The organism is Paenibacillus sp. 3LSP, from assembly GCF_032465655.1.
In the GTDB taxonomy this organism is placed as follows: Bacteria; Bacillota; Bacilli; order Paenibacillales; family Paenibacillaceae; genus Fontibacillus; species Fontibacillus barengoltzii.
Window position 1 is genome coordinate 1 of record NZ_JAWDJI010000179.1, and the last position, 57,671, is coordinate 57,671.

54 protein-coding genes and 1 tRNA gene are annotated in these 57,671 nt (G+C 51.6%); 36 read left to right on the forward strand and 19 right to left on the reverse strand.

Features of this window, described 5'->3' with window-relative positions:
* Positions 1-88: 88 nt before the first annotated feature.
* The 6 genes from RW092_RS15030 to RW092_RS15055 form a co-directional block, all read right to left on the reverse strand.
* On the reverse strand, positions 89-973 hold the full coding sequence (locus RW092_RS15030) for a fructosamine kinase family protein (protein ID WP_316010590.1): 885 nt from the start codon (positions 971-973) through the stop codon (positions 89-91).
* A 238-nt stretch (positions 974-1,211) separates the two neighbouring features.
* Positions 1,212-2,663, reverse strand: coding sequence for a 23S rRNA (uracil(1939)-C(5))-methyltransferase RlmD (gene rlmD / locus RW092_RS15035; protein ID WP_316010591.1), 1,452 nt, complete (start codon positions 2,661-2,663; stop codon positions 1,212-1,214).
* 89 nt (positions 2,664-2,752) lie between these two features.
* Positions 2,753-2,962: a CLC_0170 family protein gene (locus tag RW092_RS15040; RefSeq protein ID WP_016313012.1), complete on the reverse strand. Its 210-nt coding sequence runs from the start codon at positions 2,960-2,962 to the stop codon at positions 2,753-2,755.
* Between the two features lie 12 nt (positions 2,963-2,974).
* Positions 2,975-4,201: a Ger(x)C family spore germination protein gene (locus tag RW092_RS15045; protein WP_316010592.1), complete on the reverse strand. Its 1,227-nt coding sequence runs from the start codon at positions 4,199-4,201 to the stop codon at positions 2,975-2,977.
* Positions 4,194-5,291: a GerAB/ArcD/ProY family transporter gene (locus tag RW092_RS15050; protein WP_316010593.1), complete on the reverse strand. Its 1,098-nt coding sequence runs from the start codon at positions 5,289-5,291 to the stop codon at positions 4,194-4,196. Before RW092_RS15050 ends, RW092_RS15045 begins: the two co-directional genes overlap by 8 nt.
* A complete protein-coding gene (locus RW092_RS15055) occupies positions 5,239-6,921 on the reverse strand; it encodes a spore germination protein (protein WP_316010594.1) in 1,683 nt (560 codons plus the stop codon). Before RW092_RS15055 ends, RW092_RS15050 begins: the two co-directional genes overlap by 53 nt.
* 185 nt (positions 6,922-7,106) lie before the next feature.
* Between RW092_RS15055 and recQ the strand changes: the two genes are divergently transcribed.
* The 6 genes from recQ (at position 7,107) to RW092_RS15085 (ending at position 15,431) form a co-directional block, all read left to right on the forward strand.
* The gene (gene recQ, locus RW092_RS15060; protein WP_127576261.1) at positions 7,107-8,939 is read left to right on the forward strand and encodes a DNA helicase RecQ; all 1,833 of its coding nucleotides are present in this window, start codon (positions 7,107-7,109) and stop codon (positions 8,937-8,939) included.
* A gap of 12 nt (positions 8,940-8,951) precedes the next feature.
* Positions 8,952-10,763 (forward strand): B12-binding domain-containing radical SAM protein, encoded by a 1,812-nt coding sequence (locus RW092_RS15065; protein WP_316010595.1) that lies wholly within the window; start codon positions 8,952-8,954, stop codon positions 10,761-10,763.
* A 16-nt stretch (positions 10,764-10,779) separates the two neighbouring features.
* Positions 10,780-11,502, forward strand: a complete 723-nt coding sequence (locus RW092_RS15070; protein WP_016313005.1) for a response regulator transcription factor — start codon at positions 10,780-10,782, stop codon at positions 11,500-11,502.
* Positions 11,499-12,509 (forward strand): sensor histidine kinase, encoded by a 1,011-nt coding sequence (locus RW092_RS15075; protein ID WP_316010596.1) that lies wholly within the window; start codon positions 11,499-11,501, stop codon positions 12,507-12,509. Before RW092_RS15070 ends, RW092_RS15075 begins: the two co-directional genes overlap by 4 nt.
* Positions 12,510-12,736: 227 nt before the next feature.
* Entirely contained in the window at positions 12,737-13,507 is a 771-nt protein-coding gene (locus RW092_RS15080) for an ABC transporter ATP-binding protein (RefSeq protein ID WP_316010597.1), read from the forward strand.
* Positions 13,482-15,431, forward strand: coding sequence for an FtsX-like permease family protein (locus RW092_RS15085; protein WP_316010598.1), 1,950 nt, complete (start codon positions 13,482-13,484; stop codon positions 15,429-15,431). Before RW092_RS15080 ends, RW092_RS15085 begins: the two co-directional genes overlap by 26 nt.
* A gap of 80 nt (positions 15,432-15,511) precedes the next feature.
* Here RW092_RS15085 and RW092_RS15090 read toward each other — a convergent pair whose 3' ends face one another.
* From RW092_RS15090 to mnmL, 4 genes are read right to left on the reverse strand one after another with little or no spacing between them, the layout of a single operon-like run.
* Entirely contained in the window at positions 15,512-16,459 is a 948-nt protein-coding gene (locus tag RW092_RS15090; RefSeq protein ID WP_016313001.1) for an alpha/beta hydrolase, read from the reverse strand.
* A gap of 36 nt (positions 16,460-16,495) precedes the next feature.
* Positions 16,496-16,894, reverse strand: a complete 399-nt coding sequence (locus RW092_RS15095) for a VOC family protein (RefSeq protein WP_016313000.1) — start codon at positions 16,892-16,894, stop codon at positions 16,496-16,498.
* A 16-nt stretch (positions 16,895-16,910) separates the two neighbouring features.
* Positions 16,911-17,507 carry a tRNA 5-(aminomethyl)-2-thiouridylate-methyltransferase MnmM gene (mnmM, locus tag RW092_RS15100; RefSeq protein ID WP_316010599.1) on the reverse strand — a complete coding sequence of 199 codons (597 nt, stop codon included), beginning with the start codon at positions 17,505-17,507 and terminating at the stop codon, positions 16,911-16,913.
* A gap of 6 nt (positions 17,508-17,513) precedes the next feature.
* Positions 17,514-18,467, reverse strand: coding sequence for a tRNA modification radical SAM protein MnmL/YtqA (mnmL, locus tag RW092_RS15105; protein WP_016312998.1), 954 nt, complete (start codon positions 18,465-18,467; stop codon positions 17,514-17,516).
* Positions 18,468-18,802: 335 nt separating this feature from the next.
* Between mnmL and trmB the strand changes: the two genes are divergently transcribed.
* On the forward strand, positions 18,803-19,513 hold the full coding sequence (trmB, locus tag RW092_RS15110) for a tRNA (guanosine(46)-N7)-methyltransferase TrmB (RefSeq protein WP_316010600.1): 711 nt from the start codon (positions 18,803-18,805) through the stop codon (positions 19,511-19,513).
* Between the two features lie 75 nt (positions 19,514-19,588).
* Here trmB and RW092_RS15115 read toward each other — a convergent pair whose 3' ends face one another.
* The 4 genes from RW092_RS15115 to RW092_RS15130 all read right to left on the reverse strand — a co-directional run bounded on the left by RW092_RS15115 (position 19,589) and on the right by RW092_RS15130 (position 22,323).
* Positions 19,589-20,023 (reverse strand): hypothetical protein, encoded by a 435-nt coding sequence (locus tag RW092_RS15115; protein ID WP_316010601.1) that lies wholly within the window; start codon positions 20,021-20,023, stop codon positions 19,589-19,591.
* Positions 20,024-20,142: 119 nt separating this feature from the next.
* Positions 20,143-21,282: an MGDG synthase family glycosyltransferase gene (locus RW092_RS15120; RefSeq protein WP_316010602.1), complete on the reverse strand. Its 1,140-nt coding sequence runs from the start codon at positions 21,280-21,282 to the stop codon at positions 20,143-20,145.
* Positions 21,283-21,332: 50 nt separating this feature from the next.
* The gene (locus RW092_RS15125; RefSeq protein WP_036645980.1) at positions 21,333-21,860 is read right to left on the reverse strand and encodes a phosphatase PAP2 family protein; all 528 of its coding nucleotides are present in this window, start codon (positions 21,858-21,860) and stop codon (positions 21,333-21,335) included.
* A 109-nt stretch (positions 21,861-21,969) separates the two neighbouring features.
* The gene (locus tag RW092_RS15130; protein ID WP_316010603.1) at positions 21,970-22,323 is read right to left on the reverse strand and encodes a hypothetical protein; all 354 of its coding nucleotides are present in this window, start codon (positions 22,321-22,323) and stop codon (positions 21,970-21,972) included.
* A gap of 155 nt (positions 22,324-22,478) precedes the next feature.
* Between RW092_RS15130 and RW092_RS15135 the strand changes: the two genes are divergently transcribed.
* From RW092_RS15135 to RW092_RS15175, 9 genes are all read left to right on the forward strand, one after another.
* A complete protein-coding gene (locus RW092_RS15135; protein ID WP_016312993.1) occupies positions 22,479-23,720 on the forward strand; it encodes a glycosyltransferase family 2 protein in 1,242 nt (413 codons plus the stop codon).
* A gap of 278 nt (positions 23,721-23,998) precedes the next feature.
* A complete protein-coding gene (gene infC, locus RW092_RS15140; RefSeq protein ID WP_009226729.1) occupies positions 23,999-24,493 on the forward strand; it encodes a translation initiation factor IF-3 in 495 nt (164 codons plus the stop codon).
* 87 nt (positions 24,494-24,580) lie between these two features.
* On the forward strand, positions 24,581-24,781 hold the full coding sequence (rpmI, locus tag RW092_RS15145; protein WP_009226728.1) for a 50S ribosomal protein L35: 201 nt from the start codon (positions 24,581-24,583) through the stop codon (positions 24,779-24,781).
* Between the two features lie 44 nt (positions 24,782-24,825).
* On the forward strand, positions 24,826-25,185 hold the full coding sequence (gene rplT / locus RW092_RS15150; protein ID WP_009226727.1) for a 50S ribosomal protein L20: 360 nt from the start codon (positions 24,826-24,828) through the stop codon (positions 25,183-25,185).
* Between the two features lie 535 nt (positions 25,186-25,720).
* The gene (locus RW092_RS15155; RefSeq protein ID WP_316010604.1) at positions 25,721-26,806 is read left to right on the forward strand and encodes a BMP family lipoprotein; all 1,086 of its coding nucleotides are present in this window, start codon (positions 25,721-25,723) and stop codon (positions 26,804-26,806) included.
* A 127-nt stretch (positions 26,807-26,933) separates the two neighbouring features.
* Complete coding sequence (locus RW092_RS15160) at positions 26,934-28,472, forward strand: ABC transporter ATP-binding protein (RefSeq protein ID WP_316010605.1); 1,539 nt, start codon at positions 26,934-26,936, stop codon at positions 28,470-28,472.
* Positions 28,465-29,538 carry an ABC transporter permease gene (locus RW092_RS15165; protein ID WP_016312989.1) on the forward strand — a complete coding sequence of 358 codons (1,074 nt, stop codon included), beginning with the start codon at positions 28,465-28,467 and terminating at the stop codon, positions 29,536-29,538. The genes RW092_RS15160 and RW092_RS15165 overlap by 8 nt, the downstream gene beginning before the upstream one ends.
* A gap of 1 nt (position 29,539) precedes the next feature.
* Positions 29,540-30,499, forward strand: coding sequence for an ABC transporter permease (locus RW092_RS15170; RefSeq protein WP_016312988.1), 960 nt, complete (start codon positions 29,540-29,542; stop codon positions 30,497-30,499).
* 211 nt (positions 30,500-30,710) lie between these two features.
* Entirely contained in the window at positions 30,711-31,022 is a 312-nt protein-coding gene (locus RW092_RS15175) for a hypothetical protein (protein WP_016312987.1), read from the forward strand.
* Between the two features lie 5 nt (positions 31,023-31,027).
* Here the strand turns inward: RW092_RS15175 and RW092_RS15180 are convergent, their stop codons facing one another.
* The gene (locus tag RW092_RS15180) at positions 31,028-31,483 is read right to left on the reverse strand and encodes a GNAT family N-acetyltransferase (RefSeq protein ID WP_016312986.1); all 456 of its coding nucleotides are present in this window, start codon (positions 31,481-31,483) and stop codon (positions 31,028-31,030) included.
* A gap of 554 nt (positions 31,484-32,037) precedes the next feature.
* Between RW092_RS15180 and ilvB the strand changes: the two genes are divergently transcribed.
* The 7 genes from ilvB (at position 32,038) to RW092_RS15215 (ending at position 40,506) form a co-directional block, all read left to right on the forward strand.
* Positions 32,038-33,783 carry a biosynthetic-type acetolactate synthase large subunit gene (gene ilvB / locus RW092_RS15185; RefSeq protein WP_316010606.1) on the forward strand — a complete coding sequence of 582 codons (1,746 nt, stop codon included), beginning with the start codon at positions 32,038-32,040 and terminating at the stop codon, positions 33,781-33,783.
* Positions 33,780-34,268 (forward strand): acetolactate synthase small subunit, encoded by a 489-nt coding sequence (gene ilvN / locus RW092_RS15190; protein WP_016312984.1) that lies wholly within the window; start codon positions 33,780-33,782, stop codon positions 34,266-34,268. The genes ilvB and ilvN overlap by 4 nt, the downstream gene beginning before the upstream one ends.
* Before the next feature lie 240 nt (positions 34,269-34,508).
* Entirely contained in the window at positions 34,509-35,501 is a 993-nt protein-coding gene (ilvC, locus tag RW092_RS15195) for a ketol-acid reductoisomerase (RefSeq protein ID WP_016312983.1), read from the forward strand.
* A gap of 112 nt (positions 35,502-35,613) precedes the next feature.
* Positions 35,614-37,146, forward strand: coding sequence for a 2-isopropylmalate synthase (locus RW092_RS15200; protein WP_016312982.1), 1,533 nt, complete (start codon positions 35,614-35,616; stop codon positions 37,144-37,146).
* A 169-nt stretch (positions 37,147-37,315) separates the two neighbouring features.
* Positions 37,316-38,395, forward strand: a complete 1,080-nt coding sequence (gene leuB, locus RW092_RS15205) for a 3-isopropylmalate dehydrogenase (RefSeq protein WP_316010607.1) — start codon at positions 37,316-37,318, stop codon at positions 38,393-38,395.
* A gap of 276 nt (positions 38,396-38,671) precedes the next feature.
* Positions 38,672-39,082 (forward strand): hypothetical protein, encoded by a 411-nt coding sequence (locus RW092_RS15210; protein ID WP_009226715.1) that lies wholly within the window; start codon positions 38,672-38,674, stop codon positions 39,080-39,082.
* Between the two features lie 317 nt (positions 39,083-39,399).
* Positions 39,400-40,506, forward strand: a complete 1,107-nt coding sequence (locus RW092_RS15215; RefSeq protein WP_316010608.1) for an ATP-binding protein — start codon at positions 39,400-39,402, stop codon at positions 40,504-40,506.
* Between the two features lies 1 nt (position 40,507).
* Here RW092_RS15215 and RW092_RS15220 read toward each other — a convergent pair whose 3' ends face one another.
* From RW092_RS15220 to RW092_RS15230, 3 genes are read right to left on the reverse strand one after another with little or no spacing between them, the layout of a single operon-like run.
* Positions 40,508-40,690 carry a FeoB-associated Cys-rich membrane protein gene (locus RW092_RS15220; RefSeq protein WP_051417128.1) on the reverse strand — a complete coding sequence of 61 codons (183 nt, stop codon included), beginning with the start codon at positions 40,688-40,690 and terminating at the stop codon, positions 40,508-40,510.
* A 33-nt stretch (positions 40,691-40,723) separates the two neighbouring features.
* Entirely contained in the window at positions 40,724-42,754 is a 2,031-nt protein-coding gene (gene feoB / locus RW092_RS15225) for a ferrous iron transport protein B (RefSeq protein WP_316010609.1), read from the reverse strand.
* A complete protein-coding gene (locus RW092_RS15230) occupies positions 42,751-42,993 on the reverse strand; it encodes a FeoA family protein (RefSeq protein ID WP_316010610.1) in 243 nt (80 codons plus the stop codon). Before RW092_RS15230 ends, feoB begins: the two co-directional genes overlap by 4 nt.
* Positions 42,994-43,443: 450 nt before the next feature.
* On the opposite strand from RW092_RS15230, the gene RW092_RS15235 reads away from it, so the two are divergent.
* From RW092_RS15235 to yajC, 13 genes are all read left to right on the forward strand, one after another.
* Positions 43,444-44,412 (forward strand): aldolase catalytic domain-containing protein, encoded by a 969-nt coding sequence (locus RW092_RS15235; protein ID WP_016312976.1) that lies wholly within the window; start codon positions 43,444-43,446, stop codon positions 44,410-44,412.
* A 140-nt stretch (positions 44,413-44,552) separates the two neighbouring features.
* Positions 44,553-46,655, forward strand: a complete 2,103-nt coding sequence (locus tag RW092_RS15240) for a putative bifunctional diguanylate cyclase/phosphodiesterase (protein ID WP_016312975.1) — start codon at positions 44,553-44,555, stop codon at positions 46,653-46,655.
* 45 nt (positions 46,656-46,700) lie between these two features.
* Positions 46,701-47,309: a TetR/AcrR family transcriptional regulator gene (locus RW092_RS15245; RefSeq protein WP_016312974.1), complete on the forward strand. Its 609-nt coding sequence runs from the start codon at positions 46,701-46,703 to the stop codon at positions 47,307-47,309.
* A gap of 230 nt (positions 47,310-47,539) precedes the next feature.
* The gene (locus RW092_RS15250; protein WP_316010611.1) at positions 47,540-48,535 is read left to right on the forward strand and encodes an aldo/keto reductase; all 996 of its coding nucleotides are present in this window, start codon (positions 47,540-47,542) and stop codon (positions 48,533-48,535) included.
* Between the two features lie 115 nt (positions 48,536-48,650).
* Positions 48,651-48,724, forward strand: a tRNA-Pro gene (locus tag RW092_RS15255).
* 134 nt (positions 48,725-48,858) lie between these two features.
* On the forward strand, positions 48,859-49,542 hold the full coding sequence (locus RW092_RS15260) for a BofC C-terminal domain-containing protein (protein ID WP_016311144.1): 684 nt from the start codon (positions 48,859-48,861) through the stop codon (positions 49,540-49,542).
* Positions 49,543-49,812: 270 nt separating this feature from the next.
* On the forward strand, positions 49,813-50,316 hold the full coding sequence (gene ruvC / locus RW092_RS15265; protein ID WP_316010612.1) for a crossover junction endodeoxyribonuclease RuvC: 504 nt from the start codon (positions 49,813-49,815) through the stop codon (positions 50,314-50,316).
* A complete protein-coding gene (ruvA, locus tag RW092_RS15270) occupies positions 50,313-50,933 on the forward strand; it encodes a Holliday junction branch migration protein RuvA (RefSeq protein ID WP_016311146.1) in 621 nt (206 codons plus the stop codon). Before ruvC ends, ruvA begins: the two co-directional genes overlap by 4 nt.
* 32 nt (positions 50,934-50,965) lie before the next feature.
* Positions 50,966-51,970 carry a Holliday junction branch migration DNA helicase RuvB gene (ruvB, locus tag RW092_RS15275; protein WP_028539729.1) on the forward strand — a complete coding sequence of 335 codons (1,005 nt, stop codon included), beginning with the start codon at positions 50,966-50,968 and terminating at the stop codon, positions 51,968-51,970.
* A 106-nt stretch (positions 51,971-52,076) separates the two neighbouring features.
* A complete protein-coding gene (locus RW092_RS15280; RefSeq protein WP_085279864.1) occupies positions 52,077-54,128 on the forward strand; it encodes a SpoIID/LytB domain-containing protein in 2,052 nt (683 codons plus the stop codon).
* 10 nt (positions 54,129-54,138) lie between these two features.
* Positions 54,139-55,167 (forward strand): tRNA preQ1(34) S-adenosylmethionine ribosyltransferase-isomerase QueA, encoded by a 1,029-nt coding sequence (queA, locus tag RW092_RS15285; RefSeq protein WP_085170347.1) that lies wholly within the window; start codon positions 54,139-54,141, stop codon positions 55,165-55,167.
* A 36-nt stretch (positions 55,168-55,203) separates the two neighbouring features.
* Complete coding sequence (tgt, locus tag RW092_RS15290; RefSeq protein ID WP_016311150.1) at positions 55,204-56,343, forward strand: tRNA guanosine(34) transglycosylase Tgt; 1,140 nt, start codon at positions 55,204-55,206, stop codon at positions 56,341-56,343.
* Between the two features lie 38 nt (positions 56,344-56,381).
* Positions 56,382-56,690, forward strand: coding sequence for a preprotein translocase subunit YajC (yajC, locus tag RW092_RS15295; protein ID WP_016311151.1), 309 nt, complete (start codon positions 56,382-56,384; stop codon positions 56,688-56,690).
* A gap of 77 nt (positions 56,691-56,767) precedes the next feature.
* Here the strand turns inward: yajC and RW092_RS15300 are convergent, their stop codons facing one another.
* Positions 56,768-57,625 carry a phosphatase PAP2 family protein gene (locus RW092_RS15300; protein ID WP_036700852.1) on the reverse strand — a complete coding sequence of 286 codons (858 nt, stop codon included), beginning with the start codon at positions 57,623-57,625 and terminating at the stop codon, positions 56,768-56,770.
* Between the last annotated feature and the right edge of the window lie 46 nt (positions 57,626-57,671).

Here is a 57,671-nt window from a genome sequence, read left to right on the forward strand (position 1 = left end):
TTACCAAGGGAGAAGCTCTTTTTCTATATCCGCTTTTTCCAATTCCTACACCCACAGAGATTTTACACTATCCACATAGGCTTAATGCTTATCCAACATAACGAACCAACACCCGGTCAACGGATGAGCCATACGATTCGCCAAACAGGATCAAGTGGACGAGTAAATAATAAAGTTGGTACAAAGGTCGCCGATCCGCATAATCGGGGGATAGCGGGTGCGCTTCTTTATATGCGGCGTAAAACAAAGAGGAAAACCCGCCGAACAATTCCGTAAACGCCATTTCGTATTCCCGGTCGCCATAGAAGACGGCCGGATCGATGAGGTAGGGTTGTCCATCCTCGCTTGCCATCCAGTTCCCATGCCAGAGATCGCCGTGAAGCAAGGACGGTTCGGTTTTGTCTGGAATCCATCGATCCAGCGATTCCGTCAGCCGCATCAGTTGTTTTTTTCGCTCGGTAGACAACCGCCCGCGTTTCTCTGCCAGCTGGATCATAGGGAAGAGGCGCCGCTCTGCATAAAATTCCCTCCACGTTTCGCACCAGCTATTCGGCTGCGGAAGCAAGCCAATATAATTATCGTTATGAAGTCCGAAGCGTCCGCCAAGGGATTGCTTACGGTGCAGCTCTGCAATACCTCTTCCGAGCGCTTCTTCTGTTGTTTGGCGGGGAAGGCCGGTCTTGATCCACTCTAATACGATCATGCCGCCGTCCCTTCCGGGGATCTCGCCAGCATAATACGCTTCAGGAACGGCCACCGCACAGGTTTCTCTGAGAAGTTGCAGCCCTTCAGCTTCACGTTCAAATACGATGCCGGGCAGATCGGTCCGGTATTTGATGAACCATTGGCGTTCCTGGGTCGCAACCGAATACGAACGGCCGATATCTCCGCCGCTTACTTCCTTAATAGATATAATGTCTTCCTGCGGATGCAGCGGAAGAATCTGTTTCAACGTTGATTTCATCCATTCCATAAATCCCTCATCCCAACGATTAAATTTTTTGAATTGGTTTGACGTAAATCATTCTCTAAGAAGGCAAAATATCATTAATTGAAGACTACAGTTAGGCTATTTACAGTAAGGTGGACAAAACGTGGACAATGTCCACGTAATAACGAAAAGCCGGGGACGAAAATCCCCGGCCTTACAGGTAGAGCTAAAAAGAGGAGCTGTTGCCCCTCTTTTTTCATGTTCAACAGTGCGACTCAAATCAGTCATCTTTCCTCACCAATAGTGAGCAACACTCCACATGGCTCGTCTGCGGAAACATATCCACCGGCTGCACCCATTCCAGCTTGTAACCGCCGTCCAGCAGCGCTTTGCAATCCTTCGCCAGGGTGGACGGATTGCAGGAGACGTAGACGAAGCGCTTCGGTTTCGTCTTCAGCACTGCTTCAAGGAAGCGGGGATCCAGCCCGGTGCGCGGCGGGTCCGCCACAATGACGTCCGGGGCGAACCCGGACTTGACCCAGCGAGGGAGCAGCTCCTCGGCGTATCCGGCATAAAACTGAGCGTTATCCCGCCCGTTGCGGGCCGCATTGGCCTTGGCGTCCTCGACAGCTTCAGGGATCGATTCGATGCCGCGGACTTCCTTCGCGTAAGGCGCTAGCCACAAGCCAATCGTGCCGGTGCCGCAGTAGGCGTCAACGACAGTTTCTTTGCCCGTCAGGCCTGCAGCCGCCCGTACCGATTCATACAGCTTGACGGTTTGCAGCGGGTTCAGCTGGAAGAAGGCGCGGGGGGACAAGGTGAATTCCAGATCACCGAGGGATTCTTCGATCCCGTCCGCTCCCCACAAGATTTCCGTGCGGTTCCCAAACACCAGCGAGGTGTTCTTGGGGTTTACGTTCATCGCAATGCTGGTTAACTCGGGAATTTCCAGCCGCAGTTCTTTGATCAGCTCACGGCGATTTGGCAGTTTGTCGTTAGCCGTCACTAGAGTCACTTGAATTTGACCGGATTGAAACCCAACGCGGACGACAATGGTACGAACCAGCCCTTGATTGCTTTTTTCCTTATATACCGGAATACCTAGACGCTGCAGCACGTTCCGGGTCTTGTCCACCACCTCGTTCACCTTCGGGTGTTGGATCGGGCAACCGGTAATATCAATCAGCTTATGGGAGTCGGCTGCATATAAGCCGGCGATCATTCCTTCTTGGGACATGCCTAATTGCAGCTGCGCCTTGTTGCGGTAGCCCCAAGGGTGGTCCATGCCCAGCATCGGCTTCATCCGTACATCCTCAAGACCGGCGTAACGCGCAAACGCTTCGCGAATGATCTCTTCTTTACCGGCTAACTGCCCCTCGTAGGACAAATGCTGGATTTGGCAGCCGCCGCAAATGCCAAACACCGGGCACGGCGCATCCACCCGATGCGGGGAACGCTTCTCGATCTTTCGTATCGAAGCAGTGATATATTTAGGTTCAACGCGGGTCACCTCTGCGTGAATGACCTCACCTGGAATACCGCCTTCGACGAACACGGCTTTCCGCCGGTAATAGCCGACGCCTTCACCGTTAATCCCCAGCCGCTTGATCGTCACGACGATCCGGTCGCCCGTCCGTACCTCATCGGCCTGTTCCCGCTTGGTGATGGGCGGCTTGGGCCGCGATTGCGTTTTGTTCCCTGGGCGGTTGCCCGCATAGTTGCGATCTTTCATGAATCCTGATTCTCCATCCTATTAGGTTTGTACTAGACTCAATATACCATGGGAATCCAAGGGATACCATGACCCGATATAACGAAGGGCTACAGCAACTGCAATAGCAGAAACACCAAATAACCGGTAGCTGCCAGTGAAAGGTTGACCCATCCAAAGATTTTGGCGTATTTCTGTTCCTTTTGCTTTTGCTGAACTTTATAAACCGTCTGATCCACGAGCAGCAAGACGAGTCCGGAGAAGAGGGAGAGGGAAGCCGTATAAGAAAATACGCTAGTCATCACATGTAACTGATTCATCACAAACATCTCCTATTTCGACTTTAAGCCGGTTCGACGGATCGACACGCTGAGTTTTATGGAGATTGGGATGTTCGCATACATCTGTTCCCAATCGCTTTTTTGGTGAATGTGCTGTTTCCAGAAGCCGGGATGATGCGCCCTCACATATTCGCCAAATCCAAAAATGTCTGAGTGATCTTGTTGTGTCCGACGGCAGAAGTTATGCATCAGCTTCGTTGCACTCCGCTCTAAAGCGTCTTCAATTTTTTCGAGAGCAGCTTCCGAGTCAGCACCCTGGCCAGCATCGAAATGCTCATCAAGAACTCCTTCGAGGTGGAGATTCAGATATACATGGGGCTTTCCTTCTTCGATGCGGACATTCGTTTTGGCACGACGCTCCGTTATTTTAATCATGGTATAGCCAAGATCGGGAACTTCTAATAAGGCGGAATACCCCCCGGGATCCGTACCCTTAATCCCCATATAGACTCCGATATCCATCGCAGAGGTGACTCCGGCCAGGCGACCGTCGCTGAAGTAAGCCATGCCTTTCAACAAAATATGTTCCTTACCTTGAACGGCGATGTAAGGGAGAAACCCGTTCTGTCCCCAGTTCGATTCCTCGATCCAAAAGGTGCCTAAGTAATTGGCTGGAAATTTCCCCATGCCGATGGCTTTTTCAACCATGGCCTGAAGATACAAGGTAGGCACGCGTTCGAGCGGAGGGGCCACCTTCATCAACTCGGCGGCTTCTGTCTCGGAGACGAGCAGCCAAGTTCGCCGGCGAACCTCTGGATTTCGGCGGAGATAATCGTTTAGTTCGTCCAGACCTCCTCGGGCAATTTCCTTACTGATGACGATCACCCGTAAATGAATGAGATAACGAGGATCGGCAATTTCCTGCTGCATATTGTTTAAAGCTTCGTCCAGACTATGCCCGTACACTTGAACGATCCATACCGGGCTTTCTCCATCGCCGCCACCTCCCATACCGCCGGTGCCGGGGCCAAGGGGAACCCGACCGGGAACGGCAATTTGGGCCGTCACTCGAATCATCTTTTTAGGTAACGGTATGTTTTTCATATGGGTGACTTGCGGTTCCTTCTCCAAGGCATCTGGAGGTGCCTCATCGATAGCCAAGCCGAGCACGAGGGCGCGTTCTTCGACTTCCACCTGATCCCAGCAGCCTGTCAAATTAAGCGTTAGTACGAAGCAAAACAAAATCTGTATCCATCGCTTCCCTAGGGCGTTACCCATGAGAGTGCCCTCCCTTGCGTCGGATCACCGAAACGATCCATAGCAGCAAGGCGTAGCCTGTCAGGAACAAATAACTGGACTCATCGGCAATCCGAGAAAATCGATACAATTGAAATTGATCTTGAGGAAGCAAAGAGACCCCAAACAGGAATGGGATCAGTAACGTCGTCACGAGACGGTGGTCCTGGAACTTAAGCAGTTTGCTGAAGGTGATTGAAGTGATGTAGTAGGTGGAAAACATGGTCGTGTACACGTTAATCACCCACATGATAATGAAAAGCGCATCCATCCGCTCGATGACATCGTCGCCAACAGCGATCGAGCGCGCCATTTCCAGCGTAGGATATATCAGAAGAAGGGTTTCCCGAACTCCGTATATCCCAATCGTGGAAAGCACGAGCAACAGGTACAAACTGGCGCTGACCGCGATGCCAAGCATAACCGACTTCATGGCACGAGCCGGCTTCTCTGTAATTGGAAGCAGCATCGTGATGATGAAGGAGCCCAGGTACAGCGAAGCCGTAGATAGAATGGCGAGCGGCCAATTGGGAGCTTCATTCCCGAGCACGGGCAACCAATTTAAGAAATGGACCGATTTCATCGACATGAAGATGAGAAACAGGAAAGGGAAAATGACAAACGGCCAATAAAACAAATGAACATAGGCAAATTGAATGGAATTCCTCCGGCAGGATAAGGCGACAAGGATGAGCATCATCAGGATACTCATTTCGATCGGAGTTTTCCGGAAGACGACGGTGGACAACACTTCCCCAAACTGACGGAACATTAGCGCTGTTGTGATGAAGAAGCAGGCGAACACAATACAATTGGCAAAGAGGGCAGGAAGTTTTCCAATTACGGTCTGGCTGTAACTCAGTAGTGTCTGATCACTAAATCGCTGGCTAAGGCGGGTGAACACAAAAAGGCTGAAGGCGGCGCAGCAAGAGCCAACTACTGTCATCAGCGGCGCGGCATTATCGGCCGTCTGAGCGATCAATTGCGGAAAGCTTAAAACGTAAGGCCCAAAAATGGTACTACTGATCACGATGGCCAGCTGAATCGTGCTGAGTTTCTCTATTTTCTGCATCGGCTGTTTCCTCCGGTCGAAAAATCTTATTGAAATTGGCTTGGAACGTGTTGGCACCGCGCCGTGTGTCATCGATGGTGTACAGATAACTTGGGCGCTTACCCATCCACCACAAGGGAGCCCGAATGATCGTGTCCACAATCCCTGCGCGTTTCTTGGTCAGGATGGACTGCAGGTACGGAATGCCAAACGACTCCAGATACAATAAGTGATTTACGATAAAAATGCTCCCGATCATCACCCCGTACAATCCGAATAAGCCGGCTAACACGATCAGCGGAAAGCGGAGCATACGCATCGCAATGGCTGCATTATAAGCCGGAGTGGCAAAGGAGCCAATCGTTGTCAGGGCGACGATAACCACCGTAATCGGGCTCGACAGGCCAGCGGATACAGCGGCTTGTCCGATGACCAGTACGCCAACAATCGACAGCGCACCGCCAATCATTTGCGGCAACCGGATCGTGGCTTCCCTCAGCACCTCCATCGAAGCCTCCATAATCAGCACCTCCAGCATGGCGGGGAAGGGAACTCCGGCGCGCCCCCCGGCGATCGCCACCGCAAAATCGGTAGGCATCAGCTCCGGGTTATAGGAGATGACAGATACATATAGCGATGGAAAGAATACGGAGAATATCAAGGCCATCAGCCGGACAAATCGCAACATGCTGGCGATCAGGAAGCGTTCGGAATAGTCGTCAATCGTTTGAAAAAACTGGTCAAACAGTGCCGGGACGATCAAAGCAAAGGAGGAGCCTTCCACCAGAATCGCTATTCGGCCTTCCAGCAAAGCGGCAGCGGTTTTATCTGCCCGTTCCGTGTTCTGAATCTGTGGAAACGGTGAGATCGGCTGGTCTTCAATGAACTGTTCGATGTACCCGGCGTCAATGATGCCGTCGATGTCAATTTTGGACAACCGCCGCATCACCTCGCTAACCAAGTCGGGATTGGCGATTCCGCTGATGTAGCAGACCGCGGTTTTCGATTTGGAGCGGGTACCTAGATCGGCGGTTTCTACAACCAAATCGGCCGTTTGCAGCCGGTAACGGATCAGCGACAGGTTCGTCTCCAACTGCTCAATAAACCCGTCCCGTGAGCCACGGATGACCTGCTCGGTCTGAGGTTGTTCGATCGATCGCTTCTCAATACTCCGTGTATTGAAGGTCACCCCTTCGGCGTAACCGTCGATGAGCAGCACAGTATGTCCCTTCATCATCAGGTCCAGCAGGACGCTCCAATCGGAGCTTCGCTGACCGAAGTTCGCATGCACTCGCTCCCGGTACACCTGTTCAAACGGATCCAAGGTCTTTGACGAATCCTTTCCCTTCTCCAGATCCAACTCATGGGAAAGGAAAGGAGACTGCATCGGGGCTACGATCCCCTCCTGAATCAACTTTTGATCCGTGATGGAGGTGAGGAAGAGCAAAGCCGCGTCTCGTTTGTCCAACATCACCTGGCGAACAACCAGATCTGCGTAATGATTCATATGTTGATGAATCATGTTCAAGTTATTTTCCAGACTCGCCTCAAGCTGCCTTGGCTGGTTTCCTTCGAGGGAGGAATTGTTCGAGGAAGATGATGAATGAATCTTTTTCATATACGCTTCGTATTTGGATTTCCACTCCATCATAACTGCCGCCTCCGGACGAATTTCAGTTATTAGAGAGTGTTGGTCTTTTTGGTAAAGTTTATGTAGCATTAGCAGCGGTTGCCCAATTGTTCAAACCCCGGTAAACTAAAAAAGTGCATAAAGCCGGTCTGTCCCGGAGCTCGGGAAGGCAACGGCCTGATGGGAAGTTAGGTGAAATCAAACGAATGAGCACGGAAGCACTTACGATGGAACATGCGCAGCAACTGCTGCAGAAATATTACGGATACCCCGATTTCCGCGAAGGCCAGCGGCGGATCGTCGAGAGTGTATTATCCGGCGCAGATACGCTGGGCATTATGCCGACAGGCGGTGGGAAATCGATCTGTTATCAGATCCCGGCTCTAATGCTGCCGGGTCTGACGCTGGTGGTGTCCCCGTTGATCTCGTTGATGAAGGACCAGGTGGATGCGCTCACCGCGATGGGCATCTCCGCTGCCTACATCAACAGCACGCTGTCGGGCAAGGAAGTCAACGACCGCATTCGGGCAGCACGCCGCGGTGAATTGAAGTTGCTCTACGTGGCGCCGGAGCGGCTGGAGCTGGACTGGTTCCGCGAGGAAATGAGTGAGCTCGCTATCTCCTGTGTCGCCGTCGACGAAGCACACTGCGTGTCCCAGTGGGGACACGACTTCCGGACGAGCTATCTGGCGGTCTCCCCGTTTGTGGAGTCGCTGCCGCAACGGCCGATCCTGGCAGCCTTTACAGCTACAGCAACGCCGGAGGTCATGGACGACATGGTTCGCTTGCTGCGTCTAGCGAATCCGGCGGTGTTCGTCACCGGCTTGGGCCGGGACAACCTGGCGATGTCGGTGCTGCGTGGGGAGAACAAGCGCGAATTCGTCCTGAATTACGCGACGACCCATGCGCATCAGCCCGGCATCGTCTACGCCGCCACTCGCAAGGAGGTTGACGACCTGTACGATCGCCTGTGCCGTGCCGGCATCCCTGCCGGCCGCTACCATGCCGGCTTGTCCGACAAGGAGCGGGAGGAGAGCCAGGAGGCTTTTCTCTATGACGACATTCGCGTGATGGTCGCGACCAATGCCTTTGGGATGGGGATCGACAAATCGAATGTCCGGTATGTCATCCACTACAATATGCCGAAGAACATGGAGGCTTATGTTCAGGAAGCAGGCCGGGCCGGACGGGACGGCGAGCCCAGCGAATGCATCCTGCTGTTTAGCCCGCAGGACATTATGACGCAGAAATTCCTGATTGAGCAAAACCCGCAGGATGGGGAGCGCAAACGTAACGAATATCGTAAGCTGCAGCAGATGGTTGAATATTGCTACCAGACCAGCTGCTTGCGCTGGGCGATGCTGGATTATTTCGGCGAAGCTCATGACCGCACACCTTGCGGCATTTGCAGCTCCTGTCGAGACGAACGGGAGCTCGTCGACATGACGCGGGATGCGCAAATCGTCTTCTCCTGCATCCATCGGATGCGGGAGCGGTTTGGCGTCTCGCTCGTCGCTTCGGTGCTTAAGGGCTCGCAGAACAAAAAGGTGCTGCAATACGGCTTTGACCAGTTGCCTACTTACGGTATGCTGCGGACTCGTACTGAGAAGGAAATTTCTGAACTGATCAATGTGTTTATAGCGGAAGGGTATTTAGCCTTGTCTGAAGGGCAATATCCGGTCGTAAGGCTGCAACCGCTGGCGGTTGAGGTGCTGAAGAGCCGCCATCAGGTGATGCTGCGTGCGCCGGAGCCTGTGACTGCGTCCTCATCGTCGTCTAGCTCGCGGCGCCGGAAGTACGATGAAGGGCCGTCTGCTGTCAATGAGACGGTGTTTGAGCAGCTGCGCTTGATCCGCCGCGATTTGGCCGAGAAGGAGCGGGTTCCTTCCTATATTATTTTCAACGATGCGACGCTGCGCGAGATGAGTGTGGTCTGTCCGACCAGTGAAGCGGATATGCTGAGAATCAAGGGCGTCGGCGAAGTGAAGTACCGTAAATACGGAAAGCCGTTTCTGGAGTTTTTTCAAAATATGGAGTAGGGTTGTGAGCATGTGAAAGTCATATTGGCAACGCTGAACGCAAAATTTATTCATACCTCGCTGGCGATCCGGCTGCTCAAAGCCTACAGCGGCAACGAGTTTGACATTGATCTGGCCGAATATACGATCAAGGACCCGGTGATGAACATCGTATCGGATCTGTTTAAGCGGAAGCCGGATGTCATCGGATTCTCTTGTTATATCTGGAATATCGAAGAGACGATTCGAGTGGTGGCCTTGCTGAAGAAAGTGCTGCCGGAAGTGAAGGTTGTACTGGGCGGCCCCGAGGTCAGCTACGATACGAAATACTGGATGGAGCGGATCCCGGAGGTGGATTTTATCGTCATGGGGGACGGAGAGGAAACGTTCCACCATTTGCTGCAGGAGCTGTCCGGGGAGCAGAAGTTCCACTTCGTGTTTGGCGCAGCTTACCGCAAAGGGGAAGAGGTTGTGCTAAATCCGCCTCGGCCCAAATCCGATCTGAACACGCTGCCGTCGCCGCATCGTTTTCCCGAGGATATTCCGAATCTCGGCAAACGGATCGTCTATTTCGAGACCAGCCGCGGTTGTCCGTTCAGCTGCCAGTTTTGCCTCTCAAGTATTGAGGTGGGCGTGCGGTACTACGATATCGAACGGGTGAAGTCTGACATTCTGTACCTGATCGAGAACGGCGCGAAGATCATTAAATTTCTGGACCGTACGTTTAACATTAACCGTAATTACGCGATGGAAATGTTCGAATTTCTGATCAACAACCATCAAGGTTGTGTCTTCCAGTTCGAAATTACGGCGGACATCATGCGGCCAGAGGTGCTGGACTATTTGGCGGAGAACGCGCCGCCAGGAATCTTCCGCTTCGAGATTGGCGTGCAGTCCACAAACGATCCAACTAATGAACTGGTGAAACGCCGCCAGAACTTTACGAAGCTGACTCGGACCGTCACCAAAATCAAGGAAAGCGGCAAAATCGCCCAGCATCTGGATTTGATCGCCGGACTGCCGGAAGAGGATTATGCCACGTTCCGCAAAACGTTTAATGACGTGTTCGCGTTGCGCCCCGAGGAGCTGCAGCTTGGCTTCCTGAAGATGCTGCGCGGAACCGGGCTGCGGAACGACGCGGAGAAATACAACTACGTGTTCATGGATCATGCGCCTTATGAAATCCTGAGCAATAACGTGCTGCCGTTTGAGGACGTCATTCGGTTGAAGCGGCTGGAGGACGTGCTGGAGAAGTATTGGAATGCGCATCGCATGGATCACACCGTGGAGTATCTGGTGACTCACGAGTTCGATTCGCCGTTTGACTTCTTCCAAGAGTTTGGCGACTACTGGGAAGAGCAAGGGTGGCAGCGGATCGGCCATCAGTTAGAGGACCTGTTCACTCGGCTTCATGCGTTCCTTAGCGGCCGTACGTTGAAAGAGCCGGAGGTTGTGCTGGGGTTGATGAAGCTCGACTATCTGCTTGGACACAAATATAAGCCGCGGAAAATCTGGTGGGAAGACCGGGTAGACAAAGACCGGCGCAGCGCGTATTTCCGGGCGCTGGCTGAACAGCCGTCCGCCTTGTCGGAGCAATTTGCGGCATACGGCCTGGACGAACGCGAGCTGCAGAAGTATGCTTGCCTCGAAGAATTGCCGTTTGCGCTGGGTGATGTGTTGCCAGCGGAAGGAGCGGAATCACCTGCGGCATCAGCAAGCGCAGGCGATGCGTCGCAAGGGACGCTGCTCGTTGTTCTGTACCAGCAAGAAGCGGACGAGCGTCCGGTGTATTTTTACGCCAATTTAAGCGCTTGGTCCCCGGAGCATCGCACCCTGCTCAAGTGAGGAGCTGACTTTAAGGATGTTTACGATCCTGATCGTCGAGGATGATGCCAAAATGGCTGGAATGCTGTCAGAGCATATCGAGAAGTATGGATACCGCGCGGTCGTGGTGGACGACTTCAACCGGGTGCTGGAGACGTTCCGGGAATACGCCCCCGATCTGGTGCTGCTGGACGTGAATTTGCCGAAGTTCGACGGCTTCTATTGGTGCCGGCAAATCCGCGGGATGTCCACCTGTCCGATCATCTTCCTCTCAGCGCGCGACAGCGGCATGGACCAGGTGATGGCGCTCGATAACGGCGCCGATGACTACATGACGAAGCCTTTTTCCTATGATGTGGTCATGGCGAAGATCCGCAGCCAACTGCGGCGGGCCTACGGCGATTATTCAGGCAAGCAGGAGGAGCGAACCGTAAGTGCGGCGGGGCTGGTGTTGTATCCAGAGCGGTTTACGGTGACGAACGGGGAGAAGTCCGTCTTGTTGACACAGAAGGAAGCGGTGCTGCTGGAAGCGCTCCTGCAAAAAGCCGGGCGGGTCGTCAGCCGGGAGAAGCTGCTAGATTTGATGTGGCAGGGACATCATTTCATCGACGATAATACGCTGAATGTGTATGTGACCCGCATCCGGAAGAAGCTGAAGGAGCTAGACCTGGAAGATGCGGTGGAGACCGTTCGCGGAGCAGGGTACCTGCTGCGAACGAACAGTCCTCCTGCCTTCGGCTTCGAGGAGGCCCCGAAATGAGGCTGTTCTGGAAAGAACATGTGCCGCTGCTCCTGTTTCTCGTACCGCAAATCTTGTTGGTGCCTTTGTTGTATTGGCTGGCTGGCAACAGTCAGGCTGAGATTGCGGCGTACGCTTGTGTGCTGAGCTTTACGCTGCTGATCTCCTACTTGTTCTACCGGTATATCAGAAACCGCGAGCTCTATCGGCGAGTGACGGAGCCGCCCCGGACGCTGGAGGAGCTGCTGCAGCCGACGGGGGATACGCCGCTTGCCGAGGCTTTGGATGAGCTTCTCAAATCCGGGTACCGGCTGTACGAAGCGGAGCTTTATCGTTATGGCAAGCAACGTGAGCATCACGCTGCGTTTACGGGGCGCTGGGTGCATCAGATGAAGACCCCGATTTCAGTTATCCAGCTTACCTTGGAAAATGAACGCGAGAAAGAGACGATCCCGGAAGCGGTGCTCGACAGCATCCAGGAGGAGCTGGACCGGCTGCGCAAAGGGTTGGAGATGGCATTGTACACCTCCCGGCTGGAACAGTTCGAACATGATTTTCATGTCGTTCCGGTCTCGCTGCTCACCGTCGTGAACGAGGCAGTTGCGGATCACCGCAAGTTGTTCATTCGCAAGGCAGTTCATCCGGATATTCGGATCGATGAGGAGGTGGAAGTGTACTCCGATAAGAAGTGGCTGACGTTTGTGCTTGGCCAACTGATCACCAACGCTGTAAATTATTCCGCCGGGGTCGGGGACAAGGTGGAGCTAACTGCTTATCTTCGCGGCAAAAAAACGGTGCTGGAGGTCCGTGATTACGGCATCGGCATTCTTAAGGAGGATATTCGCCGCATCTTCGAGCCTTATTATACGGGGCAGCGCGGACGCCAGTACAGCGAATCAACCGGTATGGGCCTGTATCTGGTCCGTGAGGTCTGCAACCGCTTAGGGCATCAAGTGGAGTTGGAGTCCACGCCGGGACAAGGGACAACGGTAAGGTTGCTGTTTGAACAGCAACGGCCATTTGAATAAGCAGGGACTTTGCAGAGATCGGACCAGTTCGATCGGCGAGGTTGCTGCTTTTTTTGCTGACCGAACATAACCTTACAAACTTTTAAGATTCGTTTAAGTTCGATCGATGGCTGACTTTCCGGCGTTGGGATAGAGTATAACCATAAAGCAACAACCGAGCTGCGGCAAGGGCGTGAGGGATAACGCAGACGCTCACCGCTGGCTCAAGGAAAGGAGAAATTCAAACGATGGAAATGCTTAAGGTCCAAGGGCTGAGCAAGGTCTACCCGGGAAAAGTCGCAACGCGCGCGCTGCAGGACATCGAGCTTACGATCGAAAGGGGCGAATTCGTTGGCATTATGGGACCCTCCGGCAGCGGGAAAACCACGTTGCTTAATCTAGTTTCTACCATAGATACACCTAGTTCGGGGGAAGTATGGATTAACGGCAAAAATCCACACACGCTGAAACGTAAGGAGCTCGCCGCCTTCCGCCGCCGGGAGCTAGGGTTCGTGTTCCAGGATTTCAACCTGCTGGACACGCTCACCGTTGCGGAAAATATTGTACTTCCTTTAACACTGGACCATCGTCCGTTTCGGGAAATGGATCAGAAGCTGCAGGCCATCGCGGAGCGGCTCGGCATTACGGAAATTCTCGGTAAACGGACGTATGAAATCTCCGGCGGGCAACGGCAGCGAGCGGCGATCGCTCGCGCTATGATCGCTTCACCGTCCTTGCTGTTAGCCGATGAACCGACGGGTTCGCTGGATTCAAACGCATCCCGGAATGTCATGGAGCTGTTGGAGACGTTAAACCGCACCGAAGGGATGACCATGATGCTGGTCAGTCATGATCCGTTGGCCGCCAGCTATTGTGACCGGGTCGTATTTATCAAGGACGGCCGGCTGACAAACGAGATTCACCGGGGGGACAGCAGACAAGCCTTTTTTCAGAAGATCATCGACATGCTGTCGTATCTGGGAGGGAATGCGCATGAACTTTCTTCAATTCGCGTTTAACAACGTCCGACGGAACGCCCGGGCCTATTTCGCTTACTTTTTAAGCAGCGCCTTTATGGTGATGATCTTTTTTACCTACGCGATATTCATCTTCCATCCGGGGATTACGCAAAGCGAGATCGGACGGATGACCCGCATTGGAATGGAAGTGGCGGAGTATATCATTTTCGTGTTTTCGATCCTGTTTGTGCTGTTCTCCATCGGCAGCTTCTTGAAGGCGCGCAGTAAGGAGTTTGGTGTACTCTCGCTGCTTGGGGCGACCTCTGGTTCGATTAACCGGCTGATCTTTCTCGAAAATTTGATCATCGGTGCAGGAGCCATCGCGGCGGGGCTGGCGGGTGGTTTGCTGCTGTCCAAGCTGTTCCTGCTGCTGAGCACGAAGGTGACTGGAATCGAGCGGCTTCCTTTCTACTGGCCCTGGAAGGCGATGGGGTTCACGACGGTCGCTTTCCTTCTGCTGTTTGTGGTATTGTCCATATTTACGCTGGTCTTTGTCCGGAAAAATCGGGTGGTCGAGCTGCTTGGCGGAAGCAGTAAACCGAAAACAGAACCGAGGGTGTCTTGGGTGCTGGCACTTCTTGGCGTGGCGTTGCTGGCTAGCGCCGTTATGCTCCTGAAAGGCGGCAACAGCCTCGACTTTATGAAAATGATGCTTGCGGCCGCAACCGGGATCTGGGGGACTTACTTTTTCTATACCCAGGTGACGGTAGCATTGATTCGATTGCTGAAACGAAGCCGTCGCTTGTTATGGCGCGGAACCCGGTTGCTCTGGATATCGGAAATGGCCTATAAAATCAAGGATAACGCACGGATGCTGTTTATGGTCACCGTCGCGATCTCGCTGGCTTGTATGAGCGTAGGCGTCATTTTGGCGGCTAATGCCCAGAATGAGCGGATTTATAAAGCAAATCCATTTGCCTTTACGTATGGCATCTATAATGAGGATTTCGTCGAGAAGGATTTGGCTTGGATCGATCAGCAGTTGTCCGAACGGGGGATCCGTTATGAGACGGTGGAACAAGAGTCTTTTTTTGGATACATCGGATCATCCGAAATGTATGTCAATGTCCTGCCGCGCTCGGATTATAACAAGGCTGCAGAGTTGCTTGGTACTCAAGGGTTGCCGAAGATTGGTCCGGGACAAGCGATCGCTTATGCGATGGAAGGATCGGCGACAGCGAACGCATTGAAGGGGGCGACCCTTCCGTTATCCCTCTCATTTCTGGAGCAGCCTCTGGAGCTGGAGTTGCTGCCTAACGAAGTTCCGTTGACGGGAATCAGCAGCAATATTTCCGTGGTCGTGTTATCCGATGCAGATTTTACGAAGCTGAAGAACGGTATGACGGAAAAGAAACAGAATCGGCTGTACCGAAACATGAAGATCTATATTCCGGATTGGCAGCGCAAAGGAGTTCCGCGTCTCCAAGATCCCGAAGTCGTCATCGGAAAGCAGCTGTTTCAAGGAATGATGGAGCGCCTGGATCAGGATGAGACGGGCAATTATATGAGCTCGCGGGGCAGGACGTTTGCGGAAGCTCGGGAGCAGCTCTCGATGCTGAGCTTTGTGGGCATCTTTATCGCCGCAATTTTCTCGATCTCCTCCGCCAGCTTCCTGTATTTCAAGCTCTACAGTGAGCTCAATCAAGATCGGCGCATGTACCATTCCTTATCGAAAATCGGGCTAAGCGACCGCGAAATGCGCTACTCTTCCAGCTTGCAGATCGCGCTGCTCTTCTTCATTCCGGTGGCGATCTCCGGAATTCAAACGATGGTGGTTCTGTCCCTGCTCGGAACCCGGTTCCTGCTGGGGAATGTCACCGTCCCGGTGCTGACCGCCTCTGGTGCTTTCTGGGCGGCGCAGCTGCTCTATTTCGTCGTGGTGCGTTCACGTTATGTCGTGCAGTTAAAGCGTGTGATGGTCTAAGTCCATTACGAAAAAGGCGAGTCTGCCAACCGGCCTCTTCTTCTCGAAGTGCCGATTCCGCAGGCTCGCTTCATTTATTACTAGGCATCCGCTGATACGGGCGGCATATGCCTTTCGATCCAGTTCAACAGTTCCGACATCACTTCGTCGCGGTTGATTTCGTTAAGCATCTCGTGGCGGCCTCCGGGATACAGCCGCACCTCAACATCCTCGAGGCCGAGCTGATGGTACAGTCCAACGAGGCGCCGGACGCCGGCGCCGTTGAGGCCAACGGGGTCGAGATCGCCGCCAAAGATATAAACCGGCTTATCCTTCGGGATCAAGCGCATTTTCTCCGGGCGGTGAATCTCCTGCAGCAGACCAAAGAAGCCGTAAAAGAAGCCGGCGCTGCACAAGAAACCGCAGTGCGGGTCGGCGATGTAATTATCCACCTCGGCCTCGTCCCGAGAGAGCCAGTCAAAGGGCGTCCGAGACGGAAGAAAGTTACGGTTAAAGCTCCCGAAGGTCACCGCGTTCATCAGCAGGCTGGGATGGCTCTCGCCTTGCAGCAGGCTTTGCAGGCGTGCGAGGCTTCGTCCCAAGCCCAGCAGTCCCCGGGGGCCATTTGTTCCTGAGAGAATAAATCCGGCGTACGGCTCCGGGGCCAGGTACATGACCTTCTGCGTCAGAAAGGAGCCCATGCTGTGGCCGAGCAGAAACAAGGGAAGATCGGGATGCTCCTGACGGATGATCTTCGTGAGCTGAATCATATCCTCGGCCATGCCGGTAAAGCCTTGTTTGCCAGGCCAGCCTAATTCCTCCGGACTGCCAGCCGTCCGCCCGTGTCCGCGATGATCGTTCGCGTAGACGATAAAGCCGTGGGCGGTCAGCAGCCGAGCCAGGCGCTCATAGCGCTTGGCCGTTTCCGCCATGCCGTGGGCGATTTGCAGCACCCCGCGCGGCGGGGCAGCGGTGTCCTTGGCGATCCAACGATACACGAAGACGCCGTGACTGGTGTCATTGTCGAACGTAAACGTATGCTCTTTCAAGCGCAGCCCCTCTTTCCACGGAAATATGAGAAGACCTTAAGCGAGAAACGCAGGCTGGAAAAATTCTATCCGTTCGCCATCAGGCCCGTTAAAGAAGAAGAATCGGCTGCCGTTGGGCAGACTTCGGATTTCCGGGTCGAGGCCGGATAAGCCTAATTCGGAGATCCGGGCGTATTCCTCCTCAATGTCACTGGCGGTAAAGGCGATATGATGCACTTTGCCCTCATTTGGCAACTCTTCTCCTTTAGGAAGATTAATTAACTCGACCTCAACGGATTCCTGACCCGGAAAGGTGAGGAAGGCCAGGCGCAGCGGATCCCCCACTTCACCGATCGTGGATAACAGCTTCATGCCGATCACCCGTTCATAAAATTCGATGGAATCCTCCAGCGCCGAGACGCGAATTCCGACATGCTCGATTTTGCGAATGCCCATACCGATGACCTCCAGTTTAAATGGAATTGGTTGATTTTTTCTCAATTGCAATCAAATACGGAGCAGCCGGCCTTTGCGGCTGCCGGTACAGGATCGCTTGCCCGGCAGAGGCGGGCAGTGCGGCCGCCCAGGCTTCCACCGCCGCCGCTTCGGCGTCGCCGCCGGGATGGCCGGGGTAGAGGACGGCCGTCAAAATCCCGCGCGGCCGCAGCAAGGCCAGCGCGGCCTCCAAGGCGGCCAGCGTGCTGTCCGGCTGCGTGATCAGCGCCGGGTCGGCGCCCTCGGCCGGCAAATAGCCGAGGTTGAACATCACGGCGCCGAGCCGCCCGTGCACGTCCGTTGGAAGCACGGCCGCCATGTCCGCGTGGCTCGCCTGGAGCAGGGTAACGTCGGCGAGGGTATCCGCCGACTCCTTGTCCAGCCGAGCCTGCGTGAGCGCCAGCGCCTGCGGCTGGATATCGAAGGCGAACACTCGCCCCTTCGGACCGCAGGCTTTGGCCAGGAACAGCGTATCCGCACCGGTCCCCGCTGTGGCATCGACGGCCGCGTCGCCGAGCCTCAGCCGTTCGCCGGTGAGTTTATGCGCGAAGCTTAATACAGAGAGGAAGCCCATACGCTCTCAACGTCCTCTCCAGTATTTGCCCTGCCAGGAATCGCGGCGCTTCAGCTCCGCGTCGATGGCATTAAGCACTTCCCATTTCTTAAGGCTCCACATCGGTCCGATCAGCAGGTCGCGCGGCGCGTCGCCGGTCAGCCGATGCACGATCATCTCTGGAGGCAGAAATTCCAGCGTGTCCACGATCAGTTTGACGTATTCGTCCTGTTCCAGGAAACGCAGCAACCCTGCCTCGTACTGCTTCACCATCGGCGTCTTGCGCATCAGATGGAGCAGGTGGATCTTAATGCCTTGCACATCCATGTTGGCTACAGCTCGGCCGGTCTCCAGCATCATTTCATGCGTTTCCTGCGGCAGGCCGTAAATAATATGCGTGCACACCCGGATGCCGCGTGCGCGCAGCTTCTCTACCGCATCGAGGTAGCATTGCGTATCGTGCGCCCGGTTGATCAGCGTGGACGTCGACTCATGGATCGTTTGCAAGCCCATTTCAACCCAGAGGTAGGTACGCTCATTGAGCTCGGCTAAATAATCCACGACATCGTCTGGCAGGCAATCCGGTCTCGTGGCGATAGATAACCCGACGACGCCCGGCTGCTCCAGGATCGCCTCGTAATATTCACGAAGCACCTCCACCGGCGCATAAGTATTCGTATAAGCCTGAAAATATCCAATATATTTCGCATGCGGCCACTTCAGATGCTGCCGGTCGCGGATCGTGGCAAATTGCGTTACCAGATCGTCCCGGCGGCTTCCGGCAAAATCGCCCGATCCCCGGGCGCTGCAGAACGTGCAACCGCCCTTGGCAATCGTGCCATCGCGGTTGGGGCAAGTGAATCCGGCATCCAGCATCACTTTAAAAACCTTGTCCCCAAACTCTTGGCGCATCTCGAAATTCCAGGTATGAAATCTTTTGTCTCCCCACACAGCAGGGGTGTCCGTCATCAGTGTACTCATTGCGGCTCCTTCATTTTGTCACAAAAAATTTTTCTGCATAATTATACAACGGCGAAAGCCCCGTCCGTACGCCGGTTCCACTGGATTTATTGTATCAAATTTCACGCGAAAAGGGGAATGCTGCTTGCCTGTTTCCTTGCGGCAGTGTAGTGAAATATGTTATTTTGAGATTATCAATTTCGTTGGACCCCAATTCCAAAATATATCGAAAAGGGAATCACTCGTCTCGTCTCCCCGGCGAACGGTTGGTTCCTTTTTCATTGCGTGCTTTACATTTGCAACAAACTTCGGCACAATATTGCAAGGAATGGATACCAAGAAAGCGGAGGAATAACATGCGTTTACGCGGCAGAAAAGGAATACGGGAGCATTTGGAACAGCAGCAGGATCTGGTTGTGCTGAATCCCCGGGAATATAAAGGACGTTGGGCGGAGGTGTTCGGCAACGGCCGTCCGATCCACATCGAGCTTGGCATGGGCAAGGGCCAGTTTATTAGCGGCATGAGTGTTAAATATCCGGACGTAAACTTCATCGGCATGGACATGTATGATGAGTTGATTCGCCGGGCGAGCGAGAAGGTTCGCGCGAAATGGGACGAGCAGGGTGGACTGCAGCCGCAAACCGTTCGTTTGGCGCTGGGTAACATTGAAATGATCGAGGACTTTTTTGCACCGGGGGAAGTGGAGCGCATTTATTTGAATTTCAGCGATCCGTGGCCGAAGAAGAAGCATTGGCGCCGGCGCTTGACGCACCCGCGGTTTTTGGAGAAATATCGTCAGCTCCTGAACGAAAATGGCGAGATTCACTTCAAGACCGACTCCCGCGTACTGTTTGAATTTTCGCTGAATGCCTTTGCCGCGGTTGGACTGCAGATGAGCGATATTTCGCTGAGCCTGCATGAAGGTGGGATTAATGAAGCTCATGTCATGACGGAATACGAAAGCAAATTTGTGGGACAAGGCATGCCGATCTACCGCTGCGAGGTGATGGTTGGCGAAGCGGCCTTGCAGCGTTATCATGAGCGGAAGATGGATATGTTTAAATAACCGCTGCTTATGGAGTTCAAAAACAGCCAGCTCGAATCGAGAGTTGGCTGTTTTTTCGATGGATAGACGTTTTCTTTACGGCTTGACCTGTACGCTAATCTCCAAGGAAGCGGGTGACCCGTCATCCGTATCAAATTTAAGGGACCATTTCCCTTCTAACTGGGAACCAAAGGCATGATCAGAAGTAAAAGCACTGCCAGGGAGGATAGTAGTCTTTACCCAAACCCACCCGGTGGGGGAAATGAGTTGATAATATACATTTTTAGTGCCGGTGTTCTTGACATACACATGGGTGATTTTCGAGTGATCCTTCTTCTCGTAATCAAAACTATGAGTGCCTTGGCCATCACGAAAAGTGATTCGTGCTTCGGAAAGAACATCACTTTTTGCTTCTTCCGTGGATTGTACAGGAGTGGTTGAGCTTGCAATAACAGCGGGCGTAAATGCAATACTCAATGTCAATAGTGCGATACATAAAGAAATGAATTTGCCATACATCCTGCCAGACACCCCTTTAGCCTCCTATTAAGACGACAAGTTAATATTAACGCATAAGGGAAAATAAGTAAAAACAAAAAGCTAAAAAGAAACCTAGGGGGATCTTGTTGTCGAGCCACCTAGGTTTCTGTTTATTTTCGGATGAAATTCGTATTCCCAAGTAAATCAATGATAGCTTGAGCACTTTGCATCGGCCGGAATTTGGCGATATGGTTCAAGACCTTTTCCCGTTTCCGCACGACTTCGTCGTATTGCTCGGTCAACCGTTTGATCCAATCGGTAATATCGTCCAGCGATTTCATCGGGGTTCCCCAACCTTGCTGGGCAAAATAATGCGAATTTTCCTCTTCCTGGCCGGGAAGCGGCTGGTGGAACAGCATCGGGATGCCTTTGGCCAGCCCCTCCGAGCAGGTCATGCCGCCCGGCTTGGTGATCAGTAAATCGGACACTTCCATCAGCTTGTCAATTTCCTTCGTGAACCCGAGCAGATGAATGTTGGGATGAATGAATCGGGGATCCTTTTGCATTTTCTCCAACGACTTCTCGTTGCTGCCCAGACAGAAAATGACTTGAATTTGCTCCCGGTAAGAGGCGAGCAGGGCATTGACCGCTTCGTCCTTCATGAAGCCCCAGCCCCCGCCCATGACCAGAACGGTAGGCATATCCTTCAGATGGAATTGCAGGCGGATATCTTCCTTCCGATGGCGCTCCCAGAAATTCGGATGGATCGGGATGCCGGTAATCAGGATTTTGCTTTTGTCTACGCCCCGTTCCATCAGTTTCTTCTGCACCTGGTCGGTGGACACGAGATAACAATTCACTTCCCGGCTCACCCAAGCTCCGTGCACATCATAATCGGTAATGACGGTACAGAGCGGCACGTCCAACATACCCAGCCGTTTCAGGCGGGAAATCACCGCGCTGGGGATCGGATGGGTGCAGACGATCACGTCGGGATGAAGCTGACGGATAATTTGAATTGTACGCGTATAAAAAATCCGATGAAGAGCCATCGTCGTCAATCGGTTTAAAGATTTCTTGTAGTTGCTGCGATACATCATACGGACAAGCCGAGGCTGCGAGGACACCGTTTTCTTGTAAGCGGTGATGATGATCGGCGCCACCCTAGGGTTCAAAAAACTGCCCAGCTCTAGGACTTTCGTCTGTATGTTTGGCGCAATCTTTCGTAAACTGCTGGAGAGCGCGTAGGCCGCTTGCGTGTGACCGGCTCCAAACCCCTCGGATAAAAGTAAGACTCTCTGTTTTTGCACTGGTTTCACCTTATTCCTGCAAGGTTTTCCTACTGTCTACAATATCCCCTTTAAGCCCATAATGCAACCGTTCCAAGCGCTACAGAGGAGCCGATGACCGCTCCTGCGAGAGTATCTGAAGGGTAATGCAGGCCTAAATAAATACGCGAAACTGCCACGATTAACGCGATGGGGAGCAGCACCAGAATCAAGCTTGGAACCGCGGCCATAAACGGAACCGTAATGGAAAAAATGGCCGTTGTATGCCCGGACGGAAACGAGTGGTCCGTCAGCGGATTCCGGAACGTATTGGTTCCCGGCAGCGTTAAGTAGGGCCGAAGACGCGGGTAGGTTTTTTTGACGAGTGCGACTGGAAGATGACTGATCGCGAGCGCGACGCAGGATTGCAGGCCGATTTTGCTCCATGGCTGCGGAGCCGCAAGCCAGATGAGCAAGGACGAAAGGATGGTGAACCAAGCTCCCCCTAAATGAGTTAAATGATACAGCCAGAAATTCAGAAAACTGCGGTGCAGGCGGCCGTTGATTCCTACAAAGAGCTGTCGGTCGAGTTGTTGAAGCTTATGGAATAAACGAGTCATAATATCCCTCCGCATGATGGTTGGCCGCGTTCTAGCCCCCGGAAAGTGCCTGTCCCGTGGCTGCTCTTTTCAAATAGCATGGCATTTTGAAGTTAGACTTATCATATTTTTAATCCATGGCCTTTTCAAGGACGTTTTTTTGCGCTGTAGCCGTGCTCTTTTTTGACATTTCGTTCTTCGCACCTTTACAATGATTCAAATCATAACAGATCTGTTTAAAAAAGGGTGCAGATTTGTTAACTTTTTGCCAAGCAAGTTCGTTTATGTAAATGTAACGCCAACAAGTTGTCCAGCCGAGCAATAAAAAAATTAAAAAAGGAAATAAAATTTGCCAAAAGTGATGAAAATAGGATGTAACCGTACCTGAAAGCAGGTTGCGGGGGTCCCTGTATGCCCAAATCCACCAGTCTTCCAGTTTTTTGCGCAGCATAGGGGCTACAGTTACTTTGACAAACGACGTCAAGTTGTGGAAAATCATATTTGGTTTGAAAAAAAGAGCCGGCGACAAGTCCAACAAAGATCTAGAAAAGAAAGAGCAAGACAAGAAAGAAAGGGTCATTACAATCAAAAGCTCCGAAAGATAAAAAAGACATCGGGGTAAAAAGGGGGCAAGAAATCATGTTGGATGTCATCTTGATTTCACTGCAGGTCGTCCTGGCAGTGGTTGGGGTGTATCAATTTGGTTTGGCTTTATTTGGCATGTACAGAAAGAAGAACAAAGTGCAATACGAACCGAACAAATCCTTTGCGGTGCTGGTCGCAGCGCATAACGAGGAAAAAGTGGTCGGGGCGTTGATGGAAAATTTGAAGCAAATGAACTACCCAAAAGAATTGTACGACGTGTTTGTCATTTGCGATAACTGCAGCGATAATACCGCAAATATCGTTCGCAGCCACGGGATGAACGCTTGCGTTCGGACCAACCCGAACTTGCGGGGGAAAGGTTATGCGATCGAATGGATGCTGAAGCAGCTATGGAAGATGCCGCGTCAATACGACGCCGTTGTGATGTTCGATGCCGACAATTTGGTGCATCCGGATTTCCTGCGGGAAATGAACAACGATCTATGCGCAGGCGCGCGGGTCATCCAAGGCTATATCGATACGAAGAATCCGGAGGATTCCTGGATTACCGCTTCTTACGGGATTTCGTACTGGTATTGTAACCGTCTGTGGCAGTTGTCCCGGACGAACCTGAAAATGGCGAACTTCCTTGGCGGCACAGGAATGTGCTTTGAAACCGAGCTGTTGAAAGAAATCGGCTGGGGCGCTACAAGCTTGGTAGAAGACCTTGAATTTACGATGCGTTGCGTTGAACGCGGAGTGTATCCGGTGTTTAACTACGACGCGAAGCTGTTCGATGAGAAGCCATTGACGTTCAAAGCGTCGGCACGCCAACGTCTGCGTTGGATGCAGGGTCACTTCACTGTCGCTCGCCGTTATTTCTTCCCGCTGTTGTGGAAGAGTATCAAGGAGCGGAACATGGTGAAGCTGGACATGGCGCTTTACGGAGCCAACGTGTACATCGTGTTATTGACGTTCCTGCTGACGGCGTTTATTTGGGTTGACCAATCGTTAATGCAAGAACCGCATGTTAAAACGTTGTATGGCTACCTGCCGATGTGGGTGTCGTATGTGGCGATTGTCGCGAACGTGTTTATTTTCTTGATGGCGATGTTCCTGGAGAAGGTTAAATCGAAGAAGGTCTATGCTTACTTGGTTCTGTTCCCGATTTACCTGATTTCCTGGTGGCCAATCACGTTCTATGCGTTCTTCACCCAGAACAACAAGCAATGGAGCCATACGCAGCATACGCGGGTGGTTCGCCTCGAAGAAGTCCAAAGCAACAAGGTGAGTTAATTTGCGAACGGCTCTTGACTTGGTAAATTGCACATGATATAGTATTTGAGGTTGCAAGATATTTTTGGATTGCAAGCAGAGGCCCCGGCTTCTCACCTGACCGACGCACGTGTTGGCTGGTTTTGATCCGTTCATTTATGAATGCTTATGTTCATGAAGAATTGACGATCAATGAGGGATGCGGGTATTGGGCCTGCATCCTTTTTATGTGTGTGAGTACAGGGTCCGAGTCATTACTTAAGACCACTTGGAGGTGGAGGATTATCAGTAAGGAACATTTGATCAATGAAGAGATTCGTGCGAAAGAGGTCCGTCTGGTAGGTGCTGAAGGCGAACAAATCGGCATCAAGCCGCTGCGCGAAGCGCTGCAGATGGCGATGGACCTGAATCTGGATCTGGTGAACGTTGCGCCGACTGCCAAGCCGCCGGTATGCCGGATTATGGACTATGGCAAGTTCCGTTACGAGCAGCAGAAGAAAGAGAAGGAAGCCCGCAAGAATCAGAAAATTGTGGACATCAAGGAAGTGTGGTTCCGTGCGAATATCGAGGAACACGACTTCCAAACGAAACTTCGCAATGTGATCAAATTTTTGAAAGATGGCGACAAGGTTAAGTGCTCGGTTCGCTTCCGCGGACGGGAAATTACCCATGCCGACATCGGGAAGAAAATTCTCGACCGCGTCAAAGATGAGGTTGCGGAAATCTCGAATGTTGAACGAGTTCCGAAACTGGAAGGACGCAGTATGATCATGATCCTGGCACCGAAAAACTAATCGTTTGTTTTCTATATATGATCGTTCCGAATGCGGAATGACCTGAAAGAGAAAACGGGCGTTCACAAACTTTGAGGGGGAAGTACAATGCCTAAAATGAAAACCCACAGCAGCCTGAAAGGCCGCTTCAAAATTACCGGATCCGGTAAAGTTAGACGTTACAAAGCGAACCGCAATCACTTGCTGTCCCATAAGTCCAAACGTGCAAAACGTGTTTTGGCTAACAGCCCTGTTGCATACGCAGGTGACGTTCGCCGCATGAAGCAGCAACTGGCGAACCTGAAGTAATTTTCGAAGGAACAATTTACACAACTTATTGGGAGGTTTTTTAAATGGCAAGAGTAAAAGGCGGATTCGTCGTTCGTCGTCGTCATAAAAAAGTACTGAAACTGGCTAAAGGTTATTTTGGTTCCAAACACCGCATTTTCAAAACTGCGAACGAGCAAGTGATGAAATCCTTGCTGTACGCTTACCGTGACCGCCGCGCGAAAAAACGCGACTTCCGCAAACTGTGGATCGTTCGTATTAATGCGGCAGCTCGCATGAACGGTTTGTCCTACAGCAAATTGATGCATGGCTTGAAGCTCGCTGACGTGAACATCAACCGCAAAATGCTGGCTGATCTCGCAGTGAACGACTTGAATGCCTTCAATTCTTTGGCAGCTGTTGCTAAAGAGAAAATCAACGCGTAAAACTCAAACGATAAGGCGCTGTTTCCGGATCTTCCGGGACGGCGCTTTTTTTGGGGAATCGAGCCGTCTGAGGGGAATTACATAGACTGGAGCCGAAACGATGCACACGCGGCAGGATTGTGTTGGTGTTTTCGGAGTGCTATTTCCTGGAAATCCATGGAATGTTCCCGGGGTAGGGGATTGTGCCTTCGACAGAAAGCCTTGAGTTTAGGGCATGGAATTGTCGGAAATATGGAATGCTATAGAAGAACCGCACGACACGATCGTCAATCCTTACAAACCTGGGTAATCACTAATGTTTGCTCGTGGATCAGGTGTGAATGTTCGGAAATCCCGCGGTTCACTGCATAACCTCACATGACGCGAACATTGGATGATAAATTTGTCGAAAGTAAGCGTTTTATTGAAAATAAAGGCGAAAATTATTTAACCCAAGGTTATTAAAAGTATGGATTTTAGAATATTTTACAGGTATAATCTGTCTGTGTGGTCAACTTAGACAAGACTCACAAAATTTTAAGGGGGATTAACCGCAATGAACAAAGCTTTCAAACTTTCTTTACTCTTGGTGCTCGCATTTACTCTGGTTTTGGCGGGATGCGGCAACAAAAATGCAGCAAACAACGGCGGAACAACTAATGCAGGAAATGCCGGAAATACAGCAGACAACACGCAAGCAGGCAACGGCGAAACGGCAACCGATGCATCGAAGATTAAAGTCGGTCTCGTTACTGACGTGGGCGGCGTAAACGACAAATCCTTTAACCAATCGGCATGGGAAGCTTTGACTGAGCTGAATAAAGAGACTGGTCTCCAAACCAAATATCTGCAAAGTAACCAAAGCTCTGACTATGTTCCAAACTTGAACCAATTCGTACAAGGCGGCTATGACTTGACTTGGTCGATCGGCTTTGACCTTGGCGATGCGACATTACAAGTTGCTCAAGCGAATCCAAACGCAAAAATGGCAATCATCGACAATGTGGTTGATGCTCCTAACGTAGAGTCCGTAACATTTGCCGAAAACGAAGGTTCCTTCTTGGTTGGCGTTGTTGCTGGTCTGACCACGAAAACAAACAAAATCGGCTTTATCGGCGGGATGGAAAGCCCGGTTATCAAACGCTTCGAAGTTGGTTTCCAAGCGGGTGTAGCTGCGGTTAACCCAGATGCAAAAGTAACGGTTACTTATGCAGGTGCATATGACAAACCGGACGTAGGTAAATCCTTGGCAAGCCAATTGTTTAACGATGGCGCAGACATCATCTTCCCGGCTGCAGGTCAAACGGGGAACGGCGTATTCAACGAAGCAGCGGCTCGTAACCAAGCCGGCGGTGCTAACAAATTGTGGGTTATCGGCGTAGACAAAGACCAATCGCTGGAATTCGGTGACGAAGTAACCCTGACTTCCATGATGAAACGCGTTGACGTTGCTGTTAAGAACGTAACTCAACAAGTCATCGACGGTAGCTTCAAAGGCGGTCAAGTCACGAACTTGACGCTGAAAGAAGACGGCGTAGGTTTGCCGGAAGAGAATCCGAACCTGAGTCAAGAAATCTTGGACAAAGTCGAAGAATTTAAACAAAAAATCGTCAATGGCGAAATTACGGTTCCTGCTGAGTAATCAGCAAGCGCAAGACATTTACGTCCGTATGGACAGTGGAATATAATTAAGTCATTCAAGCGAGCAAGGCCAGTGGATCTACTGGCCTTGTTGCTTGCGTTAATCCCATAATGGTGAGGGTGGTTTCATGAGCGCTGAAGCTCCCGTAGTCGAGTTGAAGCAAATCACAAAACGGTTTCCCGGTATCGTCGCGAACGATTCCATCAGCCTAACCTTACGCAAGGGCGAGATTCACGCCTTGCTAGGCGAGAACGGCGCGGGTAAATCAACGTTGATGAACATTTTATTTGGTCTGTATCAGCCGGATGAAGGCACAATCGAAATGAATGGCCAGCCGGTGACAATCGACAATCCCAACAAGGCGATTAAACTAGGCATTGGGATGGTGCACCAGCATTTTAAACTAGTTCATCCTTTTACGGTGACCGAGAATATCATTCTTGGCATGGAACCCAAAAAAGGACTTAATATCGACTATAAATCGGCGACCGCCCAAGTGGCGAAACTGTCGGAGCAGTACGGCCTGCAAGTTGATCCCAACGCGAAAATTCATGATATTTCCGTCGGGATGCAGCAGCGGGTCGAGATCTTGAAAATTCTGTTCCGCGGCGCAGATATCCTTATATTTGACGAGCCTACTGCTGTGCTGACGCCTCAGGAAATCGAAGAATTGATGGCGATTATGAGACGGCTGGTGGCAGAGGGCAAGTCCATCATCTTGATCACGCACAAATTGAAGGAAATTATGGAGATTTCCGACCGAGTGACCATTATTCGTCGGGGTAAAGTCATTGATACCGTTGAAACGGCAAAGACGAATCCGCAAGAACTGGCCGAGAAGATGGTGGGCCGGGGCGTAAGCTTCAAGGTAGATAAGAAAGAACCGCAAATTGGCGAGCCCGTCCTGCAGCTGAGAGATTTGAAAGCGAAGGACAAGCAGGGCATTCAGATCCTTAACGGACTGAACCTGGATGTGCGTGCCGGGGAAATCGTCGGCATTGCCGGGGTAGACGGCAACGGACAAAGTGAATTGATTGAGGCGATTACGGGCTTGCGGAAAATCGATTCTGGCTCCATCAAGCTGTCCGGCAAGGAAATTGCCAACCTTCCGGCGCGTAAGATTATCGAAAGCGGGTTGTCCCATATTCCTGAGGATCGTCATAAGCACGGACTGGTGCTGGACTTCTCCATCAGCGAGAACATGATCCTGGAGACCTATTACAAAGCGCCTTACAGCAAAGGCGGTCTCCTTAATCGGCGGGCGATTGACGAGCATGCCAAGCAGTTGGTTGAAGCGTTTGACGTGCGTACGCCAAGCATTGAGACGAAGGCGCGCTCCCTGTCCGGGGGGAACCAGCAGAAGGCAATTATTGCGCGGGAAATAGACAAGAATCCGGATTTGCTGATCGCTGCTCAACCGACACGGGGACTGGATGTCGGGGCGATCGAATTTGTTCACAAACAGCTGATTGAGCAGCGAGATCAAGGCAAAGCGGTGCTGTTGATCTCCTTCGAGCTGGATGAAATTATGAACGTATCCGATCGGATTGCCGTTATTTATGAAGGCCGGATCGTCGGGGAAGTGCTTCCGCACGAAACTAACGATCAGGAACTGGGTCTCATGATGGCGGGAAGCCTGGAACGGGGAGGTCAAAGCGTTGGATAAGCTGCGAAAAATATTTACCCTAGATAGCATTGTTTTACCGCTTGTAGCCATTGTACTTGGCTTATTAGTCGGAGCGGTGGTTATGCTGATCGGGGGATACAATCCGTTAGTGGCCTATGGTGCCTTAGTGCAAAGGGTTATAGGTAATCCATACGATTTCGGGGAAACGATCCGTCAAATTACCCCTTTGATGTTTACGGGGTTAGCGGTCGCTTTTGCCTTCCGCTCCGGGATGTTTAACATCGGTGCGGATGGACAAGTCTTGATCGGGATGACGGTGGCAACTGCGATATCGTTGTCTTTCAAGGGATTGCCATCGGCTATCCTCGTTCCCTTAGCAGTGATTGGCGGGGGGATCGGCGGTGGACTGTGGGCAGCCATTGCAGGTTACCTGAAAGCCAAACGAGGCATCAATGAGGTTATCACCACGATTATGTTGAACTGGACGGCGCTGTATTTTTCCAACTACATCATTCGCAATTTTTATCTGCTTAAGGGCCAAAACCGTTCGGAGAACATCGATGCGTCCGCTTCGATGACGTTCTTAAACGATGTGTTTAATAACGCACGGGTCCATTGGGGAACGGTAATTGCTTTGCTGACCGCCGTATTCTTCTTTGTGTACCTCTGGAAAACGAAGCAAGGCTATGAAATGCGTTCTGTAGGTCTGAACCCGAATGCGGCAGAATACGCCGGCATGAACGTTGGTCGCAACATCGTGAAAGCGATGTTTATCAGCGGTGTGTTCGCAGGTCTGGCTGGTACGTTTGAAGTACTGGGCGTGTTTCATTATCAATCGGTATTCGCCGCTTCTCCGGGATACGGGTTTGACGGCATCGCCGTGGCGCTGTTGGGCATGAACCATCCGTTTGGTGTAGTGCTCGGTTCGATCCTGTACGGCGTATTGACGTATGGTTCGGCCGGGATGAGCTTTAGCGCCGGTGTACCGCCGGAACTGATTAAGATCGTAATCGGTTCGATCATATTCTTTATTGCCGCTCAAGGCATTGTAAGAATCGTGCTGAAGCCGTTTTACCTGAAGCGCAAGAAAGAGAAGGTGTCGTAAGATGGACGTAATTACACTGCTTGGTCAATTGCTGAACTCCACCCTTGTCTTTTCCACGGCGTTGATATTTACAGCGCTTGGCGGGATCTTCTCCGAGCGTTCCGGCGTCGTTAACATCGGCTTGGAGGGGTTGATGATATTCGGGGCGTTTGCGGCTGGCGTAGGGACTTACTATGCCCAAGAAGCAGGGATGGGCAGCTTCTCGCCTTGGGTTGGCGTCATTGCGGCGATGGTAGCGGGGGCGCTTGGTGCGCTGATTCATGCCGTTGCGACGATTACGTTTAAGGCGGATCAGACGATCAGCGGGATCGTCATCAACTTCCTGGCAGCCGGTTTGACGGTGTACATCGTCAAATTGATTTTCGACGGAGCTGCTGAAACTCCGCTGGTTACCGTATTCCATAAGTTCCCGATCCCGGTGCTGCGTGATATCCCGATCATCGGGGAAGGCTTCTTTAACTCGTACCCAACGACGTATCTGGCGTTAATCCTCGTTGCGGTCATTTACTTCGTGTTGTTTAAAACGCCGTTTGGGCTGCGCCTGCGTTCGGTCGGCGAACATCCAAGTGCCGCGGACACGTTGGGCGTGAACGTGACCAAAATGCGTTATATCGGGGTGCTGCTCAGCGGTGTCCTCGGTGGGATCGGCGGCGCTACGATTACGCTGACGACCACCAGTACGTTTGCCCATAACACGATTTCCGGTCAAGGCTTTATTGCGATTGCGGCCATGATCTTCGGGAAATGGAACCCGCTGGGCGCCTTCGGTGCGGCGATGTTCTTTGGCTTCTCGCAGGCGATCCGCAACTACGTGCAGTTGTTCGATTGGTCGAGAAATATTCCGCAGGAATTTATCTTTATGATCCCTTACGTGCTGACGATTATCGTCCTCGTTGGTGCGGTGGGTAGATCCTCGGCACCAGCGGCGTTGGGGACACCATACGATCCTTCGAAACGATAAGCTACAAGCCCAAAAGGATGCTGACTATAGCTCAGCATCCTTTTTTTTCTTGCTGGAGTTAGGAGCCCGTTTGTCAGGGGGCAAGGCGATGGTGTATGCCAGGGTGGAGACAGGCGCATATGCTAAGGGTGTACACAAAATAGCCGAGTCAAACGGTTCGGCCAGAGCGGTTTTCACGGCTATAGGATCTAACCTGACAGGAGGAATTCGGATGGGCAGAACGGTTACGAGAAAAGAAGCCGAGAAATGGCTGGGCAAGCAGATCGCGGCTTATAAAAAAGACGGTACGGTGGTTACAGGGAAGCTGGTGAAAATCAGCGGCAATCGCTTGATTCTGCGCCAAGCTCCCGGCAAAAAAGTCAAAACCAAAGCGATCATCCCGCTTGTATTGTTTGATCTCTTAGCGATCGGCACCGCTCCATACGCCTTTGGCGGTTATCCGTACGGGGGAGTTCCGTATGGCGGCGGCGTACCTTACGGCGGCGTGCCGTACGGAGGGTATCCTTCCCCGTATTTCTGGTAAGCGGCTTAAGTGCGGCTGGGCAGTCTTTTTTCCAGTTCATAACATTGGGACAATGGGATGTAACGCTGAGTCCGATATCCCAATTTGCGGTAAAAGAGGTGGGCTCGGGTGTTATCCCGGTCCACCATTACTTTTGCGCGCTGACAACCCCGGGAGACGGCGAAGTTTTCCGCATGGGCCATTAATGTCTTGCCGTGACGCTGCCGTTGGTGTTCCGTTGCCACCGCCATCATATCGATATATAACAAATCGCCATAAATGAGAAAATGGATAAATGCGACAGGATCCGCTTCATAGGTTGGTGACGCAATCAGCGACACGCCGCGCGACAGCCGGACTGGAAGATCCTTGAAGACGGCTTCAATGTCCTGAGGAGGCAAATGGGTGAAGGGGACAAGCTCCCTGCGGATGAGATCGTAGATGACGGGATCGTCCTGTTTCGGTCTTCTGTAACGAATCATACGCGAATCTCCTCCTAACCGTGCATAAGATTGGGCACTATCTTTTATCATATGAGGGAGAGGAGGGAAAGGGTTCCAGCCAAAAACTTTAATTGTTTAGGGTATTGACGTGCGGTGTAATCTAATCATATAATGTTCCTAAACATTTGAAGCATATCTTGCCAACGGCAATGAAGAGGACGAAGCTTTAAGGGCTCTTTGCTCAGAGAGTGGATGGATTTGCTGAGACCACCACCAAAATCCCTTAACTGCGAGCTCACCTCGGAGCTGTTTCCCTGAAAAGCTGCAAGCCATCCGCGGTGTCGCTTGCGACCAAGGCTTAGTAGGGGGAATCGTCTGGTCCGCGTTAGGGACCACGAGTAAGGTCGCTTAGGCTTTTACTCGTCAAGGCTTGGCACTGTGAGGTGCTGGGTAAAAATGGGTGGTACCACGGAGGATAAAACCTTTCGTCCCTCGGAGCAGGAAACTGTTCCGGCGGGCGGAAGGTTTTTTTAGTTTAATAAGCGTTTCAAAAATTGACTTTTAAAAACAACCTATGAAAAGGAGGATGACTGATGAGCGCTCAAATTCCAGAGATGCGGTCTACAGAACAATTACGAGAGAAATGGATGAAACCGGAAGTCATTTCCGGTTCCGAAATCCTACTTCGCAGCTTACTTTTGGAAGGTGTCGAATGCGTCTTTGGTTATCCGGGCGGAGCGGTGTTGTATATTTACGATGCGCTGTACGGATTTAAAGACTTCCATCATCTGCTCACGCGACATGAGCAGGGCGCCATCCATGCGGCAGACGGGTACGCTCGGGCTACCGGCAAAGTCGGCGTATGTATCGCTACCTCCGGTCCGGGAGCAACGAACACGGTGACGGGGATCGCCACTGCGTTTATGGATTCAGTTCCGCTGGTTGTGATTACAGGGAATGTCGTTTCCAGCCTCATCGGCACGGACGCGTTCCAAGAAGCAGATATTACCGGCATTACGATGCCGATTACGAAACACAGTTATCTGGTTCGGCGGGTAGAGGATTTGCCGCGAATTATTCACGAAGCATTCCACATCGCCAACACGGGACGCAAGGGACCGGTTCTGATCGACATTCCGAAGGACGTGTCCGCGAACAAAACGTTGTTCGAACCGGTTCAAACCATCAACCTGCGCGGTTACAACCCTACGGTGGTGCCCAATCGTTTGCAGCTGGACAAATTGGCTGCAGCGATCCAGGAAGCTGAACGTCCGGTCATTATTGCCGGGGGCGGCGTCGTATACTCCGGCGGGCATGAGCAGCTGTTCGAGTTTGTAAATAAGACGCAAATTCCGATTACAACGACTTTGCTTGGCTTAGGTGCTTTCCCGAGCGGCCACGAGCTGTGGATGGGAATGCCAGGGATGCACGGCACGTATACGGCCAACCAGTCGATTCAACAATCCGATCTGTTGATCAACATCGGGGCGCGGTTTGACGATCGGGTGACCGGCAAGCTGGACGGATTTGCCCCGCATGCCAAGGTGGCTCATATCGACATCGACCCTGCCGAGATCGGCAAGAACGTACACGCCGACATCCCGATCGTAGGCGACGTCAAAACGGTGCTGGAAATGCTGAATCCTCTCGTGTCCCGGGCGGACAAAGCGGATGCTTGGAGAGCGCAAGTCCAACGCCTGAAACTCGAGAAGCCGCTGAAGTATAAGGACTCGGATACGGAGCTGAAGCCGCAATGGGTAATCGAGATGCTGAATGAAACGACAAGCGGCGAAGCGATCATCACAACCGACGTTGGTCAACATCAAATGTGGACGGCGCAGTACTACAAATTTAACCAGCCTCGCTCTTGGATCACCTCAGGCGGACTCGGAACGATGGGCTTTGGCTTCCCTGCTGCGATTGGTGCCCAAATGGGACATCCCGACCGGTTGGTCATCTCGATCAACGGGGACGGCGGCATGCAAATGTGTGCTCAGGAGCTGGCGATCTGCGCGATCAATAACATTCCGGTCAAAGTCGTAGTAATCAATAACCAGGTGCTTGGCATGGTACGTCAATGGCAGGAAATAATCTATGACAATCGCTACAGCCATATCAATCTCGAAGGAAGTCCGGATTTCGTCAAACTGGCGGAAGCTTACGGCGTTAAGGGCCTGCGGGCAACGAACAAGGAAGAAGCCAGACGCGTATGGCAGGAAGCGCTCGACACGCCGGGACCGGTACTGGTGGAATTCGTGGTCAGCAAAGAGGAAAATGTATATCCGATGGTTACCCAAGGCTCCACCATTGATCAAATGTTGATGGGGGACGATGAATGATGATGAAAAGCCATGCGATCTCTGTTTTAGTGAACGACCAGCCAGGTGTTCTGCAGCGCGTTGCCGGCCTCTTCGGACGGCGCGGTTTTAATATCGAAAGCATTACCGTGGGACAATCCGAGGAAGCCGGATTGTCCCGGATGATCATCGTTACCAAAGGGGACGACAAAACGCTGGAGCAAATTGAGAAGCAGCTCTACAAACTGATCGACGTGATCAAGGTTGTGAATCTCAGCTCCAGACCGATGGTGGCACGGGAGCTCGCTTTGATTAAGGTCAAAGCAGAGCCGGCGGAGCGCCCGGAAATTATGGGGGTTGTCGAAACGTTCCGCGCTGCCGTCGTTGATATCGGGACGCACAGCATGATCGTCCAAGTTGTGGGCGACACGGAGAAAATCGATGCAATGATTGAACTGCTTCGTCCGTACGGGATCCGGGAGCTGTCGCGCACCGGTGTCACCGCCATGATCCGGGGGAACGCTTAAACCAGGCTCCACCCAGGCTCATTGACACTACAGTAGATTTGCCGCCGCGTGCGGCTTCACCTCTCCGCTCGCTGCCGAGCGGGTGTTTGAGGGGATCGATTAAGCCAAAAGTTCACTTTACTGCTTCAAGGCGTCGGTCCATTGAAATACCCGCTCGTTACAGGCGGAGGAAACCATATTATACTTAATAAATCAAGGGCACAGCTTGACTGTCCCGCAAATCTTAGGAGGGCATAAGAAATGGCAGTTACTTTGTACTATGAACAAGATGCAGATCTCAGCGTATTGAAAGGAAAAACCATTGCTATTATCGGTTACGGCAGCCAAGGACATGCCCATGCGCAAAACCTGCGCGAAAGCGGACTGAATGTCATCATCGGCCTGCGTGAAGGGAAATCCTTCAACAAAGCGAAGGAAGACGGTTTTGAAGTGTTGTCCGTTGCAGAAGCAACTAAACGTGCAGACGTTGTGCAAATCCTGATGCCGGACGAAACTCAAGCTGCGGTTTACAACAGTGAAATCGCGCCTAACTTGAAGAAAGGCGCTGCATTGTTGTTCGCTCACGGCTTTAACGTACATTTTGGCCAAATCGTACCTTCCCCGGACAATGACGTATTGCTCGTTGCTCCGAAATCCCCAGGTCATATGGTTCGTCGTACTTATGTTGAAGGCTTCGGCGTTCCTGGCTTGATCGCGATCCACCAAGACGCTACCGGCAAAGCAAAAGAAATCGGCCTTGCTTATGCGAAAGGGATCGGCTGTACACGTGCAGGGGTTATCGAAACTTCGTTCCGTGAAGAAACCGAAACCGATCTGTTCGGTGAACAAGCCGTATTGTGCGGCGGTGTATCTGCCTTGATCAAAGCTGGCTTCGAGACGCTGGTGGAAGCTGGTTATGCTCCAGAAATGGCGTACTTCGAGTGCTTGCACGAAATGAAGCTGATTGTCGACCTGATTTATGAAGGCGGCTTGGCGACGATGCGTGATTCCATCTCCAACACGGCGGAATACGGCGACTATGTCACTGGCCCGCGCATTGTGACGGAAGAAACGAAGAAAGCGATGAAAGAAGTGCTTGCTGATATCCAGCAAGGGAAATTCGCCCGCGACTTCATCCTGGAAAACCAATCCAACCGTGCGTTCCTTACGGCAACTCGCCGCAACGAAGCGAACCATCCGATCGAAGTGGTCGGCAAAGAGCTGCGCGGCTTGATGCACTGGATCAAGAAATAAGCGGTATACCGTTCCTATTGCAAATCGTAAGATAGGTATTAACCTGAATATCCAATGCGGCCGTGCCTAATGCGTGAGCCGCATTGGAGCTTTTTCGGAGGAGGTGCATGGCATGCGCAAAATCTACATTTTTGATACGACGCTTCGGGATGGGGAGCAGTCTCCCGGAGTCAACCTGAATACTCGCGAAAAGCTGGAGATCGCCTATCAGCTGGAGAAGCTGGGCGTCGACCGGATTGAAGCGGGCTTCCCTGCAGCTTCGCCCGGGGATTTGGCAGCCGTGAACGCCGTGGCGCGTGCAGTTAAAAAGTCGACGGTAATCGGCTTGTCGCGTTCGCGCACCCAGGATATCGATGCGGTTCGCGAAGCGCTGCAAGGAGCGGAAGACCCTTGTATTCACTTGTTTCTGGCCACCAGCCCGATCCACCGGCAATATAAGCTGAAGATGAGCAAGGAACAAGTCCTGGAAACCGCGCAAGCGGCACTTCGTTATGCGAGCAAGTACTTTTCGAAGATCGAATTCTCCTGCGAGGATGCAGGTCGGACCGAACTGGATTTTCTCTGCGAGATGACGGCGATGGCGATCCGCGAAGGTGCATCGGTGGTCAATATCCCCGATACCGTTGGATATTTGTATCCAGAGGAATACGGCAATATCTTCCGTACGCTCAAGGAGAAGGTGCCTGGGATTGAGAAAATCCAACTGAGCGCCCATTGTCATGATGATTTAGGCTTGGCAACGGCGAACTCGCTGGCGGCGATCCTCGGCGGAGCCGACCAAATCGAAGGAACGATCAACGGGATCGGGGAACGGGCCGGCAATACCGCGCTGGAAGAAGTAGCGCTGGCGCTGGAAACCCGGTTTGATTTCTTCGGTGCCAAGACCACGCTGGAACTGTCGGAAATCGCCCGTACGAGCCGACTTGTCAGCCGCTTGACCGGGATGGTCGTGCCGGGCAACAAGGCGATTGTGGGCGCAAATGCGTTTGCTCATGAATCCGGCATCCACCAAGACGGTATGCTGAAGGAGAAAACGACTTACGAAATCATGTCCCCGGAAACGATTGGGCTCAAGGAAAGCAAGTTGGTGTTGGGCAAGCATTCCGGCCGCCACGCATTCCGCGAGAAGCTGGTTGATATGGGGTATACTTTGGACGACGAGCGGTTAAATGAAGCCTTCGCCAAATTCAAGGCGCTCGCCGATAAGAAGAAGGAGATCACCGACGAAGACCTGCTGGCGATCGTTGAGGAGAAACTGGTCGATACGCCGGAGGAATTCCGCCTCGAGACGATCTTTGTCTCTTACGGCAACGAGGCTACACCTGCAGCGAAGGTGCGGCTCGTTACTCTTGGCGGCGACATTATCGAGAAGGAAGCCGAAGGCAACGGTTCGGTTGATGCGATCTATAATGCCATCGATCTGGCTTCCGGCGAGGAAGTCAAACTGGCGGACTATTCAATCAAGTCCGTTAGCCAAGGCAAGGATGCCCAAGGCGAAGTGCATGTCGTGCTGACGCAAAACGGCATTTCAGTACAAGGCCGCGGCATTAGCACCGACATTTTGGAAGCGAGCGCTCGCGCCTATGTCGATGCCATTAATCGGTTGATTGAGAAGCGAAAAAGCCACTCTACGATTCGGGCTTAACTAATACGCGGATGTGCGGATACAGCGGAGTTGATTCATGCAGCTTCGCTGTTTTTTTGATGACTTATAGTTAAAACCTATGACCTTAATAGATTCTATATCTTTGTCTATCCTTACCCGGTGTGTTACAACTGAAGAAGAGGATGTTCACGAAAGGGAGCTGGAAGCAATGGCAGAAGTCAAGAAAATCGCAGTCATCGCGGGTGACGGCATCGGGCCGGAAGTGGTGGCTGAAGCGGAGAAAGTGTTGAAACGGACAGAGGAGCTGTTCGGATACCAGTTTGAAACGGAGCATGCGTTGTTCGGCGGGATCGCCATCGATGAGAAAGGAACGCCGCTGCCGCAAGAGACGCTGGAGATTTGTCAAAAGGCTGATGCTGTTCTGCTCGGGGCTGTAGGCGGTCCAAAATGGGACAACAATCCGAAGGAGCTGCGCCCAGAAACCGGCCTGCTCGGTATTCGTAAAGCGCTCGGCTTGTTCTCGAACCTGCGTCCGGCGGTGGTATTCGATTGCCTGAAGGAGGCTTCGACGCTGAAACCGGAAGTGCTTGAAGGGACGGACCTTATCGTTGTGCGTGAGTTGACCGGCGGCATCTACTTCGGTGAGAAATACCGCCGAGATACAGAGCAAGGTCAAGAAGCCGTGGATACCTGTGCATATAACGTAAAAGAAGTTGAGCGGATCGTTCGCCAAGCGTTTGAGATTGCCCAGAAGCGCCGGAAGAAGCTGGCTTCGGTAGATAAGGCCAACGTGCTGGAAACGTCGCGGTTGTGGCGTGAAGTCGTGAACCGGATCGCACCGGAATATCCGGACGTTGAGCTGGAGCATGTTCTGGTGGATAACTGCGCGATGCAGCTGCTGCGCCGTCCTGCCAGCTTCGACGTAATCGTAACGGAAAATATGTTCGGCGACATTTTGAGCGATGAAGCGGCCATGTTGACCGGCTCGATTGGCATGTTGTCCTCCGCTTCCTTGGGCGAAGGCAGCTTTGGGCTGTATGAGCCTGTACACGGTTCGGCACCGGACATCGCAGGCCAAAACCTGGCCAACCCGATTGCGACAATCTTGTCCGTTGCGCTGATGTTCCGCTTAACGTTTGGTTACGCGGATGCGGCTGACGCGATCGAAGCCGCTGTCACCGACGTGCTGAATGCCGGACATCGTACTGGCGACATCGCCGTTGATAAGAGCAAAGCAATTGGGACTAAGGAAATGGGCGATCTGATCGTTGCTGCAATGAAGAAATAAATGTATCTGCATGGGGCCGTGTAATTGACTTTCGGAATGGCCGATGTTACCATGTGGGAAGAAATAAGAAGAAAGGCCCCCTGTTTGAGCTTGGCTCAAATCGGGGGTTTTTTGCCCAGAAGCTTTCTCCGGCGGAGGATTGACTTAAGCTCCCAGGATTTACAATCCACACGCAGGAATTTGAAGCAAGCTTCACGAATAAATTATAGGAAAATCCCGGCTTCAGGGAGAGCCAGGAAGAGGAAATGAACCAAACGCGGGAAAGGGTGAAGGGGAATGAGCTTTTGCTGCGGAGCCAGCATGCTGGGAACGAAGGGCACCTTAAAGCATTATCGCACGCAGGTACATAATGTGCCCCTGTTATTTTGCCCGGTATGCCACCGGGTTGAGGTTCATTATAAAGTCGAGAATGAATACGAAATCCTGGCCGAATACGCGCATGGTGACGGTGTCGCGGAAATTGATTTTCAGGATTTTGTGATGGAGGACGATGACTCCATTTTCGGAAATTGCGTTAATCGGGAAGATGAAGATCCCTTGGCTATCGTACAGAGTCAAATCGATATTTCGCTGGACCTCATGTCCGTTGCCAAGCAAATCGGCGATGAGAAATGGACGGAAGAGCTGAAGAAGAGGCTGGCGGTCATGAGCCGTCGTCGAGCGCGGTTACTGCATAACAATCGTTAATTCCTAGAAATAGTCTTCCAGAAGGGAGACTATTTGTATTTTTTTAGGACTTAGGTCGTCGTTTTGCGTTGATCCCACTTTTTTCGACAGTTTCTCTGATTGACGGTATTTGGAAAACATGACTATGATTGAAACAGGTGGCTTTTGACTTATCGGAATTAAAAATGGACAAGTATGGCATCGCCCGGTGCGAAATAGACATAGATTGCATGGTAAGGTTGAGGTGAGTGCACCGCTTCAGGGTAGTTCTTCTAGGTAGTGATGGTATGTTGTCTTGTAAGGCAAAGTACATCATCTGAATAAAGGGGGAACCAAGCTTGTTGAGTGAATTTCAAGAGACATTGCTCCAGTCCGTCAAAGCATACCAATCGACCCAACTCGTAAAAAACAAGTATGAGAACATACTCCAACACCTGGACAGCGGAATCATGCTGTTTGACTGTGATGGGGTTCTAACCTTTATCAATGTACAGATGGCCAAACTGCTTGAAATGCCGCGCCAATCCCTGATAGGCTGTAATTTATTACAGCTGCTGCGGCATCCACATCTCAACCCATTTAAGAAGCGTAAGATCTTGCGTATTTACCGGGAGACCATCTTCCACCGCAAAAAGTACCATGAGTTAATTGACGAATACGGCAGACATTGGTTGATTACCGTTACATATGGGGATCAGATGGATGGGGATTTTCTGCTCAGCGTCAAGGATGTATCTGATTTTAAACGGATCGAACAAACGGCTTATCAGAACGACAAGCTGGCGATGCTTGGGAAAATTTCTGCTGCAATCGCGCATGAAATTAGGAATCCGCTTACAGCGATTCGCGGGTTCATTCAATTGCTGCGGCCGCATTTGATGCAACTAGGCAAAGACGAGTACGCGCGGATTATTTTAACGGAAATCGACCGGGCGAACGATATCATCCACGAGTTTCTGAATTCATCGAAGCCTTCGGCTCCGCAGAAATCGACGCTCAACGTGTCTTCCTTGTTGAAGGAGGTTGTTCTGCTTACGGAGAGCGAGGCGTTGATGAAGGGATGCCAAATGATCCTTCACGAGCCCAGCGAGGAGCTGCTCGTCTCCATCGATGTGAAGCAGATCAAGCAGGTGCTCTTGAACATTATCAAAAATGCGATGGATGCTATCGCCGAAGTAGGCGGCGACCACCAAGGGGTGATCGATATCCGTGCAGAGAAGGAAGGCAAATCGGTCTGCATTTCCATACAAGATAACGGCGGCGGAATGGACAAGGGGCTGCTAAGCCGCTTGTTTGATCCGTTTTTTACAACGAAAGAGAAGGGGACGGGATTGGGATTGTCGGTGAGTTACCGGATTATCCGGAACCATCGGGGGAACATTTCCGTGGACAGTTTAAAAGGAGCGGGAACGATCTTTACGATTTCGCTCCCGCTGGTATCCTAATTTAATCTTTAGGGCCTTCGGCCGAAGATGGCGAAGAGGACGCCGCGTACTTCCCGCAAGCCGCAGAACAAGACTTCTGCTGCGAGCAGGAGGCGCAGGCGCCTTTTTTGCTTTTCTTGAAGCCACGGTATAACGCAAAGCCGGCATATCCAAAAATAACGGTAAGGATGAGAATATCGGCCATTACAAGCAGCTCCTTTCGTTTATCGAAAATGTCTTAAGCCAGTCCAAATCCAAGCCGCCATCCGATCTGATAAATCAAGAAAGCCACAAGGTAAGCCAGTGCCAGTGAATAGCCGACCGCAAATAACGTCCACTTCCAGGAAGCTGTTTCTTTGCGAAGAACGCCAACTGTTGCAAGGCAAGGGGTGTAGAGCAGAACGAAGGCCATAAAGCTGTAGGCCTGCAGCCCGGTGAAGGATGCGGAAATTTGGCCTTGGAGTCCGGCCATATCAGGCACATGATAAATAATGTTCATCGTGGATACCACGACTTCCTTCGCCATAAACCCGGTAATCAGGGCTGCCCCAGATTGCCAAGTGCCGAAGCCTAGCGGCTGCAAGACGGATGCGAATAAGCCGCCGATGGCTGCGAGGAAGCTGTCGTCCATGTTGTCCGCCACACCGCCCGGACCAAGGTACGTGAGTAGCCAAATCAGCACAGAACCGCCAAGAATGAAGGTGCCGGCTTTGCGCAGGAAGCCTTTGCCTTTCTCCCAGGTGCTGCGGAACAAGGTGACGCTTTGCGGCATTCGATAAGGCGGCAACTCGACGATAAAGAAGGAACGTTCGTTTTTGAACAGGAACAGCGAGAATAACTTGGCTAACCCAAGCGCCAACACGATGCCGAGCATATACAGAGAAAAGACGATCAGACCTTGCGATTCCGCGAAAAAGATCCCGGCAAACAACGCGTAAACCGGCAGCCGTGCGGAACACGACATCAGCGGAATGAGCAGCATGGTCAGCAGCCGCTCCTTCGGTTGCTCGATGCTGCGGGAAGCCATAATCGCCGGCACGTTGCAGCCAAAGCCCAGGATAAATGGAATTAACGCTTTGCCGTTTAAACCGACGATTTCCATTAATCTATCCATCATGACGGTGATCCGAGCCATGTAACCGGAGTCTTCAATGAAGGAAATAATCAGGAACATGATAAAAATCTGCGGAATAAACACCAGTACGCCGCCTACGCCTCCAATAATACCGTCGATGATCAGCGCCTGCGTGAAGTCCGATGCCCCTATGCGGATAAGAAGATTCTCTACACCGCTGGTCAGTGGTCCGCTGATGAACCCGTCCAGCAAATCGGAGAGCGGGTTGCCAAGCCAATCAAATGTCAACTGGAAAGTGAGGTACATGAAGACCATAAACAGCGGGAGTCCGAGTAACGGGTTGGTGACAATATGATCGATCCGTTCGGTTACCGAGTGCGGTTTCTTCTGTGAGGCATCTACGGCTTCACTGCAAATGTTCTGAATCCGCTGGTCTCGCACGGAGCGGATATACGCTTCTGCGGAGGGAGCCAAACCGCTGGCGGCCAGCTTCGCATCCGCTTCGGTCCGGATCTTCTGCAGAATGAGCAAGTTGGTCTGCGGCGGAAGTGTGGAGATGACTGCCGGGTTGTTCTCAAGTACCTGCATGGCGATCCAGCGTAAGGCCGGGCGATGATCCTCCCAGTCTGCTTCAAGCTCAAGGGTGATCTCCTGAATGGCCTGCTCGATCACTTCACCATAATCCATCGTAAATTGCGGCGCTTGCGCCGATTCAGAAGATTGCTGCTCGATGACCTGCAGCACTTCTTTAGTTCCTTTACCTGTACGTGCAATCAGCGGAACAACAGGAACGCCCAGCAAGTCTGCCAGTTTCCCAGGGTCCACCTTCAACCCGCTGTTCTCGGCAACATCCATCATATTTAAGCCGATGATTACCGGTTTACCATATTCCAGCAGTTGCAGCGTTAGATACAGGTTACGCCCCAAGTTAGAGGCGTCTACAATATTGACTAAGACGGAAGGGGATTCGGAGGCCAGGTACTCGGCGGCAATCCCCTCATCCCGTGACAAAGGATGCAGAGTATAGATCCCCGGCAGGTCGGTGAGAAGCCCGGTCTTCCCCCGCAGGTGCCCGACTTTTTTCTCCACCGTTACGCCGGCCCAGTTGCCGACATACTCGTAAGAGCGGGTTAAGGCGTTAAACAGTGAGGTTTTTCCCGTGTTCGGGTTCCCGATCAGTGCCGCATTGTTCATGAGACCGCCACCTCGATGTGGGCCGCTTCCTTCTGACGGATGCCCAGCAGTTGTCCGGCGTATTCCAGCGTGACCGGACCACCCCATAAGCAGTACCGTTTCACAACCACGCGGGATCCTTCCCGGATTCCTAGATCCGCAAGGCGCCGTTTCAGGATCGGGTCCATATTGCCAATTTGCGTGATGGCACAAGGGGTCCCGGGTTTCAAACGCAGCAGACAGCATCGGCAAGGGTGCATGAAAACTTCCTCCTTCTATCTTAAGATCATGAAAATGCAAGAGATCGTCATGCTGGTAAGCCAAACAGGGCTGGAACATCGAAATGATTCAATGCTATTGAGAATCAATCTCAATCAAATCCACCAGTAATATAGCACGCTCTGCTGGCCCATACTGTGATTTATTTCATAACGAAGAGTGGATACTTCGTGATCCAAAGATGACTTTTCGAACAACCGATCTAATAGAAGCTCGAAAAGTCAGGTTTGAAGCACCGAGAAGGTTGAATGAAACCAGGACTGAGGAGCGGAGCGTACGATTTGGGTACGTGAGCACCGGAAGGCCTGGGTGAATTCAAGATTCGACGCCGAATGAAACTTCTTGAGTTACTTCGTGATCCAAAGATGACTTTTCGAACAACCTTTAGTAAGATGGATAGTAAAATGACACGATGGAGAGGAATATGCCAGATGAAAGCCAACAATTGCAAAATCGTCGACTGCACCATCCGTGATGGAGGACTGGTGAATAACTGGGACTTCAGCGTAGAATTTGTGCAAAAATTGTACGCAGGCCTGAATGAGGCGGGTGTGGATTATATGGAAATCGGCTACAAAAACTCGCCGAAGCTGCTGAAAGGCGCCGATGAAGCCGGTCCTTGGCGGTTTCTGGACGACGATTTCCTGCGCAAGGTAATTCCTCAAAAAGGAACGACGAAGCTATCCGCACTGGTCGATATCGGCCGGGTAGACGAAAATGATATTTTACCGCGCAGCGAAAGCGTCCTCGATTTAATTCGGGTGGCTTGCTACATTAAAGATGTGGACAAAGCTCTGCAGCTGGTACAGTTGTTCCATGATCGCGGCTACGAGACGACGTTGAATATTATGGCGTTGTCCAACGTGATGGAGCATGAACTGCTGGAAGCTTTTGAGATGATCAAGGATAGCGTCGTTGACGTTGTCTACATTGTTGATTCGTACGGAAGCCTCGATTATAAAGACATGGAGCATTTGGTCAACAAGTTCAAGACCCATTTGCCGGGCAAACGGCTGGGTGTTCATACCCATAACAACATGCAGTTGGCCTTTTCTAATACGTTGGTAGCTGCTGAAAATGGGGTTGAACTGCTAGACGCTTCCGTGTATGGCATGGGGCGCGCGGCTGGCAACTGTCCAACCGAGCTGCTTGTGACCCATCTGAAGGGGACGAACTATAAACTGCGTCCTGTACTAGAAGTGCTGGAGGAGCTCTTGATCCCGCTTCGCGAGAAGGAAGAGTGGGGGTACCTGATCCCTTACATGATCACGGGGACGCTTGATGAGCATCCGCGTTCCGCGATGGCGCTTCGGGCTTCAGACGACAAAGACAAAGTCGTCGATTTTTACGATAAACTGACGACGCCGGAAACAACAGTCCATCGTCCTAAAAAATCCTAAAAAGGTAAGCCCGGGCCTCGCGCCCGGGCTTTTATTTTTCCTCGACAAATTTGAGAAAAAGGAAGGAAATAAGCGGAATATGTTGAATAGTACAACTCATGACGGATCGATAAGTACTTACCTCCGGAGGTTGATACGCATTGAGGATTAGGGCAGAGGAACGAACGACAATCATCCAAGGGGTAATCGGATTGGCGGCGATGATCGGGGTTGTCCAGTTGTCGGCATGGAACAGGTTTCCGCCAGGAACGGCCGAGGTTGTCCAAACGCTGCATCTTTTGACAGGTCTCATGTGCATGGCCATATCCTTCGCGATCTTCGCACAGGGATGGATTCTGTTTACCGACAAACTTTCCAAGCAGCGACTGTACACGGCCGTGTTATTTTCAATGATCGGGATATTGGATATTCTGTACACCGTTTCGTACGGTGATATCTCGCTGCTTGGCTTCGAACCGAACGAAAATTTGGCGACCTGGTTTCTGGTGATCTCCCATTTAATAGGAGCTTTTGGGATGCTGCGGATCTTTGCTGTGACGGATCAGCAGGTGTCCGGGCAGCAGAAAGTGACGATGTTCGCCAGTGCCGTCTTCTTGACGCTGTTAGGTCTGTTTGTGTTAAATCGATATCAAGACCGCTTGCCGCTACTATTGGAAACGGAGCTTCTGCAACTGATGATGCAAGCGGGGATTCCTCTGCTGTACCTCCTTGTCGCTACGGCTGTTCTTTATCGACATCGGACGGAGCGCCCTTCAGCCATGATGATGGTAACCAGGGCACTGCTCTTCATGGCGATGGGTCATGTCTTGCTGATCTGTCCGCCGGGGCAAGTGGAGGGGTTAACTCAGGCGTTGGGGCAAGGGTATATGGCCATTTCGTATTACATCGTATTAAAAGGGGTTTACCGACTGACGATTGAAGAACCGTTGCGCGATCAACTGTTCGTGGAAGCCCAGATGAAGCATATGGCCTACCATGATGATTTGACCGGACTGCCGAACCTGCGACAAATGAAGGAGCAGTTGGACGAGCTCTTGGTTTTTTCGCGAGCTTGTATCGGTGTGGCGGTGATCAATATCGACCGGTTTAAGGCGATTAACGACTCGCTAGGTTACAGTGCGGGGGACAAAGTGCTGACCGAGCTCGGAAGTCGGTTAGCGGTGCTTGAAGGCCCTCAGCAATGGGTGTACCGGGTGGGCGAGGACGAATTCGCCGTGGTCTTCTCCGAGCTGCCGGATGTTTCGGCCGTCGAGGAGCGGGCCAAGCAGCTGTTAGCCTCTGTTGATCCCGGGGTCCTCATCGATGACACAGAATATCATATTTCCTTGAGTATGGGGTTGTCTGTATTTCCGAATGACGCCGACTCGGTCAACCAGTTGATCCAATTTGCCGATATGGCAGTACACCATGCGAAGGAGCAAGGCGTAGAGTTTCTGCGTTATCATGCATCGATGAAACAGCGCACCCAAGCGAAGGTAGAGCTTGAGAATGATATGCGCAAGGCGCTGGAGCGGGGGGAATTCTTCCTGGAGTTCCAGCCGCAGATCAGTTTGGATACGGGGAAAATGGTTGGGATGGAGGCACTTGTCCGTTGGAACCATCCGAAGCGGGGACTGATACCTCCAAGTGAATTCATTCCGCTAGCCGAAGAGAATGGGCTGATCGTTCCTCTTGGTGAATGGGTGCTAAGAACGGCTTGCCAGTATAATAAGAAATGGCAGCAGGAAGGATTCGAGCCCGTTTGTGTGTCCGTCAATTTGTCGATGCGCCAGTTCCGGCAATATAATTTAGCGGAGCACGTGGACGCAATCCTGCGTGAGGTAGGGTTAGATCCACAATATCTCGAGCTGGAAGTGACGGAAAGCATGACATACGATATTGAAACCGCGCTGGATCAGCTTCATCGCTTGAAGCGTTTAGGTATACATATCAGTATCGATGATTTTGGCACAGGCTACAGCTCGCTATATTATTTAAAAAGTCTGCCGATCGATCGGTTAAAAATTGATCGTGCCTTCGTCAAAGAGGTCATGTGCGACGGAAACGACGCGGCGATCGTCTCCACAATCACCACCATGGCTCATCACTTAAAGCTGAAGGTGACGGCCGAAGGTGTTGAGAACGAGGAGCAACTGGAGTTTCTGAAGCTCCAACGTTGCCATGAAGGACAAGGATATCTGTTTAGCAAGCCGGTGTCTGCCGGGGTGCTGGAGAGTGAATTCCTTAGCCGGCTAGCCGGCTAAGGAATTTTTTATGATTTTAGGTAAAAAAAGCGAAAGGGCTGAATATTGACTTTCGATCGAACGTTCGATTATAATGTGGCCATGAAAAACAAATCTGATAACAAATCCGAACTGATCTATCAAACAACAATTGAACTTCTCAATGAAATTGGACTATCCGAGATCTCCATGTCCAAAATTGCGAAGCGGGCAAACATCTCGTCGTCGACCATTTACTTCTATTTTGAAAGTAAAGAAGACTTGTTGATTAAGCTATACTTTAAGCTTAAGGAACAAATGCATGAGAAAATGTTTCTTGGCGTTACGGAGGACATGTCAGTCAGGGCTGCCTTTGAGAAGATCTTGCGGAATTACTCCAGTTACATCGTGAATAATCAAGCTAATTTTCTGTTGATGGAACAGTTTTTTGATTCGCCATTTATCCAAAAACACTGTAAAGATCAAAGCGGTGGTGTATTTAAGCCGATGTATCCTTTATTCGAAAGGGGGATTAAGGAAGGGCTGTTTAAGGATTCGGAAACGAATCTGTTAGTTACTTACTCCTGCTTGCCTTTTGTCCAAATGGGCAAAGAGTATATTAACGGTGAGTATGAATTCACCCCAGACAACATCGACAAAATGATTCAAATGAGCTGGGATGCGATCAAAGCATGAACAGCCTCTTTTTTCACTTCAATAGATCGAACGTTCGATCGAGTTGATGAGTTAACTTTAATTTGCATCAAATCGATCGAACGCTCGATAAAATAATTATTTTTACAGCGATATGAACGAACGTTCGATAAAAAGGGGGCGAAGCTAATTACAATTAAAATCTAAGCATGTAGATCATTGTGAAATGTTATTTCTTGACATAAAAAACAAAAGACAAAGGAGAGATATTTATGGAAAAAAGAGCCCTGGGGTCAAGTGGACTGAAAGTCTCAGCGATGGGATTAGGCTGCATGACGATGTCTGATTTTTACGGCAGTGACCGGGATGAACAGGAATCGATAGGGACGATTCATCGAGCATTGGACCTTGGTGTAAACTTCTTGGACACTTCAGATCTGTACGGTAACGGAGAAAATGAGAAGCTGGTAGGAAAAGCGATTAAAGATGAGGGTGAGCTTATATTCCTTGACTCTCATTTTAAAGCAGAAGTTGCTTCTCCATATGGAATTTCAGCGGCAGGTACATCAGAGACGGTAACAGCCATGGACAAAACGATCACGACATTCGAACGCATCATTCCTCGGTTGGGAATATACTATGCTCTATCCCAAGCTCAGATCGCTTTGTTCCGCTTAGGATGGGGATTCAAGGATATCCAAGCAAGTGATACTGTGATCAAAAGCTGGATTAGCGAGGTAACCGCTCGTTTGATCCCTGCAAGTCGAATGCCTAGTGAAACGACGATATTATATTTTATTAGAGCGACTTTACCGGATGGTTCCGAGGTGAACGGGATGTGGCCGAATACATTGTCAGCCGAATTATTCTACAACCTCGAAACTGGACGTGTAGAACATTATGTTTCAGAGCATGAGCATGAATTGGAACTGAAAGATGGCTACCGATTTACTCTCGCCAACACGGCCGATGGTGGTATAGCTGTCAGAACCGTTCCAGCCGATACGCAGGATACCCATCCTACACTTCAGTTCTATAACGATAGAGAACATTTGGATAAAGGTTTGATATTGTCAGCAGAAGACCAGTCAATCTCTCTAATGGGCAAAGTTAATCCTGGAGCCGGTCATTTTAAAACATCACATTTAAGAGCCCCTAAGGGCAAGGAATTTAAGTTCGTCTTGCGGGGATCCAATCATTTTGATGTTTATATTGTGGAAGAAGGTCAGGGCGGAGTATATATGAATAACGATAACTCCGTTTCATGAATGCGGAGGATCGCAAGCCACCTGCCGGCACAGAAGCTGCTGGCAGGTTTCGCTTGCGCTCGCAGGCGAAACGTGATATATTAATTTCTGCCTTCTCAAAAAGGCCTAAAACTAACGGGACGTAGCTCAGCTTGGTAGAGCACCTGGTTTGGGACCAGGGGGTCGCATGTTCGAATCGTGTCGTCCCGATCTATGGAGCAGTCATCTTAACGGATGGCTGCTTTTTTGATGCTTACGAAAGGCAGCCGTTGTTTTTGAGAATTGAATAAAGGCTTCCACTATCGGTCAAAATAGAGACAAAAGTCCGATAGAAGGGGATAACCGTGAATATCTTCCAAATCAAAAAACATCTGAAAAAGCGATGGAGAAGATGGAGACGCGCCATATGGACCGCCAGCGCCTTGGCTCTGATTGCGGTTATGGCCTGGATGGGGCTTCCATTATCCGATCAAATGGAGAAGTTGATGGCTCGTGAACCGATGGCGATCGAAACCCTTGGCATGTGGCAAGAAGCTGCTCCGGATGCCGATAACGAATGGTTATCGGAGCTGGAAGAGGGGAAATCGAGAATCGTCCATCTGACGAAAATATATACCTGTGGAGAAGAAAGCAGTGTTCTCGGCATTATGACCCCAAATGAAATCGCTGAGTTGATGAAGGATCACCCGACATGGAAAGGCAGACTTGGCGCCGGGGGCGACGTATGGATCGAAGAGAGGATCGACGGTCTTTCCGAAGACTGCAAAACGCAAGGATACATCGGCTTGGACAAGGATGGCAACTTGACGTTATTTGACGGTCCACCGAAGAAGGAGAAGGCGGTTCGTACTTTTTTTCAGATTGACGTGGAAATGATGGAGAGCGCCTTGCCGGCAGAAGTCATCCAGCAGCTGCGGCAAGGAATTCGTATTCAGGATGTGGAGGAATACAATAGTGTATTGTCCACCTTCAGCGATTTTGCAATTGAGCCGTCGGAGAGAGTGATGCAGCAGGAGGAACAGCCATAAAGCAGCTCGTTGCACGCTTTCGTTCACCGAAAGATGGATTGGATCAACCAGAAGAGGGAGTTCTCATAAGTTATCGTAGATAACGGAGGGACATCCCTCTTTTTATTTTGCCTGCATGAATTACACTTTTTTCACCTGCAAATAAGTTTTTCCTCAATCTTGACCGATCTTTTGCTATAATAAAGTGAATACATATGTTCGCTTTATGTAGGACAGGGCTCCATCCGAGGATCATGGGGGAGTTATAGCAACGATAGGGAGAGATGAGCCTTGCGGATACTTGGAATTGACCCTGGCATTGCGATTGTCGGGTTCGGATTTATTGATAAACAAGGCAATAAGGTTACGCCGGTGCAGTATGGCTGCATTCAAACTGAAGCCCATACGCCGGAGGAAGAACGGCTTATGCATGTTTATGAGGCGATGGTTCAGTTGATTGACAAATATAAGCCGGATGCGGTGGCGTTCGAGAAGCTGTTTTTCAATCGGAACGTGACGACGGCGATGTCGGTCAGTCAAGCGAGGGGCGTGTTGGTGCTTGCTGCGGCGCATAAGGGGCTTCCGATTGCGGAATACACCCCGATGCAGGTGAAGCAGGCAATCGTCGGTTACGGGAAAGCGGAGAAACGCCAGGTGCAGGAGATGACGCGCATGTTCCTGAAGCTCCAGGCGATTCCGAAGCCCGACGACGTGGCGGATGCATTATCCGTGGCAATCTGCCATGCACATTCGTATACTTTAAACTCTAAAATAAACGAGGTATTGCGTTCATGATTGATTTTTTACGGGGCCAGATTGCCCATTTGGAAACAGAGTACGTCGTCTTGGATGTACAAGGGGTAGGGTACCGGGTATTTTGTCCGAATCCTTATGCTTTTGCAGCCAAAGGACAAGAGACGGTGACGATCTACACCCATCACCATGTGCGTGAAGATGCGATTCTGTTGTTTGGATTCCCCACTCGTGAGGAGCAGAAGCTGTTCCGCAAGCTGATTGAGGTATCCGGGATCGGCCCGCGTGTCGCGCTGGGGATTTTGAGCGGTGGAAATCCGGATCATGTTGTGGCGGCAATTCACCAGGAGAACATCTCCTTCTTGACCAAGCTGCCGGGGATTGGGAAGAAGACGGCGCAGCGGATGATTTTGGATCTGAAGGACAAGTTGGAGGGCGTTGGCGGCACGTTGTTTGATCCAGTGCCTGCGGATGCCGGCGAGATCTTGGGAGATGGCGGTAATCCGGGATGGCCGGAGGCCCGCGAAGGCCTAAAAGCGCTGGGGTATACCGAAGCAGAGCTGGACAAGGTATGGCATCGCCTGAAGGACGATGTCGGGCCGGACGAGGCGGTGGATTCCGTCATGAAGAAGGCGCTCAAGCTGCTGTACGCCGGCTGAGGATGAGGACAGGAAGGGGAGCGTAGCGCATGATGGAGGACCGGATCATCTCCGCGAATTTAATGATGGAAGATCAGGCGGTGGAGTTAAGCCTGCGGCCGCGTTATTTGGCGGAGTATATCGGACAGAACCAGATCAAGGAAAACTTAAAAATATACATTGAAGCAGCGAAAATGCGCAAGGAAGCGCTGGATCACGTGCTGCTCTATGGACCGCCGGGGCTCGGCAAAACAACGCTGGCGAATATCATTGCCAACGAGCTAGGTGTGAACCTGCGTACGACCTCTGGGCCTGCGATTGAACGGCCGGGGGATTTGGCTGCGCTGCTGACCAATCTGCAGGAAGGCGACGTCTTGTTTATCGACGAGATTCACCGGCTGCATCGGACGGTGGAGGAAGTGCTGTATCCAGCGATGGAGGATTTTGCGCTGGATATTATGATCGGCAAGGGGCCAAGTGCGCGGTCGGTTCGACTGGACTTGCCGCCCTTTACGCTTGTAGGCGCAACGACGCGGGCAGGGCTCTTGTCGGCGCCGTTGCGCGACCGCTTTGGCGTCGTCAGCCGGCTCGAGTTCTATAACATTGATGAGCTTAGCTATATCGTATCGCGGGGCGCGGATATTTTCGGCATCGAAATGATTGGGGATGCGGCGACGGAAATCGCCCTTCGTTCGCGGGGAACGCCGCGGATTGCAAATCGCTTGTTGAAGCGCGTGCGCGACTATGCGCAGGTGCGGGGCGATGGCATGATTACCACAGAAATTGCCAAAGAAGCGCTGAAAATGCTGCAGGTTGATCCTATGGGGCTGGATTTGATCGACCATAAAATGCTGCGGGCAATGATTACGAGCTTCCGCGGCGGGCCTGTCGGCCTGGACACGATCGCTGCGACCATCGGCGAGGAGAGTCAGACGATCGAGGATGTATATGAGCCTTACCTGCTGCAGATTGGATTTCTGCAGCGGACGCCGCGCGGACGGGTGGTTACGCCGGCAGCGTATCAGCATTTAGGTCTGCCGATGCCGGAGACACCTTAAGACCTCAGTGAATTTGGCTCGAAGGCACCATGAAGGGAGAGAAGCAAGGTTGAAACGTACAACACGAACGAAGCGGTCATTTTCGTTAGCCCGATGGGGAAAAGGCATGATTGCGGGCTTGCTGTTAGCTGGGGCTTTTCAGTTGCCGGCAGCAGCTGATGATTCAGATACATCCCTTGTCCGCGTAGCTATGTACCTGGACTTGGGCAGCACCTATAAATCGACTACTCCGGCCGTTACTTTAAAAACGGCAGCTGCGGCAGAGGTCATCCTGGCAGGCAGTACAGGGCCGGAGTCTTGGCTCCAGTTGGGAGCGGGAGCTACAACGAGATTTAGCGTCAGCGGTTATAAGGTGAAAGCGTTGGAATCTGCGGATTGGGCAACGGTCGCTGCTGCGGTTAAGAAGCTGCAGGCTACATCTGATCGGCCGGTGGCTTATGCGGTAAATCAAGCGGGAAGCACAATCTACCGCGTGTATACAGGCCCTTACGTCAGTGCGGCAGAAGCGCAAAAAGCAGCGGATCGGATCAGCCAATCTTTGGCCGCATCGTTAAAAGGTGCTAAAGCCGAAGCACGTGGACCACTCTACGTCTCCGCCGGTTCGTTTGCAAGCCAGACGGAGGCCGAGAATCTTCGCCAAACGCTGTCCGCACAGCATGCAGAGGCCGTTGTGGCGATGACCGGCTCGGGACAGTATGCGGTATGGGTTGGGGGCGCGTTAAGTGCCTCTGAGCAGTCCGCACTCCAAACCGAGTTGTCCGGACTGTATCCGGGGCTTTCTTTAGCGCCGGTGAATGAGCATGTCCCTGCATTACTCCTGCATCGGGACGTGACGTTGAATTTAGAGGGTCCAGTCAGTGTGGACCATTATGAGTTAAGCGGAGAAGGCGCCAAATTGACAGTTCGGGATAACGGTAATTCGCCGATCCAGGTGGTGGAGCGTTCGGGACGCAGCTACCGCGGGGATTTTGAGATTAGTAAAGTGAACGGTCAACTGGCGCTTGTCAACGAGGTGCCGTTAGAGCAATATCTGTATTCCGTTGTCGCCGGCGAAGTACCATCGTCTTGGCCGCAGGAAGCGTTGAAGGCTCAAGCGGTTGCGGCGCGCAGCTATGCGCTGTATAATGCAGGGCTTAATAAGTTTAAAGTAGCTGGACTGGTGGATACGACACTAAGCCAGGTCTACAACGGGACAGAGAAAGAGGTCGCCAGCATCGTTCAAGCGGTAGATGCTACTGCGGGAGAAGTGCTGGTATCGTCAAACGGACAAATTGTCGAAGGCATCTTTGCATCCAACAGCGGCGGGGTGACCGCAGATTCGGTTGAGGTTTGGGGGAATGTGAACCCGATCTACGCCAGCGTACCCAGCGATGGAGATGAATCGGCACAAGCCTCATTAAAATCGTGGTATCATGTGCTGCTGTCAAACGGGATCACAGGATATGTCCGTGAAGATAATACCGTCGTCAACGGGACGAATCCGGCAGGGTTGCAGAAGCTGACGGTGACGACCAGCAATGTACTGGTCCGGAAGCTGCCGCTCATTCAATCGGATGTAGAGCCCCTAGCGAAGCTGAATCCAGGCGACCAAGCCATCGTATTGGACAAGGTGCCTGAATCCAGCTCCTATGCATGGATTCGCGGACCATATACCTCCGATGAACTGGTGAAGTCTCTAAAGGGGAAAACGACCTCCGACGTCCCTTCCTCGATATCCAATCTGGAGGTCAGCCAACGGGGCCCATCCGGACGCGTGACCCAAGTTACAGCCAACGGTCAGCCATTGAACGTCAAATATGCGGACACGTATCGCTCTGCTCTGAATGGCTTGCCCAGCACTTTGTTTGATATCGTGCAAACAGGACGTTATACTGTACAAGGTGCAGGAGGAACGACAGGTACCGGCACCGCGACGTCCACAACGACGATTCAGTCGGCATCGGGCAAGACGACAGCGAGCGGCAAGCTGGTGGTGATGAGCGGCGATCGAACCGCCCGCGTGGTGGACACGTCGAATCAATTCGTCTTCGTGGGACGCGGCAACGGCCATGGCTTGGGACTTTCCCAATGGGGAGCCAAAGGATTGGCCGACGCTGGGTATGATTACCGGCAAATCTTGCAACACTACTATCAAAACGTGTCTATCGTTAAGGAATGAGAATATACCGATGAATGTAGATCTATATGACTTCGAGCTTCCAGAGGAGCTCATCGCTCAGACCCCACTAGCTGATCGCACCGCTTCGCGCTTGCTGACGCTAAATAAACAGACCGGTGAAATCCGGCATCACAAGTTTTCCGATATATTGGATTACTTGCAGCCAGGCGATACGCTGGTGCTGAATGATACGCGGGTGATTCCTGCCCGGTTGTTTGGAACAAAAGAAGGGACCGGTGCCAAAGCCGAAGTGCTGCTGCTCAAAAATTTGGGCGAAGATCGCTGGGAAGCCTTGGTCAAACCCGGTAAGAAATTAAAGACCGGGGCGGTGATCGTGTTCGGGGACGAACTGAGAGCCACCGTTGAGTCTGAGGGAGACATGGGGGAACGCGTGCTTCGGTTCGCCTATGAAGGGATTTTTAACGAAATCCTAGATCGCTTGGGGCAAATGCCGTTACCTCCTTACATTAAGGAGAAGCTGGATGATCGCGAACGTTATCAGACGGTGTATTCCAAGCATGAGGGTTCGGCCGCCGCACCAACGGCGGGCTTGCATTTCACCGAAGAACTGCTGGAGCAGGTGCGGGCAAAAGGGGTGACGATCGCCTTCGTCACTTTGCACGTCGGGCTAGGCACGTTCCGGCCGATGTCGGTGGACCGGGTTGAGGATCATGTCATGCATGAAGAATATTATGTGCTGCCGCAGGAAACGGCTGACATCTTAAATGAAACGAAAGCGAGAGGCGGCAGGGTCATTGCCGTCGGAACCACCTCGGCCCGAACGCTGGAGACGGTAGCAAAGCAATGTGAGGGCGGACCGATCGTCAAGAGCAGCGGCTGGACAGGGATCTTTATTTATCCCGGATACCAGTTTGGACTGGTCGATGCGTTGCTTACGAACTTCCATCTTCCGAAATCGACGCTGGTGATGCTGGTCAGTGCGCTGGCAGGACGGGAGCGGATCCTTAAGGCTTATCAGGAAGCGATCGACTTGAAGTACCGTTTCTTCAGCTTTGGCGACGCCATGTTTATTTACTAAACGTATTTTTATTTGAGTAGAGGACGGTTGATCAGATTGGCAGCAGCAATTACGTATGAACATATCAAAACCTGCAAGCAGTCCGGAGCCCGGTTAGGGCGCGTGCATACTCCGCACGGCTCGTTCGAGACCCCGATCTTTATGCCGGTGGGTACGCAGGCAACGGTAAAAACGATGAGTCCGGAAGAACTGAAGGAGATGGATGCGAAGATCATCTTAAGTAACACGTACCATCTCTTCCTGCGTCCGGGACATGAGATTATTCGTGAGGCAGGCGGACTGCATAAATTTATGAATTGGGATCGTGCGATTTTGACAGACAGCGGCGGGTTTCAAGTGTTCTCGCTGAGTGAAATGCGCAAAATCACGGAGGAAGGCGTGCATTTCCGCTCCCACCTGAATGGTGACAAACTATTCCTGTCTCCGGAAGTTGCTATGGAAATTCAAAACGCACTCGGCTCGGACATTATGATGGCGTTTGATGAATGCCCGCCGTATCCGGCGGATTATGAATATGTGAAAAATTCGCTGGAGCGTACGACCCGCTGGGCGGAACGCTGCTTGAAGAGTCATGCTCGTCCACAGGATCAAGGGCTGTTTGCCATCGTTCAAGGCGGCATGTACGAGGACCTGCGCAAGCAAAGCGCTCGTGATTTGACTTCCCTAGATTTTCCGGGGTATGCTATTGGTGGACTGAGTGTAGGCGAGCCTAAGCCGCTCATGTACGAGGTGCTGGAATATACCGTTCCGCTGCTGCCGGCAGACAAGCCCCGTTATTTGATGGGCGTCGGGTCTCCGGATGCTTTAATTGAAGGAGCGATTCGCGGCATCGACATGTTCGATTGCGTGTTGCCGACACGGATTGCACGTAACGGAACGACGATGACCAGCCAAGGCCGTTTAGTCGTACGCAATGCTCAGTATGCCAACGATTTCGGACCGCTGGATCCCGAGTGTGACTGCTATACCTGCCGAAATTACTCCAGGGCGTATCTCCGCCACCTGATCAAAGCCGACGAGACGTTTGGGCTGCGATTAACTACATACCATAATCTGCATTTCCTCATCAATTTGATGGGTAAAGTGCGTCAGGCGATTATGGAAGATCGGTTGTTGAGTTTCCGGGATGAATTTTTTGAGCAGTACGGTCTGTTTGGCAATGACAAAGGATTTTAAGCAAAGTTTCAGTTTGATGTTGGAAAGGGGGAAATCACATGTTCTTTCAGTATGCCGCGCAACAAACATCTGGAGGTAATCCGCTAATCTCCATGATCATTCCGTTTGTTATTATGATCGCCGTTTTCTACTTTTTATTGATTCGTCCGCAGAAGAAGAAGCAACAGCAACGGAACTCGATGCTGAGCGCTTTGAAGAAAGGCGATAAGATCGTTACGATTGGCGGATTGCATGGAACGATTATGGAGCTGACTGACGATACGGTCGTGCTTCGCGTGAATGACGTCACCAAGCTGACGTTTGATCGCAGCGCGATCAGCCACACCATTAAAGAGTCGGAAGGTTAATCTCATAAGCAGACAAACACAATAAGAAAGAGCCTGTTGCAGGCTCTTTTTTTTATGGTCGCTAACCGCGGTCAGTTTTACTTGGAATGTACGTCGATAGACGTTTTAGTGATGGACTGATGCGGCTTAAGGTTGCCAAATCGCGTGGAATTCGCTAAACGGTTGCCCCAAACAAGGCCGAGGGTGGAAGCCAAAACAGCCAATACCAGCCCCCCAAGCATATCTGTGAACCAATGAATCCCCATATAAAAGATAGATAACACGATAATCAAGGAACAAAGGGAAGCAAACCAGCCCCAGCGCCGGTTTCCTGAACGAATCGCCAATATTGCCATCGAGACGGAGACCGAGGTGTGCAGGCTAGGAAAGCAGTTATCCAGACCGGACAAGGGGCGATACACCTGTTCGAAGTTGGGGAAAACCTCCAGCATATAAAAATCAGCTCCCGAGGGAGGATAAGACCATACTTCATTCACCGGGAACAGTAAATAAAACGGGATCGCTGCCAAATAATTGAGGATCACGGTGCAACAAGTGGCATACAGAAACGGCAGACGATCATCGGAAGCATAGATCCCGAGCGATGCAAGAATTAATGCCTGCAGGATGACCAAATAAAAGAAAGCCAAGATGGCAGTTACAGTCGTTGAATGAAACAGACTTTGAAACGTTGAAACGAAATGTCCCTCCATACGATATACCCACGGCGTGAAATCGTGATGAAAGGGAAGATGATCTTCTAGGATTAGTTCAAACTTATTGATCAGCAATACGCCTACCGTGAGCAGCAGAAGCCAAAGCAAATGTTTGGATTTAATCAATTGTTCAAAAAAAGAAGTAACGGCATGCCACGGCGAGCGAAGCGTGTTTACCCAGACGATGATGATGACGGAAATCCCGGTTAGCCATGAAATGCCGGACATGGAATGATACATCGTGCAAGAACGACCTCCTCATGATGATGTCGATAGACTTAAGTCC

Excerpts from the sequence above, each read along its gene's own strand:
- feoB (WP_316010609.1), bottom strand. The coding sequence starts at position 42,754 with ATGAACAATGCGGCACTGATCGGGAACCCGAACACGGGAAAAACCTCA.
- rlmD (WP_316010591.1), bottom strand. The coding sequence starts at position 2,663 with ATGAAAGATCGCAACTATGCGGGCAACCGCCCAGGGAACAAAACGCAA.
- trmB (WP_316010600.1), top strand. The coding sequence starts at position 18,803 with ATGCGTTTACGCGGCAGAAAAGGAATACGGGAGCATTTGGAACAGCAG.
- RW092_RS15220 (WP_051417128.1), bottom strand. The coding sequence starts at position 40,690 with ATGGCCGATATTCTCATCCTTACCGTTATTTTTGGATATGCCGGCTTT.
- RW092_RS15075 (WP_316010596.1), top strand. The coding sequence starts at position 11,499 with ATGAGGCTGTTCTGGAAAGAACATGTGCCGCTGCTCCTGTTTCTCGTA.
- RW092_RS15085 (WP_316010598.1), top strand. The coding sequence starts at position 13,482 with ATGAACTTTCTTCAATTCGCGTTTAACAACGTCCGACGGAACGCCCGG.
- yajC (WP_016311151.1), top strand. The coding sequence starts at position 56,382 with ATGTTCTTTCAGTATGCCGCGCAACAAACATCTGGAGGTAATCCGCTA.
- RW092_RS15055 (WP_316010594.1), bottom strand. The coding sequence starts at position 6,921 with ATGATGGAGTGGAAATCCAAATACGAAGCGTATATGAAAAAGATTCAT.
- ruvB (WP_028539729.1), top strand. The coding sequence starts at position 50,966 with ATGGAGGACCGGATCATCTCCGCGAATTTAATGATGGAAGATCAGGCG.
- RW092_RS15280 (WP_085279864.1), top strand. The coding sequence starts at position 52,077 with ATGATTGCGGGCTTGCTGTTAGCTGGGGCTTTTCAGTTGCCGGCAGCA.
- rpmI (WP_009226728.1), top strand. The coding sequence starts at position 24,581 with ATGCCTAAAATGAAAACCCACAGCAGCCTGAAAGGCCGCTTCAAAATT.
- RW092_RS15030 (WP_316010590.1), bottom strand. The coding sequence starts at position 973 with ATGGAATGGATGAAATCAACGTTGAAACAGATTCTTCCGCTGCATCCG.
- RW092_RS15045 (WP_316010592.1), bottom strand. The coding sequence starts at position 4,201 with ATGGGTAACGCCCTAGGGAAGCGATGGATACAGATTTTGTTTTGCTTC.
- rplT (WP_009226727.1), top strand. The coding sequence starts at position 24,826 with ATGGCAAGAGTAAAAGGCGGATTCGTCGTTCGTCGTCGTCATAAAAAA.
- recQ (WP_127576261.1), top strand. The coding sequence starts at position 7,107 with ATGAGCACGGAAGCACTTACGATGGAACATGCGCAGCAACTGCTGCAG.
- RW092_RS15250 (WP_316010611.1), top strand. The coding sequence starts at position 47,540 with ATGGAAAAAAGAGCCCTGGGGTCAAGTGGACTGAAAGTCTCAGCGATG.
- RW092_RS15080 (WP_316010597.1), top strand. The coding sequence starts at position 12,737 with ATGGAAATGCTTAAGGTCCAAGGGCTGAGCAAGGTCTACCCGGGAAAA.
- RW092_RS15155 (WP_316010604.1), top strand. The coding sequence starts at position 25,721 with ATGAACAAAGCTTTCAAACTTTCTTTACTCTTGGTGCTCGCATTTACT.
- ruvA (WP_016311146.1), top strand. The coding sequence starts at position 50,313 with ATGATTGATTTTTTACGGGGCCAGATTGCCCATTTGGAAACAGAGTAC.
- ilvB (WP_316010606.1), top strand. The coding sequence starts at position 32,038 with ATGAGCGCTCAAATTCCAGAGATGCGGTCTACAGAACAATTACGAGAG.
- RW092_RS15135 (WP_016312993.1), top strand. The coding sequence starts at position 22,479 with ATGTTGGATGTCATCTTGATTTCACTGCAGGTCGTCCTGGCAGTGGTT.
- RW092_RS15200 (WP_016312982.1), top strand. The coding sequence starts at position 35,614 with ATGCGCAAAATCTACATTTTTGATACGACGCTTCGGGATGGGGAGCAG.
- RW092_RS15180 (WP_016312986.1), bottom strand. The coding sequence starts at position 31,483 with ATGATTCGTTACAGAAGACCGAAACAGGACGATCCCGTCATCTACGAT.
- RW092_RS15125 (WP_036645980.1), bottom strand. The coding sequence starts at position 21,860 with ATGACTCGTTTATTCCATAAGCTTCAACAACTCGACCGACAGCTCTTT.
- mnmM (WP_316010599.1), bottom strand. The coding sequence starts at position 17,507 with ATGGGCTTCCTCTCTGTATTAAGCTTCGCGCATAAACTCACCGGCGAA.
- RW092_RS15095 (WP_016313000.1), bottom strand. The coding sequence starts at position 16,894 with ATGGGCATTCGCAAAATCGAGCATGTCGGAATTCGCGTCTCGGCGCTG.
- queA (WP_085170347.1), top strand. The coding sequence starts at position 54,139 with ATGAATGTAGATCTATATGACTTCGAGCTTCCAGAGGAGCTCATCGCT.
- RW092_RS15210 (WP_009226715.1), top strand. The coding sequence starts at position 38,672 with ATGAGCTTTTGCTGCGGAGCCAGCATGCTGGGAACGAAGGGCACCTTA.
- leuB (WP_316010607.1), top strand. The coding sequence starts at position 37,316 with ATGGCAGAAGTCAAGAAAATCGCAGTCATCGCGGGTGACGGCATCGGG.
- RW092_RS15050 (WP_316010593.1), bottom strand. The coding sequence starts at position 5,291 with ATGCAGAAAATAGAGAAACTCAGCACGATTCAGCTGGCCATCGTGATC.
- RW092_RS15070 (WP_016313005.1), top strand. The coding sequence starts at position 10,780 with ATGTTTACGATCCTGATCGTCGAGGATGATGCCAAAATGGCTGGAATG.
- RW092_RS15170 (WP_016312988.1), top strand. The coding sequence starts at position 29,540 with ATGGACGTAATTACACTGCTTGGTCAATTGCTGAACTCCACCCTTGTC.
- RW092_RS15300 (WP_036700852.1), bottom strand. The coding sequence starts at position 57,625 with ATGTATCATTCCATGTCCGGCATTTCATGGCTAACCGGGATTTCCGTC.
- ilvC (WP_016312983.1), top strand. The coding sequence starts at position 34,509 with ATGGCAGTTACTTTGTACTATGAACAAGATGCAGATCTCAGCGTATTG.
- RW092_RS15040 (WP_016313012.1), bottom strand. The coding sequence starts at position 2,962 with ATGAATCAGTTACATGTGATGACTAGCGTATTTTCTTATACGGCTTCC.
- RW092_RS15235 (WP_016312976.1), top strand. The coding sequence starts at position 43,444 with ATGAAAGCCAACAATTGCAAAATCGTCGACTGCACCATCCGTGATGGA.
- RW092_RS15175 (WP_016312987.1), top strand. The coding sequence starts at position 30,711 with ATGGGCAGAACGGTTACGAGAAAAGAAGCCGAGAAATGGCTGGGCAAG.
- RW092_RS15230 (WP_316010610.1), bottom strand. The coding sequence starts at position 42,993 with ATGCACCCTTGCCGATGCTGTCTGCTGCGTTTGAAACCCGGGACCCCT.
- RW092_RS15160 (WP_316010605.1), top strand. The coding sequence starts at position 26,934 with ATGAGCGCTGAAGCTCCCGTAGTCGAGTTGAAGCAAATCACAAAACGG.
- ilvN (WP_016312984.1), top strand. The coding sequence starts at position 33,780 with ATGATGATGAAAAGCCATGCGATCTCTGTTTTAGTGAACGACCAGCCA.
- mnmL (WP_016312998.1), bottom strand. The coding sequence starts at position 18,467 with ATGAGTACACTGATGACGGACACCCCTGCTGTGTGGGGAGACAAAAGA.